This is a genomic window from Candidatus Mycalebacterium sp., assembly GCF_977828045.1.
Genome location: NZ_CDWCUL010000006.1, coordinates 113,609 through 164,119 on the forward strand (window position 1 = coordinate 113,609; position 50,511 = coordinate 164,119).

At 51.6% G+C, this 50,511-nt stretch carries 46 protein-coding genes and 2 tRNA genes (1 of these 48 running past the window's edge); 19 read left to right on the top strand and 29 right to left on the bottom strand.

Annotation, left to right across the window (positions count from 1 at the left end):
• The 3 genes from ACY430_RS01285 to ACY430_RS01295 all read left to right on the top strand — a co-directional run.
• Positions 1-211, top strand: the 3' end of a protein-coding gene (locus ACY430_RS01285; RefSeq protein ID WP_462137096.1) for an ATP-binding protein. It extends 713 nt beyond the left edge of the window; only the last 211 of its 924 coding nucleotides appear in the window; its start codon lies beyond the left edge, outside the window; the stop codon is at positions 209-211.
• Between the two features lie 110 nt (positions 212-321).
• Positions 322-1,026: a vWA domain-containing protein gene (locus ACY430_RS01290; protein ID WP_462137097.1), complete on the top strand. Its 705-nt coding sequence runs from the start codon at positions 322-324 to the stop codon at positions 1,024-1,026.
• A complete protein-coding gene (locus tag ACY430_RS01295) occupies positions 1,023-1,595 on the top strand; it encodes a cob(I)yrinic acid a,c-diamide adenosyltransferase (RefSeq protein WP_462137098.1) in 573 nt (190 codons plus the stop codon). The genes ACY430_RS01290 and ACY430_RS01295 overlap by 4 nt, the downstream gene beginning before the upstream one ends.
• A 3-nt stretch (positions 1,596-1,598) precedes the next feature.
• On the opposite strand, the gene ACY430_RS01300 is transcribed toward ACY430_RS01295, so the two are convergent.
• The 4 genes from ACY430_RS01300 to pyrE form a co-directional block, all read right to left on the bottom strand.
• Positions 1,599-3,794, bottom strand: coding sequence for an ATP-dependent helicase (locus tag ACY430_RS01300; RefSeq protein WP_462137099.1), 2,196 nt, complete (start codon positions 3,792-3,794; stop codon positions 1,599-1,601).
• A gap of 10 nt (positions 3,795-3,804) precedes the next feature.
• Positions 3,805-4,551: a phosphoadenylyl-sulfate reductase gene (locus tag ACY430_RS01305; RefSeq protein ID WP_462137100.1), complete on the bottom strand. Its 747-nt coding sequence runs from the start codon at positions 4,549-4,551 to the stop codon at positions 3,805-3,807.
• A 10-nt stretch (positions 4,552-4,561) separates the two neighbouring features.
• Complete coding sequence (locus ACY430_RS01310) at positions 4,562-5,539, bottom strand: anion permease (protein ID WP_462137101.1); 978 nt, start codon at positions 5,537-5,539, stop codon at positions 4,562-4,564.
• Positions 5,540-5,898: 359 nt separating this feature from the next.
• Positions 5,899-6,441, bottom strand: a complete 543-nt coding sequence (pyrE, locus tag ACY430_RS01315; RefSeq protein ID WP_462137102.1) for an orotate phosphoribosyltransferase — start codon at positions 6,439-6,441, stop codon at positions 5,899-5,901.
• Between the two features lie 77 nt (positions 6,442-6,518).
• On the opposite strand from pyrE, the gene ACY430_RS01320 reads away from it, so the two are divergent.
• The 10 genes from ACY430_RS01320 (at position 6,519) to ACY430_RS01365 (ending at position 21,406) form a co-directional block, all read left to right on the top strand.
• Positions 6,519-7,883, top strand: a complete 1,365-nt coding sequence (locus ACY430_RS01320) for a hypothetical protein (RefSeq protein WP_462137103.1) — start codon at positions 6,519-6,521, stop codon at positions 7,881-7,883.
• Positions 7,880-8,830: an inositol monophosphatase family protein gene (locus ACY430_RS01325; protein WP_462137104.1), complete on the top strand. Its 951-nt coding sequence runs from the start codon at positions 7,880-7,882 to the stop codon at positions 8,828-8,830. Before ACY430_RS01320 ends, ACY430_RS01325 begins: the two co-directional genes overlap by 4 nt.
• Before the next feature lie 79 nt (positions 8,831-8,909).
• Positions 8,910-10,256, top strand: coding sequence for a hypothetical protein (locus tag ACY430_RS01330; protein ID WP_462137105.1), 1,347 nt, complete (start codon positions 8,910-8,912; stop codon positions 10,254-10,256).
• On the top strand, positions 10,253-11,521 hold the full coding sequence (locus ACY430_RS01335; protein WP_462137106.1) for an NAD(P)/FAD-dependent oxidoreductase: 1,269 nt from the start codon (positions 10,253-10,255) through the stop codon (positions 11,519-11,521). Before ACY430_RS01330 ends, ACY430_RS01335 begins: the two co-directional genes overlap by 4 nt.
• A complete protein-coding gene (locus ACY430_RS01340; RefSeq protein ID WP_462137107.1) occupies positions 11,518-13,008 on the top strand; it encodes a 4Fe-4S binding protein in 1,491 nt (496 codons plus the stop codon). Before ACY430_RS01335 ends, ACY430_RS01340 begins: the two co-directional genes overlap by 4 nt.
• 3 nt (positions 13,009-13,011) lie before the next feature.
• The gene (locus tag ACY430_RS01345) at positions 13,012-13,953 is read left to right on the top strand and encodes a DNA methyltransferase (protein ID WP_462137108.1); all 942 of its coding nucleotides are present in this window, start codon (positions 13,012-13,014) and stop codon (positions 13,951-13,953) included.
• A complete protein-coding gene (locus ACY430_RS01350; RefSeq protein WP_462137109.1) occupies positions 13,950-14,741 on the top strand; it encodes an MvaI/BcnI family restriction endonuclease in 792 nt (263 codons plus the stop codon). The genes ACY430_RS01345 and ACY430_RS01350 overlap by 4 nt, the downstream gene beginning before the upstream one ends.
• A gap of 47 nt (positions 14,742-14,788) precedes the next feature.
• Positions 14,789-17,194, top strand: a complete 2,406-nt coding sequence (priA, locus tag ACY430_RS01355; RefSeq protein ID WP_462137110.1) for a replication restart helicase PriA — start codon at positions 14,789-14,791, stop codon at positions 17,192-17,194.
• Positions 17,195-17,213: 19 nt separating this feature from the next.
• The gene (locus ACY430_RS01360; protein ID WP_462137111.1) at positions 17,214-19,997 is read left to right on the top strand and encodes a [protein-PII] uridylyltransferase family protein; all 2,784 of its coding nucleotides are present in this window, start codon (positions 17,214-17,216) and stop codon (positions 19,995-19,997) included.
• The gene (locus tag ACY430_RS01365) at positions 19,994-21,406 is read left to right on the top strand and encodes an alkaline phosphatase family protein (RefSeq protein ID WP_462137112.1); all 1,413 of its coding nucleotides are present in this window, start codon (positions 19,994-19,996) and stop codon (positions 21,404-21,406) included. The genes ACY430_RS01360 and ACY430_RS01365 overlap by 4 nt, the downstream gene beginning before the upstream one ends.
• Positions 21,407-21,411: 5 nt before the next feature.
• Here the strand turns inward: ACY430_RS01365 and ACY430_RS01370 are convergent, their stop codons facing one another.
• Complete coding sequence (locus ACY430_RS01370; RefSeq protein WP_462137113.1) at positions 21,412-21,912, bottom strand: CarD family transcriptional regulator; 501 nt, start codon at positions 21,910-21,912, stop codon at positions 21,412-21,414.
• Positions 21,913-22,038: 126 nt separating this feature from the next.
• Between ACY430_RS01370 and nuoF the strand changes: the two genes are divergently transcribed.
• The gene (gene nuoF / locus ACY430_RS01375) at positions 22,039-23,325 is read left to right on the top strand and encodes an NADH-quinone oxidoreductase subunit NuoF (protein ID WP_462137114.1); all 1,287 of its coding nucleotides are present in this window, start codon (positions 22,039-22,041) and stop codon (positions 23,323-23,325) included.
• A 5-nt stretch (positions 23,326-23,330) separates the two neighbouring features.
• Here nuoF and ACY430_RS01380 read toward each other — a convergent pair.
• Together ACY430_RS01380 and ispE are read right to left on the bottom strand one after the other, a co-directional pair.
• A tRNA-Gln gene (locus ACY430_RS01380) sits at positions 23,331-23,404 on the bottom strand.
• 51 nt (positions 23,405-23,455) lie between these two features.
• Positions 23,456-24,310 carry a 4-(cytidine 5'-diphospho)-2-C-methyl-D-erythritol kinase gene (ispE, locus tag ACY430_RS01385; RefSeq protein ID WP_462137115.1) on the bottom strand — a complete coding sequence of 285 codons (855 nt, stop codon included), beginning with the start codon at positions 24,308-24,310 and terminating at the stop codon, positions 23,456-23,458.
• A 39-nt stretch (positions 24,311-24,349) separates the two neighbouring features.
• Between ispE and ACY430_RS01390 the strand changes: the two genes are divergently transcribed.
• On the top strand, positions 24,350-24,739 hold the full coding sequence (locus ACY430_RS01390) for an FxsA family protein (RefSeq protein ID WP_462137116.1): 390 nt from the start codon (positions 24,350-24,352) through the stop codon (positions 24,737-24,739).
• A 6-nt stretch (positions 24,740-24,745) separates the two neighbouring features.
• Here the strand turns inward: ACY430_RS01390 and cobJ are convergent, their stop codons facing one another.
• From cobJ to rsmH, 18 genes are all read right to left on the bottom strand, one after another.
• Entirely contained in the window at positions 24,746-26,137 is a 1,392-nt protein-coding gene (gene cobJ, locus ACY430_RS01395; RefSeq protein WP_462137117.1) for a precorrin-3B C(17)-methyltransferase, read from the bottom strand.
• Positions 26,122-27,768 (bottom strand): CbiX/SirB N-terminal domain-containing protein, encoded by a 1,647-nt coding sequence (locus tag ACY430_RS01400; protein ID WP_462137118.1) that lies wholly within the window; start codon positions 27,766-27,768, stop codon positions 26,122-26,124. The genes cobJ and ACY430_RS01400 overlap by 16 nt, the downstream gene beginning before the upstream one ends.
• 175 nt (positions 27,769-27,943) lie before the next feature.
• The gene (gene cbiB / locus ACY430_RS01405) at positions 27,944-28,885 is read right to left on the bottom strand and encodes an adenosylcobinamide-phosphate synthase CbiB (RefSeq protein ID WP_462137119.1); all 942 of its coding nucleotides are present in this window, start codon (positions 28,883-28,885) and stop codon (positions 27,944-27,946) included.
• 10 nt (positions 28,886-28,895) lie between these two features.
• Positions 28,896-28,973: transfer RNA gene (locus tag ACY430_RS01410), tRNA-Glu, on the bottom strand.
• A gap of 53 nt (positions 28,974-29,026) precedes the next feature.
• Entirely contained in the window at positions 29,027-30,262 is a 1,236-nt protein-coding gene (gene ftsZ, locus ACY430_RS01415; protein WP_462137120.1) for a cell division protein FtsZ, read from the bottom strand.
• Between the two features lie 30 nt (positions 30,263-30,292).
• Complete coding sequence (gene ftsA, locus ACY430_RS01420) at positions 30,293-31,528, bottom strand: cell division protein FtsA (RefSeq protein ID WP_462137121.1); 1,236 nt, start codon at positions 31,526-31,528, stop codon at positions 30,293-30,295.
• The gene (locus ACY430_RS01425; protein WP_462137122.1) at positions 31,525-32,247 is read right to left on the bottom strand and encodes a cell division protein FtsQ/DivIB; all 723 of its coding nucleotides are present in this window, start codon (positions 32,245-32,247) and stop codon (positions 31,525-31,527) included. The genes ftsA and ACY430_RS01425 overlap by 4 nt, the downstream gene beginning before the upstream one ends.
• Entirely contained in the window at positions 32,235-33,122 is an 888-nt protein-coding gene (gene murB, locus ACY430_RS01430) for a UDP-N-acetylmuramate dehydrogenase (protein WP_462137123.1), read from the bottom strand. The genes ACY430_RS01425 and murB overlap by 13 nt, the downstream gene beginning before the upstream one ends.
• Complete coding sequence (gene murC / locus ACY430_RS01435; protein WP_462137124.1) at positions 33,119-34,486, bottom strand: UDP-N-acetylmuramate--L-alanine ligase; 1,368 nt, start codon at positions 34,484-34,486, stop codon at positions 33,119-33,121. Before murC ends, murB begins: the two co-directional genes overlap by 4 nt.
• Positions 34,487-34,509: 23 nt before the next feature.
• Positions 34,510-35,607 carry an undecaprenyldiphospho-muramoylpentapeptide beta-N-acetylglucosaminyltransferase gene (murG, locus tag ACY430_RS01440; protein WP_462137125.1) on the bottom strand — a complete coding sequence of 366 codons (1,098 nt, stop codon included), beginning with the start codon at positions 35,605-35,607 and terminating at the stop codon, positions 34,510-34,512.
• Complete coding sequence (gene ftsW / locus ACY430_RS01445; RefSeq protein WP_462137126.1) at positions 35,604-36,722, bottom strand: putative lipid II flippase FtsW; 1,119 nt, start codon at positions 36,720-36,722, stop codon at positions 35,604-35,606. Before ftsW ends, murG begins: the two co-directional genes overlap by 4 nt.
• Positions 36,703-38,040, bottom strand: coding sequence for a UDP-N-acetylmuramoyl-L-alanine--D-glutamate ligase (murD, locus tag ACY430_RS01450; RefSeq protein WP_462137127.1), 1,338 nt, complete (start codon positions 38,038-38,040; stop codon positions 36,703-36,705). The genes ftsW and murD overlap by 20 nt, the downstream gene beginning before the upstream one ends.
• Before the next feature lie 8 nt (positions 38,041-38,048).
• A complete protein-coding gene (mraY, locus tag ACY430_RS01455; protein WP_462137128.1) occupies positions 38,049-39,194 on the bottom strand; it encodes a phospho-N-acetylmuramoyl-pentapeptide-transferase in 1,146 nt (381 codons plus the stop codon).
• Positions 39,181-40,545 carry a UDP-N-acetylmuramoyl-tripeptide--D-alanyl-D-alanine ligase gene (locus tag ACY430_RS01460; protein ID WP_462137129.1) on the bottom strand — a complete coding sequence of 455 codons (1,365 nt, stop codon included), beginning with the start codon at positions 40,543-40,545 and terminating at the stop codon, positions 39,181-39,183. Before ACY430_RS01460 ends, mraY begins: the two co-directional genes overlap by 14 nt.
• On the bottom strand, positions 40,542-42,032 hold the full coding sequence (locus tag ACY430_RS01465; protein ID WP_462137130.1) for a UDP-N-acetylmuramoyl-L-alanyl-D-glutamate--2,6-diaminopimelate ligase: 1,491 nt from the start codon (positions 42,030-42,032) through the stop codon (positions 40,542-40,544). Before ACY430_RS01465 ends, ACY430_RS01460 begins: the two co-directional genes overlap by 4 nt.
• A complete protein-coding gene (locus ACY430_RS01470) occupies positions 42,029-43,948 on the bottom strand; it encodes a penicillin-binding protein (RefSeq protein ID WP_462137131.1) in 1,920 nt (639 codons plus the stop codon). Before ACY430_RS01470 ends, ACY430_RS01465 begins: the two co-directional genes overlap by 4 nt.
• Complete coding sequence (locus tag ACY430_RS01475; protein WP_462137132.1) at positions 43,945-44,232, bottom strand: hypothetical protein; 288 nt, start codon at positions 44,230-44,232, stop codon at positions 43,945-43,947. Before ACY430_RS01475 ends, ACY430_RS01470 begins: the two co-directional genes overlap by 4 nt.
• 62 nt (positions 44,233-44,294) lie before the next feature.
• Complete coding sequence (gene rsmH / locus ACY430_RS01480) at positions 44,295-45,254, bottom strand: 16S rRNA (cytosine(1402)-N(4))-methyltransferase RsmH (protein ID WP_462137133.1); 960 nt, start codon at positions 45,252-45,254, stop codon at positions 44,295-44,297.
• A gap of 89 nt (positions 45,255-45,343) precedes the next feature.
• Between rsmH and ACY430_RS01485 the strand changes: the two genes are divergently transcribed.
• From ACY430_RS01485 to ACY430_RS01495, 3 genes are read left to right on the top strand one after another with little or no spacing between them, the layout of a single operon-like run.
• Entirely contained in the window at positions 45,344-45,559 is a 216-nt protein-coding gene (locus tag ACY430_RS01485; protein ID WP_462137134.1) for a DUF4911 domain-containing protein, read from the top strand.
• Entirely contained in the window at positions 45,556-46,473 is a 918-nt protein-coding gene (murJ, locus tag ACY430_RS01490) for a murein biosynthesis integral membrane protein MurJ (RefSeq protein ID WP_462137135.1), read from the top strand. The genes ACY430_RS01485 and murJ overlap by 4 nt, the downstream gene beginning before the upstream one ends.
• The gene (locus ACY430_RS01495) at positions 46,439-47,113 is read left to right on the top strand and encodes a lipid II flippase MurJ (protein ID WP_462137145.1); all 675 of its coding nucleotides are present in this window, start codon (positions 46,439-46,441) and stop codon (positions 47,111-47,113) included. Before murJ ends, ACY430_RS01495 begins: the two co-directional genes overlap by 35 nt.
• Here the strand turns inward: ACY430_RS01495 and ACY430_RS01500 are convergent, their stop codons facing one another.
• Positions 47,114-47,395: a hypothetical protein gene (locus ACY430_RS01500; protein WP_462137136.1), complete on the bottom strand. Its 282-nt coding sequence runs from the start codon at positions 47,393-47,395 to the stop codon at positions 47,114-47,116.
• 132 nt (positions 47,396-47,527) lie between these two features.
• Positions 47,528-48,088, bottom strand: coding sequence for a Panacea domain-containing protein (locus tag ACY430_RS01505; RefSeq protein WP_462137137.1), 561 nt, complete (start codon positions 48,086-48,088; stop codon positions 47,528-47,530).
• A 290-nt stretch (positions 48,089-48,378) separates the two neighbouring features.
• On the opposite strand from ACY430_RS01505, the gene ACY430_RS01510 reads away from it, so the two are divergent.
• Entirely contained in the window at positions 48,379-48,930 is a 552-nt protein-coding gene (locus ACY430_RS01510) for a CC0125/CC1285 family lipoprotein (protein WP_462137138.1), read from the top strand.
• Between the two features lie 53 nt (positions 48,931-48,983).
• Here the strand turns inward: ACY430_RS01510 and ACY430_RS01515 are convergent, their stop codons facing one another.
• Together ACY430_RS01515 and ACY430_RS01520 are read right to left on the bottom strand one after the other, a co-directional pair.
• On the bottom strand, positions 48,984-49,523 hold the full coding sequence (locus tag ACY430_RS01515) for a DUF3226 domain-containing protein (protein WP_462137139.1): 540 nt from the start codon (positions 49,521-49,523) through the stop codon (positions 48,984-48,986).
• A gap of 3 nt (positions 49,524-49,526) precedes the next feature.
• Positions 49,527-50,511 (bottom strand): AAA family ATPase (locus ACY430_RS01520; RefSeq protein WP_462137140.1); only part of this gene is annotated, 985 nt, incomplete at its 5' end.

Consider the following 50,511-nt stretch of genomic DNA (forward strand, 5'->3'; position numbering starts at 1 on the left):
AATTGCCCTTTCAAGCGGGGCGGAGGGAATGAGAGCCGACATACTGATTGTAAAAGCGGCGCGCGCCCTCGCCGCTCTTGAGGGCGGGAATGAGACGGCCGCGGGTGATGTGGAAAAGGTAGCGCCTTTTGTTTTGCGACACCGCGCTCAAACTCCGGCGGATGAGGAAAAAAAAACTCCGAAAATTCCCAACCTGAGAACCGCGACTTAAAAAACAGCGCGGAACAACACGAAATAAAAGACGTTTCCGAATCGCTTTCCGATTACGGATGGTTTCCGAGAAATGAAAAACTGTTCGCCGCGAACGGTGATTTTTGTGCGATGAAAATAGAAACCGACCCTCCGGCCGCACGGCGCGGGCGGGTTGATTCCGAAGAGATAAACGCCGCCGCGCGAAACGGAAAACAGAGCATGGAAAAAATAGACGTCTATGAAACAGCGCGGAATTATATGATGCGCGGAGAGTTTTCCGAAAAAAATAAAATAGAGCGCGGACGCGGAAATATGAAGGTTGTTTTTATCGTTGATTCAAGCGGTTCAATGGCGCTTGGAAAACAAATTTCACACGCAAAAAAAATCATTGGCGAAACTGCCCGGAAAAACAGGGGGAAAGTTATGGAGTTTTCAGGAGTGGCTCTTTATGAGGACAGCGCGCGGATTTTTTCACCGCCGGGCACGGATGCGGAGAAATTAATTTCCAACCTCGCCGAACTTAAAACCGGAGGCAGAACAAACATGAGCGCGGGGATTGCGCTCGCGGGGAAAATGCTGAAAAAATCGCGCAGCGCGAAAAAGAATAACTCCGCGCTGTTCATATTCACGGACGGAAGAATTAATTTCTGCGAAAACGGAAAAGAGCCCTTTGAAGACAGCGTTAAAAAATTCAAAACAATTATCGGCGCGCGCGCAAAAACAACCGTGGTTGACACCGAAACGGGGTTTGTAAAAATAGGCGCAGCGTCAAAATTCTCCGAAGCCATAGGCGCAAATTACACGCGAACGGGAAAAATGGAGGCTGTAAAATGAAGATTTACACAAAAAAGGGAGACGCCGGAAAAACGGCGCTTTTCGGCGGAAGGCGTGTTGACAAAGATGACACGCGGGTCGAGTGCTACGGAACGCTTGATGAGGCGAATTCAACAATCGGGCTTTTGCGTTCCAAACTTGGAGAAAAACACCGGTGGCAGCCCGGGTTGCATAAAATACAGAAAGACATGATGGATATGATGTCGCATCTGGCGCGTCCGTCGGATTCGCACAAAAAAAACACAAACCCCCTGCCTGTTGACGGCGCGGAATTTTGCGAAAAATGGGTGGACGAGCTTGAAGAAAATATGTCGTCCCCTTCGGACTATTTTCTGCTTCCCGGCGGAAATGAAATATCGGCTTTGTGCCATATCGTAAGAACGCAGATAAGAAGAGGCGAGCGCAAACTTGTTTCGCTTATGAAACAGGACGAGGTAAATTCGGCTATCGCCGCCTACATAAACCGCCTTTCGGATCTTTTCTTCACTCTGGCGCGGGCTGAAATGGACGCCGCCGGAATGTCTGAGGAAAAATGGCAGCTTTTTCTCTACAAAAAGAAAAAGAAATAAAAATCACAGTTTTTTGAGAAAAGAGGCGAGAATTCTTTTCGTGCCCGCGGACGGAAATGAAACCGTTATATCAGCATTGTCACCCATGCCTTCAACCTTCACAATTTTTCCGCGCCCGAATTTATTATGGAGAACAAAACCGCCCGCGGCAAAACCGTCCGCGACCTCGTGCGAATTTTCGGGAGCGGGAACAAAAAGCGGCTGAGTATCGTCATCCGGCTCCGTTTCCGGGCGAAAACGAAACGCCGGCTTGAAATTTTCATACATTTTTAATTCATCGGGGATTTCGTCAAAAAACTGCGAGGAGATCATTGACTCCTTTTTTCCGTAAAAATTCCTTTGAATCGGATAGCACAGAAAAAGACGCTTTTTCGCGCGCGTCATACCCACATAAAAAACCCGCCTTTCCTCCTCAATGTCGCTGTCATCGCGAACCAACGGAATCACATTTTCGTTCACGCCGACTATAAAAACAACCGGAAACTCAAGCCCTTTGGACGCGTGAAGTGTCATGAGTTTTACCGTATCGTCTCCGGTCTCCGTGTCCAAATCACTCGCGAGTGCCACCTGCTCAACAAAATTCCGGAAATCCGCTTCGCCCTCCTCGCGCTTGTCAAACTCATGCGCGGAATTTACAAACTCATCAACGTTTTCTTTTTTATTTTCATCCTTTTGAAGAAATTCACGGTAACCGGTTTTTTCAACAACCTCTTTGAGAGTCTCAGCCGCCCCCCTGCCCCGGGCGAATTGTGAGAGGTTTTCAATCATAAGCGCAAATTTCCCGACCGCGCGGACGGCTCTTTCTTTCAAAAAATTCCCTTGCGGGGTGCGGCGAATTGCCTCCATTATTGAAATTCCGTTTGAAGACGCGAATTCCGAAAGTTTCTCAACAGTCGTGCCCCCTATTCCCCTCGACGGGGTATTTATTATTCTCAAAACCGCGGCGTCATCGGCGGGATTTAAAAGAAGACGCATATAGGAAATTAAATCCTTTATTTCTGCGCGGGCGTAAAAACTCAAAGCGCCGACAACAACGCAGGAAATTCCGTCTTCTTTGAAAAACCTTTCTTCAATAAGGCGGGATTTGCTGTTTGTGCGGTAAAGAATGGCGAAATCACCCGGTGAAAAATCGCCTGTTTCCACAAGCGATTTAATTTTTAAAACCACGAAATCCGCCTCGTCAAACTCGTTGCGCGCCTCATAAATCCCTATCGGCTCGCCGCTGTCGCGGTCGGTGCGCATATTTTTCTTTACGCCGAAAACATTGTTACCTATAACGGCGTTGGACGCGTCAAGTATGTTCGCGGTTGAGCGGTAATTTTTTTCAAGATGAACTATTTTTGAACCGGGAAAATCATCGGCGAAACCCAGAATATTTTTAATTTCCGCTCCGCGCCATCCGTAAATTGACTGACTGTCATCGCCGACCGCGCAAATTTCAGCGTTGTCCTGCCCGAGCATTTTTATAAATTGATACTGAACGCGGTTCGTGTCCTGATATTCGTCAACAAGAATGTGTTTGAAACGGTCTCTGTATTTTTCCAGAACATCGCAGTTTTTCTCAAAAAGTTGCGCGACAAAAGAAAGCAAATCGTTAAAATCAAGCGCGTTGGCGCTTTCCAGGGCGGCGGCGTATTTTTTCATCACTTCCATTTTTTCCAAAACATCTTTTTCGCCCGGAGAAAATGAGTTCCGCAGGGGCGGAAAACTGTTGTCTCTTTTGAATCTTTCAATTCGGCTTCTCACAACCCGGGGCGGCAGAATTTTTTCGTCTATCCCCATTTCCGTGAGGATTTTCTTCAACACGCTCATCTGGTCGTTTGTGTCGTAAATCACAAAGCCGCTTGTATATCCAAGCCCCAGTTTTTCAATGTCGTTGCGCAGTATGCGTGAGCAGATTGAATGAAAAGTTCCGAGCCATATGCCCGAAATTTTATCGGGAACAAAATTCTCCACCCTGTTTTTCATCTCGCGCGCCGCCTTGTTTGTGAAGGTAACGGCGAGAATTTCCGAGGGGGACACGCCTTTTTCATTTATGAGAAACGCTATACGGCTTGTAAGAACGCGGGTTTTACCCGAACCCGCTCCCGCAAAAACAAGAATATGCCCGCCCGTGTGGCAAACCGCCTCAAACTGTTCGGGGTTGAGATTTTCCACGGGAAAGGACGGAGAGGCGGAGCTGGGTTTGTTTTCACTCATCTGCGGATTTTTAGTTTTTGTCTTCGCCCGGAACGGTTTCTTCATGGACAAAATGTATGCCGCATTCCTTGTCGGAATCCGATTCCCACCACCATCTGCCGGCTCTTGAGTCTTCTCCGGGGGAAATTGCGCGCGTGCACGGCGCACAGCCGATAGAGGTGTAGCCCATGTCATACAGTTTGTTGTAGGGAACATCGTTTGATTTCACATAGTCCCAGACGCGCTCCTCGGTCCAGTCCACAATGGGGTTGATTTTTAAAATCCCGCCGTGAATGTCGTCTATTTCAAATTTTTGCGCTTCCGCCCGGCGCCCGGTCTGGTCTCTGCGCAGAGAGGTTATCCAGCAGTCAACGCCTGAGAGGTATTTGCGCAAGGGGTTCACCTTCCTTATGCCGCAGCACAAATGCCTGTTTTCCACCCCTTTGTAGAAAAGATCCATGCCGTGCGCGGAAACCATTTCCTCAACCTCGGCGGGGTCGGGCGTGAGAACTTCCACTTCAATGCCGTATTTTTGCCTGACCTTCTCCATTGTTTCGTGAGTTTCGGGATTGAGCCGCAATGTGTCAATTGTAAAAACGCGCGCGCCCGGATTGACGCCCAGAAGGATGTCAAGCACAACCGAGCCCTGAGACTGAAAACTTGTCGCGAGCGCGACTTTGGGATGAAGCTTGGCGATTGCCCACGAAAGAACCTCTTCGGGCCCCTTGTCCTCAAACCGCCTGTTAAGCTCCTCAACCTGTTCACGGGTGAATTTCATCTTTCCGCCCCTATTTTACCACAAGAAGCATGCTCGCCGCATATCCGATTCCAACCGTGATAAACGGCACCGCGATCCAGAAAAACGCTATTTTGAGCACGTGGCGGTTTTTCGCGGTCTTTGCGAAACCGTGCTGTGCGCAGGAAAAGCCCAGAATTCCCGCCATTACTATCTCGGTTATTGAAACCGGAATTCCCGACAGAGACGCCACCACTATTATCACCGCCGCAGTCGCTTCAACCGTTATTGCCCTTATCAGACAGATTTCGGTTATTTCCTTTCCCACGGTTTCAAGAACCCTTCCGCCGAGAAGAAGCGCGCCCGCCGCCATTGCCACTCCCGCCAGCAGAGAGCCCCAGAAGGAGTCAATAATTCCAAGCCCCACAATGGGACCCACGGCGTTGGCGGAATTGTTCGCCCCCGCCGAAAAAGCGAGGAAAGTTCCCGAAACGGTTATGCACCATTTCAACACTCTTCCGACTGAGTCCTCTGAAAAATTTTCAACCAGATAGTTGAGAATTTTGTAATACAGAAATCTGCCGACAAAAAAACCGACCGCCCATGAAAGCACGGGCGCGGCTATCCACCAGCCGATTATTTCGTAAAAACGACCCTCGTTGAGAGTGCCGAAGAAAAGCCCTATGCCCGCGATTGAGCAGACAATCGCATGCGTTGTGGCGACCGGAATCTTTGAAACATTTGCCCACGAAACGAAAACAAGCGCAATAACAAGCACGGCAATCGTGAGTATGACTTCAGACTCAAACACCGAGGGGGGAACGATGCCCTTGCCCATCGTCTCGACAACGGGGGCTCCCGCGACCACCGCGCCCAGAATCGCAAAAACCGCTATGAGCCAGACCGCCTGTCTCTTTGTCCTCGCTCCCGCGCCGTAGGACGAAGCCATCGCGGCGGCGGAGTTATTGGCTCCGATATTGGCGGCGAGCAAAATCGACAAAAGCACGGGCGCTGTCAAAAGAAGTGCCATTTCAAAACTCTCTCAAAAACAGATGCGCAAAAAACCGACCGCGTTGCCCGCTTTGCAGGGGAAACACGAACAAAAACGCATATTTTCCGCCGCTGAAACACCCGCAAACGGGCGAAAAGCGGGAGAAAACCGCGCTCAAATCACATACAACAGGAACAGCGCACACAGCCGCAGACCGGTGCGCAAAAAGAAATAAAACAGTTGTTGAAAGTGTCGGACATTGTTTGCCACTCGTCTGTTTTCAAGCGGGAATAATATGCGGGCGAAGGGTAAAAGTCAATTCCGGGCGCGATTACCGCCACACTTTGTTCGATGAAATCACCTCGCCCGAAAAAGGGAAAGAAAAAGTGTGAGCGCGCTCACTCCACAAGTTCGCTTACGTCAAAAATGCTGAATAAATCAATGCCTTCGTCCTCAAACAGTTTGTTTGTGCCGGAGCGGTTGACTACAACCATAATCTTTGACACTTCCGCGCCCACCGCCCTGATTGCCCCGACGGCGCGCAAAACCGAGCCGCCCGTGGTAATAACATCTTCAACAATCACGGCGCGGTCGCCTTTTTGCAGGTTTCCCTCAACCATGCGCTGAGTGCCGTGTTTTTTCTCCTCTTTGCGAACGATGAAGCCGTGAATATCGGGTTTTTCGCAAAATGCGAGCACCGCACCCACAATGGGGTCGGCTCCAAGCGTGGGGCCCCCTATCGCGTTTGCGTCTTTGTCTTTTATAAACTCTTCAAGGAAAATCGCGGCGGCAAGGCGCGCGCCTTCGGGATGAAGAGTGGTTTTTCTGGCGTCTATGTAAAGGCTGCTTTTCACTCCGGAAGCGAGTGTGAAATCTCCAAACTGCACTGACTGCTCAAGCAGTATGCGGCGCAACTCGTCTTTTTCCCGTTTCAAACTCATCTGTGGAAAGGAGGAAAATACACTGCTTCGCGCCGTTGTTCAATCTGTTATGTTGCTCGGAGAAACCGGCGTGCGGAATGAAAAACTCAAGCGCAATACTTGCTGTGGGAACAGTGGCGGCTCTGTGGGCAATCACGGGATTTTCGGAAAGTTTTTCCGCCTATCCGCAGGCAACCGCCCAGATGCCGACCCTGCGACTCGCCGCCCTGCTCAGCGCGGCGGCGGTTTTTTATTTCGCGGCAATCCACACGGGTGAAAGAGCCGGAAAATCCCCGCGTCTCGCGGTGGTTTTTATAATCGGGCTCGTGATGCGCCTTGCGGGGCTGCTCTCGCATCCGGTTCTTGAAGACGACTATTTTCGCTATCTGTGGGACGGAGCGGTTACGGCGGCGGGCGAAAATCCTTACCTTTTCGCGCCCGCGCAAGCGCTCGCGGGCGGAGCGGGAGACGCGCTCAAAACACTCGCGCAACAGTCGGGTGGAATCGCGGAAAGAGTAAACCATTCGCATTTAACAACCATTTATCCGCCTGTGGCGCAGATGTTTTTCGCGCTTTCACACACGGCGGCGGAATGGAGCGTGAGCGCGTGGCGGCTTGTTCTGCTTGTGGCGGACTGTGCGACTTTTTTCCTGCTCGCGCGGTTGCGCGCGGGCAAGGCGGCGCCTGCAATTTACTGGTGGAATCCGCTTGTGGTTTTTACGATTTTCTTTTCATGCCATTTGGAAGCGCTTATCTTTCCGTTTGTTCTGGGAGCCCTTTTGGCAATGAGGGGGGGAGCGCGGCGCGGAATTTGGGCGCTTGCGCTTCTTTGCGTTTCAGTCGCGGTCAAGGTGTGGACGGTGGTTCTTGCCGCTCCGGTTCTGCGGGCTTTGAGAGGCGGCGCGAAACAAACCGCCTCGCTTTTCGCGCTTTTCTGCGTCAGTTCACTTGCGGTTCTGTCCCCGTTACTCGCTTCGGTGGGCGCGGAAAACTCAGGGCTCACCGCTTACGTTTTGGACTGGGAAAACAACAGCTCATTTTTCAGGATAGTTGTGTTCGTCTGTGAAAAATCGGCTTTTGCACTCGGATTGGGCGCGGGGCACGGATTTTTCGCGGCAAGGATTGCCACCGCAGCCATAATCGCGCTTGGAACGGTGTGGGTGTTTTTCTCAAAAAGATGGGAGCCGTCCGACCTCGCGGGAAGATGCCTTTTTGTGTCCGCGCTTGTGTTCCTTGTGATACCGACTCAATTTCCGTGGTATTACTGTTGGGTCGTGCCGTTTCTCGCTCTCAGAACCGGAGGCGCGAAGTGGTCTCTGCTGGCTCCAACCGCTTTGCTGCCCCTCTATTACATTAAATACGGGCTTAACGGACAAGGCGCGTTTGGCTCACTGATTGTCTGGACCCAGTTCGCGCCGGTATGGATAATGCTTGCGTGGGAGCATCTTCGGAGGAAAAGTTGAGTTTTGAAAAGGAAACGGCGGTCGCTCTCAGGGCTGTGGCGCGTGCGTGTGCCGTGTGCGCGGCGGCGCAGAAAGCCGGTTTTGAGAAAAACAAAAAGTCGGACGGAACGCCCGTAACCACAGCGGATTACGCCGCGCAGTTTGTTCTGATAGAGGAGATAGCAAAACATTTTCCGGCGGATGAAATCGTGGCTGAAGAGAGCCCGCCCGGCACTTGCGCAAAAAACATCTCCGCTCTCGCTGACTCCGGGACGGACGGCTTGCTTGAGGATATTTTGAAACTCATTCCGGGAACCGGAGCGGGCGAATTTATGGAAACGGTCGGTCGGGGAAACGCGGACGCGAAATCGGAAAGGTTCTGGGCGCTTGATCCGATTGACGGAACGGCGGGGTTTATAAACTTGGGTCAGTTTGCCGTTGCCGCCGCTCTGGTTGAAAACGGCCGTCCCGTGCTGGGTATGCTCGGCTGCCCCGGTCTCGGGTTCATAATGTTCTCCGCACCGGACGGCGTCCGTAAAGCGCGGATTGACGGCTCGCGCACAGAACCCGTGAGCGCGCCGGAGCGGAGCGCGGGGAAGATAGTTTTTTGCGAAACGGCGCGCGGAACGCCCGAAGCCTACGCGCTTACGGAAAAAATCATGAGCGGAACGGGCGCGCGGACGCAGTCCGTCAAAATGGACGCCCAGTGCAAATACGCTCTTGTGGCGGGCGGAGAGGCGGACGCATACCTGCGCGTTCCCAATCCGGACGGGAGGCGGGAAAACATTTGGGACCACGCGGCGGGCGCGGCGATTGTAGAGTGCGCGGGCGGGCGGGTTTGCGATTTTGACGGGCGCAAATTTTGCTTTTCACAAGGACGGACTTTTGAACGCAACAGAGGCGTGGTAGCCGCAACGGATGGGGTTTACGGCAAAGTGATGGAGGCAATACAAAAAGCGGTGGCGTAAAAAAAATTCCTCTTGCGCCCCAAAGAGTGTTATTATTTCCCCTGTTCAAAAACTTCAAATTTACGGTGGATACTGAAAAATGGCTACCCGAAAAACAACGATGGGCAAACTGAGCAAACGTTACGAAGACGCGTTCAAATATCCGCTTTTTGACTCTATCTTCAATCGCCGTTCGCGCAGGTTCGGACTTGGAATGGAGTTGCCCGAAACGAGCACTCTGGGATTCAAATCGGCATATAAGCCGGTGCCGCTTGAAGAGCTTGAGGAGGCGCTTCTTGTGTGGTCGGGAACGGGGCTGACGGGGCTGTGCCTGGCCGACCTGCCGCCCGAAAACGGAATTGATCTTCTGTGCCAGTGGACGGGAAGAACATGGCCGTCCGCGTGCAACAACCACGGAACCGAACTTTTCTTCACAAATGACAAAGGGCTTTATCACGTTGACGTAAAGCACATGCTTCCCGAACCGGGCGAGTTGGACATATTTTTCAAAATGGGAAAGCAGAAGCGCATGGAGCGCATGCTTGAACTTTACAGGAAAAGTCTTGTCCGGCTTGAGAACAAAAGAGCCGACCTGCCGGACAAAATGCCCGGCCTGTTTGACTTCAATCAGTGGAACACGAACAAGCCCGGAACATCGGTGTTCATACCCGTAACAGACGTTACCGAAGAATACTTAAACCTGTTGCTTCTGTATTGCAGCAGCAGTTACGGCTTTTCCATCACGGACGATTTGACGGGCAAGCCCGCCGGGCTGGGCAAATGGATAAAGAAAGGGCGAATCAAGGGCGAGGTGAAACTGTCTCTGTTCGATCTTGAGGTCAGAATCCTTACGGGTCTCAATGTTGAGCAGGCGTTTGTGTGCCAGAATATGAGCCTCACTTTGCAGGCTCTCGGGCTTGCGGGATGGACTTTCACGGGGCTTGTGCCGCGTTTCGCGCTTGGCGCCGTGCCGGATATGTTCAAGGGACTGGGCTTCAGATTCATTCAGCCGAAAAGAGGCTCCATAGATCCGCCTGCGACCATTCCGGTCGGCAGAGACGGCGTTTTTGAGGGATACTGCCCGCCCTACTACAAAAATATGGACGAGGCGATTGACGCGTTTCTGGAACACAAGGCTACGGCGTGGCAAAGCAACAAGCCGTTCCCCTACACCGAGCCGGACAAACACCTTATGCGGGCGCCGCAACCCACGGAAACCACAATACAAATCGTGCGGGATGTGGCCAACTACATTTACGACAGATACGGGCGTTTTCCGGCGTTCGTTGACCCGATGTATATGCGGCTTGTCTTTCAGGCGATGCACATTGACACGGAGTTTTACGACAAACACTACCCTCAGGGGTCTTACACCGATGTGCATAAGAAAACTTTTCTGGCAAACAAACCAAAAGCGGAGAAGAAAAAGAAGAAGAGTAAAAAATGAAAATCGCGATTATTGGAAACGGCATAACCGGTGTTTCGGCGGCATTGAGAATAAGGGAACTCAAACCCGACTGGGACATTGTTATGATTTCCGGCGAATCGGATTTTCACTACTCGCGCCCCGCTCTGATGTATATCTACATGGGGCATATGAGTTATCAGGACACAAAACCGTATGAAGACAGCTTCTGGCGGGAAAAGCGCATTGAAACCGTGCGCGGCTGGGTAACGGAAATTGACGCAAAAAACAGCCGCCTGCTTATTCATAAAAAAGACCCCGTAAATTTTGACAAACTGCTGCTCGCGGTCGGGAGCACACCCAACAAATTCGGCTGGCCCGGACAGGACCTGAAAGGCGTTCAGGGGCTTTACGACCTCATGGATTTGCGCGAATTGTATGAAAACTCAAAAGGACTCAAACACGCCGTAATAACAGGCGGCGGGCTCATAGGCATTGAGCTTGCCGAAATGCTTCACTCTCGCGGGGTGCATGTAACTTTTCTCGTGCGCGAAAAATCGTATTGGAACCGCATACTGCCGAACGAAGAATCCGCTATGGTGAACAGGATTATAGAAAAAGAAGGAATTGACCTGTGCCTTAACACCGAACTGGAGGAAATCACGGACAACGGAAACGGCCGGGTCGGCGGAGTAATTACAAAAGACGGGCGGAAAATGGAGTGCGGTCTTGTGGGGCTGACCGCGGGCGTGAGTCCGCAAACGGCTCTCGCGGACGGCGGGGGAATAAAAACCGGTCGCGGCATACTTGTTGACCGCAGCTTCAAAACGGATGCGGAAAACATTTACTGCGCCGGAGACTGCGCGGAAATCATAACGGGCGAAGAGCGCAACCTTCTGCAACAGGTGTGGTATACCGGCAAAGCGCAGGGCAAAGCGGCGGGCGAAGCGATGTGCGAAATTCCGACAAACTACGAGCCCGCGACATGGTTCAACTCGGCAAAGTTTCTTGACCTTGAATACCAGACATACGGACAGGTTAATCTCTCGGTTGAGGGTGAAAAAAACCTCTACTGGGAAAAGCCCGACGGGCTCGCGGCTCTGCGGATTGTCCATACCGATGACGCCGTAATCGGCGTGAATGTGATGGGACTGCGCTACCGCCACAAGGTTTGTGAAGGATGGATTGAGGAAAAACGCCCGCTTGATTATGTGCTGGACAATTTGAGCGAGGCAAATTTTGACCCGGAGTTTTACACTCTTTATGAAAAAGAAATTGCGGGCGTTCTCATGGAGCAGGCACGATGATGGATTCCAAAACTCTTTCCTATGACTACAACGAGGAAACTCTCGGCTTTGAAGAGCCGGTGGTTGCGCCCGAAGAGCAACTTTCTTTGGGCGAAAAAATCTGTCTTGCGCTTGTGGGCACGGGGTTGCTCGCGCTTGTTCTGCAAATGGTCGGCGGTGTTCCCGCAGGCTCGTGGGCGGGGCTCATTCTCGCTTTCGGGTTTCCGACCGTCGGAGGCGCGGGCTACTTCTACCTTGCCTACAAAGACGGCATACCCGGCATCAAAAACAACGCGAACTACTTCAAAAGCGTCAGTTCGCGCGGAAGTCTCGGATGGATAGCGGGCATTTTTATGACCGGCTTCTACATTCTGGTCTATATAAACCCCGCTCCGCTTGCGGGCGCGGTGGAAATTGTCTCCCCGCTTCACTCGCTGCTCACGGGCGCGGCGGCGGCGGACACAAGCCACTGGTTCCTCTACGGGCTTATCTACACAATCGCGATTCTGGTTTTCGGCGTGCGAATGATTATGCGCTACCGGCACAACCGTTATCAGCAAATCCGCACCGTTTCAGTGATGTTTTTTCAACTCGGTTTCGCGTTCATCATTCCCAATATTTTGAAACTGTTTCAGCAACCGGAGTTTTATTTCAGTTATTTCTGGCCTCTTAAATACGACTACCTTTTCCCCGGCACGGTTGAGGGAATGATCAACCACCCGGGCGGGCTCGGAATGTTTTTCATTCTTTGGGGCGCGATTATGACCTTCGTGGCGACTCCGCTTCTGACATATAAATTCGGCAAAAGATGGTATTGCTCATGGGTTTGCGGCTGCGGCGGGCTTGCCGAAACGCTTGGCGACCCGTGGCGGCAGCTGAGCGACAAATCAATGAAGGCGTGGAAGGTTGAAAGGTGGATGGTTCACGGCGTGCTTGTTTTTATAACTTTCACAACGCTTGTGCTGTGGGCAAATTCCGCGGCGGGCGGACAGATTTTCGGCGGATTTTCGGAAGGGCTTTCATACACTTACGGATTTTTCATCGGCGCGGTTTTTTCGGGCGTTATAGGGGTCGGCTTCTACCCCATTATGGGATCAAGGGTGTGGTGCAGATTCGGTTGCCCGATGGCGGCAGTTCTCGGAATTTTCCAGAGATTTTTCTCAAAATTCAGAATTACGACAAACGGCGGGCAGTGCATGTCATGCGGAAACTGCTCAACCTACTGCGAGATGGGAATAGACGTGCGCGCCTACGCGCAGAAAGGCGAGAACATCATACGCGCCTCATGCGTTGGTTGCGGAATATGCGCGGCGGTTTGCCCGCGAGGCGTCCTCAAACTTGAAAATGGCGCAACCTTCGCCGACAGATACAGAGGTGCGGAAAACCCGTTCGGCGCGCTCATTGAAGCGGTCAAAAGAGACAACACAAGCGGCATTGTTGAAATGCCGACAAAAGCGAGCGCGGTTAAATTTGTTCGGGGAATGAAGGATGTTAGGGTGCGTTCATAAAAAATGTCCGCCAGAGCCGCAAAGAAAAAAGAACAAGACGACAATCTACCTTTTGTATTGAGAGAAGATGACGATTGTTACAGAAAAAAACTGCCGATTGATTTTCAACGCACTTGCGGCTGCAAAGAAAACAATTTGAATTGCATGGAAGCCAAAGACTGGCTCAAAAGCCAGTTGGGTGTTTGGCAGTTTGCTTACGAAAAAAGAGATATAAGAGACAAAAATCTTCATCCCGCTACTTTCCCAATATCCCTATCAAAAAAAGTCATTGAGCTCTTTACTCACGAAGGAGAACTTGTGCTTGACCCCTTTGCCGGAAGTGGCACATCTTTGGTCGCAGCACAAGATTTAAACAGAAACTCCATAGGATTTGATTTACAACAACACTATGTTGATTTATGCCAATCCCGCATCAATTCAAATGGAAATCTTTTCGGGGAGTCTCAGCAAATTATTGTTCAAGATGACGCAAAAAACGTCGCGAAATATCTAAAAAAAGAATCTCTCTCTCTGATTTGGACATCCCCGCCTTATTCAAATCTTTTAAATAGAAAAAGAAAAAATAAATCACGCAGAGACAGGAAAAACGAACAATTAGGAAAGGTGGAACAGTATTCCCAAGACAAAAGAGATTTGGGAACACTTGATTTGAAGAAATACACAAAAGCAATGGGAGATATTTTCGAAAAATTACTCCCTTTGCTCCGTCCAAAAGCCCACTGTGTAATTAACGTTTCTGATATGTGGTGGGAAAACGAAAGAATCACAATCCATATTGCTTTGGTTGAAGAACTGCGCAAAAGGGGATACGAATTGCGAAACACTATAATTTGGGACAGAAGAAATATAGTTAACAGAATAGGAATATTTGGCTGGCCAAGTAATTACATAACAATGGGCGTTACTTTTGAATATTTATTGGACTTCTGGCGACCGCCGAAATGAAACCTATAAAAACGTACACAAAAGAAAGCCTGATTGAAGAACTAAAAGAAATACGTAACAAAGGCTGGATTCCAAATGCTCGTCTGGGCAATGATGGCGCAGTTGGAAACACATTAGAAGATTTGCTCGAAATAGAAGAGAACAACCTTCCTATACCAAATGCGGCAGAATGGGAATTAAAAACACAACAAAAAGACACAACATCTCTTTTAACACTTTTTCACTCTGAACCCTCACCAAGAGCAATGAAATTTGTTCCTAACATTCTTTTGCCAAAATATGGGTGGAAACACCAACAAGCAGGCAAAAAATATCCCTCATCCGAAATGAGTTTTCGCCAAACTTTTAATTCGCAAGACAGAACTGACAGAGGATTTACTATGATAGTTGATAGAAAGAACGAAAAAATCTGCGTATCTTTTGACGCGAATTCCGTTGATAAACGCCATAAGAAATGGCTTGACAGGGTCAAATCAATAGCAGGACTCGGAGAACTAAACCCCCAACCTTATTGGGGTTTCGATGACTTGTTTCACAAAATTGGAACAAAACTGCTCAATTGTTTCTTCATTGTTGCAGAGAGGAAAAAAATAGGAGGCGTTGAGCACTTTCATTATACAGAAATGAAAATTCTGCAAGGACTTTCAAAAAACAGGTTTGTATGCGGTCTCGAGGAAGGAATTTTCTATCTGGATTTTGACGCAAGGACGGGACACAATCACGGTACAAAAATCAGAATGAAAAGAAACTGCCTTGCAAAACTGTACGAAAAAATTATAGAAATTTAAAACCTTGCTAGAGAATGCATTGAAAGAGGAAACCAAACCTAACCCCCATGCCCATTGAAGTAATCCTCCCTGGAAACATATCGGACAGTTTTCACTATTCGGTTCCAAAACAGTTTCAAAGCGCGGCTACTTTGGGCAAGCGGGTTTTGGTTCCGCTCGGAAACCGGCGGACAATCGGGTTTGTCATTGGCTCTTCCGAACCACCTGAAGGCATATATCTGCGCGACATTATTGATGTGATTGACGACGGGCCGCTTTTTGACGAAACACGGCTGGAGTTTTTCAAATGGATAGCCGATTACTACATCTGCCCGCTCGGCGCGGTTGCCAAAGCCGCACACCCATCGGGACTCGGCAGTATGAGCGTGAGAAGAAAAATCGCCATCACCGAAGCCGGAAAAACCGCGCTTAAAAAAAGCAAACTCTCAGGAAATGACAAAACAATTCTTCGCGCTCTTGAATCGGGCGAAATGACGCTTGAAAAACTTTTTGAGGTCGTTGAAGACAGTAGTTTCGGCAAAGTCCACCGTCTTGAAAACAAGGGTCTCGCTGAAATTGAATATGAGGTTAAGCGCGGCGCGAACATACGCTATGAAACTCTGTATTCCGCCGCCGCGGGCTCAAGCGCGCGAAGCGAAATATCAAAGATGCCCGCCAAACGCTCCGTTGTGGAACTCATAGAGGAGCACGGGAAAATCTCCCGCCCGGACATAAAAGACATTCTCGGAAACACTTGCGCCCCGCATCTGAAATGGCTTGAAGAAAAAGGAATTATTGAGGCGGAAAAAATAGAAATCGTGCGGGACCCGTTCGCTGAGATAAAACCGGACGGCAAACCCGCTCCGAAAATGACCGCCGAGCAGCAAAAAGCATTTTCCGAAATAAAAAAGGCGGTTCACGCCGGAAAATTCAAAACATTTCTTCTCCACGGGGTTACCGGAAGCGGAAAAACCGAGGTCTACCTGAGAACGATTAAGGAAGTCGTACGGGGTGGCGCGCAGGCGCTTGTTATGGTGCCGGAAATCTCTCTTACCCCGCAACTTGTGCAAAGGTTCAAAAGCCGTTTCGGCGACGGGGTTTGCGTGATGCACAGCGGCCTCAGCGAGGGCGAAAGGTTTGACTCATGGCGCAGAATAAAAAGCGGCGCGGCGCAAATCGTCATCGGCGCGAGGTCGGCAATTTTTGCGCCGTTTCCGAATCTGGGGCTTATCGTGGTGGACGAAGAGCACGAGAGAAGTTACAAACAGGAAAACAAAAACCCCTGCTACAATGCGCGCGACTGCGCCGTTGTGCTGGGGCGAATGACCGACTGCCCCGTGATTCTCGGCTCGGCGACCCCTTCGGTTGAAACCTACCGCAATGCGGTTGCGGGCAGATTTGAGTATCTCTCAATGCCGTTGCGGATAGAGGGAAGCCTGCTTCCGCGCGTTGAGATTGTGAAACAGGAGAAAACCGTTTTTTCCGCGCCGCTCAAAAAAGCACTTCTTGAAAATCTGGAAAACGGCGGCAAGACGATTTTATTTTTGAACAGAAGGGGTTTTTCCACCGCTCTTATCTGCGACGGATGCGGCGAGACGCTTTGCTGCCCGAATTGCAGCATTTCGCTGACCTACCACAAAAAAGGAAACACCGTGAAGTGCCACTACTGCGGAATTGACGAAAAATTTGAAAACGCCTGCCCCGGATGCGGCGGAGAGTTTATACGCGTGGGAATGGGAACTCAGACCATTGAAGACGAAGTGAGGAAAATAATGCCGTCCGCAACCGTGGCAAGAATGGACAGCGACGAGGTGAGCGGAAAAACAAAACTGCTGGAGCTTTACGGAAAACTTGAAAAGGGAAGCATAGACGTGCTTGTGGGGACCCAGATGGTCGCCAAGGGGCACGACCTGCCGGAGGTTACGCTTGTGGGAGTGATTTCCGCCGATATGTCTTTGTCAATACCGGATTTCCGTAGTGGCGAGGTTACTTTTCAAACGCTCACTCAGGTCGCCGGAAGAGCCGGAAGGGGAAAATCGCCCGGCAGAGCGTTGATACAAACGGCAAAACAGAACCATCCGAGCATAAAATACGCGGTCGGGCAGGACGCGGTCGCGTTTCTTGAAAGTGAACTGGAGGTGAGAAAAATCACCGGATGGCCCCCTTTTTCACGGGTTGTCGCGCTCAAATTTTCGGGAACCGTGGAGAAAAACGTTGAACTCATCGCGGAGCGCGTCCACTCTCTCGCCGTTGAAACGTCCGGAAATCTCAAATCCGGCGAGGTGGAAATTGTCGGGTATTCGGAATGCCCGATATACAGAATAAAAAACCGCTTCAGATGGCATATAATTATGCGGTCTGAGAGCCCTTCCCTTCTGGGGAATTTTTCAAGGGCTCTCAAGGAAGAAGCCGAAAGAATTATGCCTCCGAAGACCCGCGTTATTGCCGATATTGATCCGGTGAGTTTTCTGTAAACACGCAAACGGAGGTAAAATGGCAAAAAGCAAAAAGCCGATTCCACCCGAACCTGAATTCGCCGCTCTTACGGTTGAAAGGTTTGAAAAAAACAACCGCAAACTCAAAGCCGAGGAGAAGCGGCTTTTGTTTCAAATTGCGTCTCACAGCAGATTTCTCGCCCGCGCCGCGATACGCGACCCCGAAACCGTCTCGTTTCCGTTCTCAAACAAGGCGAAAACAAAAAGCGCCATTGATAAAACACTCGCCGCGATAAGCCGCAAAATTGAAAACACGGACGAATTTTTTGAAGAACTTCGGCGTTTCAAATACAGGCGTCTTGCGCAAATCACATACGAGGACATAAACGGCGCGGATTTTACAAAAACAATGGAAGGGTTGTCAGACCTTGCCGAAGCGGTTGTGGAGGTGTCGGTTTCGCGGCTCGCACCCGAGACCGGAGCGGACAAAGCGGGGAAATTCTGCGTTCTGGGAATGGGCAAACTCGCGGGAAGGCAACTTAATTTGAGTTCCGACATAGACCTCGTTTACGTGTATGAAGACAACGGAAATGCCCGGCCTTTTATAGACCTCTCCCACAGACTGACGGCGGAAATAGGCGCGAACACCGAAAACGGCTTTCTCTACAGAGTGGATCTGGGACTGCGCCCGGGCGGTATGAAAGGCTCGGTGGCAATGCACACCGAAGGAGTGCTGGAACACTATTTCTACCGGGGCGAAACATGGGAAAAACTCGCTCTTATGAAAGCCAGAGAGATCGCGGGCGATAAGGAGCTCGGCGCGGAATTGATCAGAAAACTTGAGCCGTTCATCTACGAGAATACAAGTTACGACCTGATTGAAGATATGTCCGACATGAAAAGACGGCTGTCGGGGATCACAAAAAAACGCGATATAAAACTCGCGGACGGAGGCATACGGGGGATTGAGTTTTTCGCGCAGACGCTTCAAATCTTGAACGGCGCGAACCAAAACCTGCGCGACCCCAACACACTTTCGGCGCTGAAAAAACTGCTGAAAAGAAAAACCATACCGCGGGAAGTCGCGGATGCGCTTGGGAAAAACTACCTTTTCCTCAGAAAAGTTGAGCACAACATCCAACTTGACGAGGAAACGCAGACCCATTCCGTTCCCGAATCGCCCGAAAAACTTTCCAGACTCGCCGTAATGATGGGATTTAAGAGCGCGGCGGTGTTTGAAAAGACTCTTGATGAGGTAATGAAGGAAACCCGCAAAATCTGTGGCGAACTGTTCAAGCAGACGTCCGAAGAGGAAAAGCCAATGGAGGATTGGGAAAAAGAGGCGGTGAAAATCACCGAATTCCTCACAAGCGGCGATGTGGAAAGACCCGAAGCGCTGCGAAGCCTCGCTTCGCTTGGTTTCAAAAACCCCGAAGAGTCACTTGAAATAATCACCGACCTTGAGACTGCGGGAGTGGCGGGAGACGATTTCCGTGCGCGCGGACTCTCCAAAAAAATGCTGCGGATGCTGTTCAAACAGTCGTTTGCGTGCGGAGACCTGAATCTGGCACTCACGAACCTGAAACGGCTTATGGCAAATCAGGAATGGAAAATGTCCATCTATCCGCTCATCTCGGCTGCGCCGCAAACGCTTGAAATTTTTATGAAAATTATGGGATGCGAAAACCCCATAAGCTCGTTTTTAATCCACAACCCCTACTACATGGGCTCGGTGGCGCTGAAAGGGAAAAGTGCTCTTGGAGAAAAAAGCGTGATTTTACGCTCTCTTGAGAAATTAATCGCCAAACAGGACTCCGATGAGGAAAAACTGGACGCCCTGCGCCACTTCAAATACACCGAAACACTGAAATTGTGTGTGTCGGAGTTTGAGGAAAACATCGATTTTCAGCGCACGGGAAAATACCTTTCACTTCTCGCCGAAGTCATGATTGAGGCGATACTTAAAATCGCGAAACGCCTCACGGGAAATACGGGCGCGGGCGCTATTTCAACGGCAAAAACCTGCGTACTCGGAATGGGAAAACTCGGCGGCGGCGAACTGAGCTATTCGTCGGATTTAGACATCATATTCATACACGACGGCGACGAAACCGAACGGTATGTTAAATTCGCGCAGAAACTCATCGGAATTCTGTCACTGACCGACCGCCACGGACAGATTTATGAAATAGACACGTCCCTGCGCCAGTCCGGAAATTCCGGCACGCTTGTAACTTCATTTGAGGCGTTCAAGCGATACAACCGCTCTCAGACCGGGGCGCGTCTGTGGGAAAGGCAGGCGTTGATTAAGGCATCGCCCTGCGCGGGCGGGAAAAGTTTCGGAAACAAGGTTATGAACGAAATTGAAAGATGCGTTTATGAAGCGCCTCTTGAAAAGGATTATCACAAAGAAATCGCGCATTTGCGCCGGAGAATGGAAAAAGAACTCGCACACGAAAGCGGTGATTATTTCAATTTTAAAACGGGGCGCGGCGCAATGGTGGATGTGGAGTTTCTGGTTCAGTCCATGCAGTTGAAGCACGGCGCAAAACATCTTGAACTCAGAACCCCGAACACGCTTGAAGCGCTTGCCCGGCTCACAAGTCTGGGAATTGTGGGTGAGAGGGAAGGTAAAACTTTGAGGGACAGTTATATTTTCCTCGGAACGGTCTCAATTCTGCAGGGGATTTTTAGAAAAAATCACGGAAACAGAATTGGACCGGACGATTTTGAACGGCTCGCGCGCGAATTCGAGCAGTTTCCGACCGAGGATAAATTGCGCAAGGAATATATTTCAAAAACGCGCGCGACAAGAAAAATATACGAAAGGTTTTTTAATTGAACACCCCGCGCCCGGATGAAATAAAAAGATGCGTCATCATGCTCATAGACGGCGCACGCAAAGATGTTTTTGAGCAGTTATTGTCAAGCGGGCGGCTGCCGAACATATCGCGGCACATAGTTGAACCGGGCGGCTTCATAACCGCTTCGTCCGTTTTTCCGTCAACCACGGGACCCGCCTACACTCCATACCTGCTCGGCTCGTTCCCGGGAAAGTGCGACATGCCGGGAATTCGCTGGCTTGATAAAAAACTGTGGAACAAAACTCTGACTTTTAAGCGTTTGAGAAGTTATGTGAGCTATGAAGCGGTTTTTCTCAATTCAGACCTGCGCCCTTATCCACCCACTCTGTTTGAACTGATTCCCTCAAGCGTGAGCATCTTCAATGAAATGACCAGAGGGCTGCCGTTCGGTCGCAACCTGACCGCGATGTCCACCGCGTTTCACAAAATCAAAAACCATTTTTTTGAAGACGGCTACTCAATTGACAGAATCGCGGCGGACAAACTTCTGCGCTGTTTTAACGGTAACGCGCAGGATTTTCCACTTTTCTGCTTTGCGGTCTTTATGGAGGTGGATTCGCTTTCCCACAAGCTTCACCCTTTTCACAAAAAAGTCATAGACGCATATTTGAAAATGGACGGCATAATCGGCGAGATAGCGGAAAAACTCAAACAAAAAGGCGTTCTTGAAAATACGCTCCTCGCCATTGTGAGCGACCACGGACTCACGGCGACCCACACCCATTTTGACCTCTCAAAAACGCTTGAGCGCGAAGGGTTCAGCGTCCTTGAATACCCGAATATTTTCCGCAATTTCTTCGGCGCAGACTGCTCTGTGATGGTGTCGGGCAACTCAATGGCGCATATTTACCTGAAGAACGCAAGCAACGAAATGCGCGGAAATGTCGCGCGGAAGTGCGCGTCCGAAAAGCAGATTGATCTGGTCATGAGCCTCCGTGAAAATGGACGGATTGAGATTCTTTCGGAGCGCGGAAGCGCGGTTGTGAGCGCGAAAAATGACACAATACTTTATGAAACAAATGGCGGCGACCCGTTTGGGTTTGAACCCATGAGCGGGCAAATGTCAAAAGACGCGCAGTTGGAACTGACTTTCAAAACTGATTATCCGGACGCGCTCGCGCAGGCGTGCCAGATTTTTGAATCTTCGCGCACGGGCGACATAGTGGTAAGCGCGAAACAGGGTTTTGATTTAAGGGCGCGGTTTGAATTTCCCGAACACAAGGCATCTCACGGCTCAATGATTAAAGACCATATTTCGGTTCCCATCGCGCTCAACGCAAAAATCGCCGCGCGCTGTGCGAGAACTGTGGACATTTATCCCACCGTTCTTGAACACATGGGAATCGCCGCGCCGGAAAATATTGACGGCAAAAGCCTTCTTGTTTAACGGAACTATTTGAGAATGGCGGCTTCTATTTCCTTGCCGACCGTTTCCTCGGATTTTGAATTGGCAACCGAAATTTCGCTTGAAATAAGCGAGAATGCGTTTTCCATTATCTGCTTTTCACCAAAAGAAAGATCTTTTTTCTTGCTGGTTTTGAAGATGTCCCTGAAAACTTCGGCAATCTCAAAAATGTCGCCGTTTTTGATTTTTTCCGAATACTCTTTGTGGCGTTTGTTCCATGCCTGCTTTTTGCCCGCGGAAGACGGTTTTGTTTTCTGCCTCAGCACTTCAAAAACCTTTAGAACACGCCCTCTGGAAATAACTTTCCTCATGCCGACGCTGTCGGTTTTTTTCACCGGAACCATAACGGTTATGTCGTTTTTAAGGGTTTTGAGAATATAAAAAGTGGCTTTGCTGCCCGCTATCTCTCTTTTCTCAACGGACTCTATTTTTGCCACTCCGTAAACCGGATAAACAACATTATCGCCTGTTTTGAACTGGACTGCCATTGCGGAAGGGAAAAGCGCGGATGAGTATAGCAGTGAAAGGCGCGGCGGTCAAACGCGGGGCGACACGGTGTTTTTTTCGCGCGGGCGTTGTGATAAAATCCTGTCTAAAACTGTCTTTGAGAACGAATGCCTGAAACAAAAATCATAAGGAACTACACGGAAAGAGGCGCGGACTCGCGCCTGCTCCGCTCGTATCTTGAATCCGGCGGCTACGAGGCGCTGAAAAAAGCCATCTCAATGGAGCCGGAGGAAATTACGGAAATCGTCAAACAATCCGGTCTTCGCGGGCGCGGCGGCGCGGGGTTCCCGACCGGGCTGAAATGGAATTTTATCCCGCGCGAAAGCGGCAATCCCGTCTATCTGTGTTGCAATGCGGATGAAAGCGAACCCGGAAGTTTCAAAGACAGGGAAATTATTGAGCGCGACCCGCATCAGATAATTGAGGGAATGCTTATCGCGGCGCGCGCAGTGGGCGCGGAGAAGATGTATATCTACATCAGGGGTGAAATGCCGCTCGGCGCGGAAATACTTGAAAACGCCGTGGAAGAAGCTCGTGAAGGCGGCTATCTGGGACGGAACATAATGGATTCGGGGTTTGGCGCGGAAATATCGGTTTTCAGGGGCGCGGGCGCGTATATATGCGGAGAGGAAACCGGAATGCTTGAGTCAATAGAAGGGAAAAACGGCGAACCGCGACCCAAACCCCCCTTCCCCGCACAGTCAGGACTGTTTCACTCGCCGACCGTCATAAACAACGTGGAAACGCTCGCGTGCGTTCCGCACATAATCAACAGAGGTTCAAAATGGTTTTCGTCCATCGGAACTCCGAAAAACACGGGCATAAAAATTTTCGGTCTGAGCGGTTGCGTGAACCGTCCGGGACTATATGAGCTGCCTCTCGGCGTGCCGCTCAGGGAGTTGATATACGAATACGGCGGCGGAATTCCCGAAGGCAGGCAAATCAAAGCGGTTTCCCCCGGAGGGTCTTCATCAGGCGTGCTCACAGAGGACGAACTGGACATTGCGATGGATTTTGACACTCTCAACGGGCTCGGCACAATGCTCGGAACCGCCGGCGTTACGGTTATGGACGAAACGGTTTCAATGGTCAGCGCGGCGCGCAATCTCGCGCATTTTTACAGGGACGAATCTTGCGGGCAGTGCGTTCAGTGTCGCGAGGGAACATGGTGGCTTGAAAAAATGCTGGGAAAAATTGAAGACGGAAGCGGAGATCCTGAACATCTCGACATAATTCTTGACGCGTGTTCTCAAATGACCGGAAAAACCATCTGCGCGCTCGCCGACGGCTGCGCGATGCCTGTCTCATCAATGGTGAAAAAATTCAGAAGCGAGTTTGAGCAAACCATCGCGGACGGCGGGGTAAAATCCTCGCATCTGGGAAAATGGAAATAAGCGTTTGGCTGGGGCGGGGGGATTCGAACCTCCACTGCCGGAGTCAAAGTCCGGTGTCCTACCATTAGACGACGCCCCAAATAGCGGAAATAAAACTACACAATAGCGCAAAACGCTCAAATGCGGAAATTCACTCCACCCCGCCCCACCCTTCAATTCCGCGCGTGAGAAAACAGTCAAAATCCGCCTCTTTTTTTATCCGCTCAAACACCTCACGCGCGGTTTCCTCGTCCTCAAAAACTGAAAAAAAAGACGACCCCGAACCGGTCATCAAAACCGGAATCCCATAGTCTGCGCTTATGAGTGCGCAAAAACGCGCGAGTTCGGGATAGAGTGAAAACGCCGCCGCCTCAAGAGCGTTTACCATTTCAACCGGACAGCTGACGCCCCACATTTTTTTTGAATTTTCGCGCTGTTTTCCCGAAGGGTTTAATTCGTCCCATTTGCGGTAAACGTCCGCCGTGAGCGATTCAAAACCGGGAAAGCAAACCACGTAGTTCAAAAGCGGAAACCCTTCAATCGGCTTCACCTTCTCGCCCCTGCCCGAAATTTCGCACGCCTTGCAGTCAATAAAAAGCGGCACATCCGAGCCAACCATGCCTGCGATTTCACGAAGGGTTTCGCTGTCAAAAGCGCCAAACACACGGTTGAGCCCCACAAGAACCGCCGCCGCATTGCCGCTGCCGCCGCCAAGCCCGGCGCCCGACGGTATGTTTTTCTTCAAACTTATCTCCACGCCGCACTTGATTTCCGCCTTTTGTAAAAAGAGGTTTGCCGCTACAAAAGCGGTGTTTTTTTCGGGCGCGCCCTCACAACCCGCCACAACAATTTTGCCCGGCTCCGCGGACACCCTGACTCCAACCTTGTCAAAAATGCCGACTGGCTGAACGGTTGATTTTATGTCGTGAAAGCCGTCAGTGCGCACACCGGTAACGTGAAGGTTGAGGTTTATTTTCGCAGGGGACAGAAGAGTGAACTCTTTCATACGCCGTGTTATTATGTTTCGTGCGCGCGAGCAAGTCCAATGTTTTCAAAAATCATTCCCGTTTTTATAGCAGTTCCGCTGATTGAATTGGTAATCCTCATAAAACTTGGGGGCGTCATAGGAACATGGGAAACCGTCTGGATAGTCGTGGCGACCGCAGTGGTGGGCGCCACTCTGGCACGGCGGCAGGGAATATCAGTTCTGATGTCAATCACGGACGATTTGAACAACGGCAGGAAGCCGTCTGAAACGCTTCTGGACGGGGTTATGGTGCTTGTCGGCGGCGCGCTGCTGCTCACCCCGGGATTGCTGACGGACCTAACGGGGTTCGCCCTTTTGATTCCGAAAATCCGCGCGATAATAAAAAAATCCATTCAAAAACGGATTGAAAGAAAATTGAACATAATAGACATCAGCCCGGACGGCTGAAAACGCTCAAACTTCATCTTCATCAAAATCCAGAGCCGTGTTCACTATCGCCGCGGCAACCGTACTGCCGCCCTTGTTGCCCCGTATCACGGCATAAGGGGTGTTACCCGCAACGGCTTCAAGGCGCTCTTTGGACTGCTCAACATTGACAAAACCCACGGGCGCCGCGATGACTCCGAGCGGCTTGAAATCCATTTCCCCGTTTTTCGCTTTTGAAAGAGTGTCGGCAATTTCAATCAGAGCGGTCGGAGCGTTGCCGACCGCAAAAAGCGCTTTGGGGTATCTGCTTATGGCAACCCTCATCGCCGCCTGGCTTCTCGTGATTCCCTCCCGCTCGGAAATACGCAAGGATTCAGGTTTATCAAGACAGCAAAAAACCTCCGCGCCGGTTTTTTCCAAAAGATGTTTTGAGACCCCGGCGAGAACCATTCTCACATCGGTAACGATTTGTGCGCCCCTGAGAGCGCGGCTCCATTTTTCCACCGCACCCGGCGAACAGTGAAAAAGTTCGGAGTATTCAAAATCAGCGGTTGTGTGAACGCAGCGCATTATCGCCGCACGCGCGCCGCGCGAAAGAGAGTCCGGCAGTTTGAGCGATTTCTCTATTGTGCCAAAACTCTCATCATAGATAAGGCGCGCCGCTTCGGAAGCGGACTGCGGGCTCGCGGGCTTTGAACCGCGCGGGGTTACCATTTTACCGCCCTCGGTGATTGTTTCCGAATTGCCGATTATCAGAAGCGAGAACATGTCCACTTCATCGGGATTGAGTTTTTCCAGAGTTGTAACGCGCGTCCGCTCGTGCTCTCTTGAAATGTTGCGGACAATTCCGACCGGAGTATCGGGGGATTTGGAGGAAAGAAAGATCTCTTTGAGACGCGGAAGCTGCCAGTATCGTTTTGCGCTTTTGGGATTGTGCACGACCGTAACAAAGTCGCCTTCGGCGGCGGCGGAGATGCGCTTTTCTATGGTCTGCCAGGGGGTCAGAAGGTCTGAAAGGGAAACCGAGCAAAAGTCGTGCCCGAGCGGTGCGCCCAGTTTCGCCGCCGCCGCAATAAACGCACTCACGCCCGGAACAACGGATACCTCCGCGCCGCCGGAGCCCGCGGCGGCGAGATGAACCACGGACGCCATCCCGTAAATCCCACTGTCTCCCGAACTGATGACGGCGACATTTTTTCCCTCGCGCGCGAGCCCGACCGCGATTTGCGCCCTTTCGTCCTCCTCGGAAATCTCCTTCTCAACGCGCTTGCAGTCTTGCGGAATCAGCCCCTCAACAAAACGGAAATAACTCCGGTAGCCAACAACGGCTTCGGCTCTCGAAAGCGCTTCGCGGGCAAGCGGGGTGATATGCCCGTCCGCCCCGGGACCGACGCCGACAACCGTTATGCTACCCGGCATCCGTCAAACCTCTTTGAGATGATAAACAGGGAAAAATACGGCAAATCGCCGTCTTCAATTTCGGCGGGCTTTGAGGTGATGAACTGATTTTCTCCGCCGATATCGCGGCAATAGACAAAGCCGAGCCCCTTTTCCCTGATGAGTTTTACAAGCCCGCCCGCCCTCGGAGGCTTCATAATTACAACGGTTTCAAAGCCGCCTATGGCGTCTTCCATTTCGCGCTCGGAACAGCCGCCGGGAAGCATTGCAATTCTGTCGCTGCCGAGCCCCAGACACACATCTGCGGAAGCGGCGGCGGCGGACGGAGATGAAACGCCCGGAATCAATTCAAAATCGCCGCCGAAAACATCGTCGCACAGAATGCGAAACACCGTACTGTAAAGCGAGAGGCACCCTTCGCACACAACAGCCACATCAAGCCCCTGTTTCAAATCTTCAAGCAAAACCCCCCTTGCAAGGCGGTATGAACTGTCCGCCGAACTGCGGGTTTTCATGTCCACCGCGATGGGTTTGGAGGACTCCTGCAACCCGTAATGGCGCAAAATGGAAACACAACGGCTTCCACTCGCTCCCTTTGCGGACGGGTAGTAAATCCTGTCTGAACCGCGCAACGCCTCAAGCGCGCGCACGGTTATCAGGTCGGGCGCGCCGGGGCCCAGCGAAATCCCGCGCAGCCTGCCGATTTTGCGGCTGTTTACGCTCTTCAAACCACTTTCGGAAGAAATCCCCCGCACATGAAAATGATGCCCCACCTGTTCCCTGCCCACTTCGTTCTCAAATCCCACTACTTGCGTTCTGTATTTGCACAGTTGGCAGTTCATGTTGGCGTTCCCCTGTTCAACCTCTTCAACCCTCTCGTCCAGTATGTCAAGAATGAGGTCGTGCGCGCCGAATGGCTCCGTGTGGAGAATCTCTTTGCGCGAAACCGCTCTGTGTTTTTCAAGTTCGGCGTAAATCCTTTTAAGCAACACGCCCGTGAAAAGAAAAACCGGAACGGCAACTATTCTTGAATAAGGGAGGTTTTCAAGAACTTTCAAGGTCTCTTCAAGGCCGGGTTTGGTAACCCCTATATAAGCGACTCGCGAAAACCCGAACCCCATTCCCTCTTCAAGCATCCTCGCCATTTTCGCAACATCGGAGTTTCCGTCCGGGTCGGATGTTCCCCTCCCCACAAGTAAGAGACACGTGTCTTCCCTCGCGCGCGGAGGCATGGATTTTTCACTTTTTTCTATCAGCAGACGGCACAGTTCAAGCAACTGCGGCGAGACACCGAGAAAACTGCCGAAACGGATTTTGAGCCCCTTGTGAGCCGCCTGTATGGAGTTCATCTCAAACGGCATATCGTTCTTCGCGTGCCCGCCGGCAAACAGAATAGCGGGGAGAGAAATGATGTCTTTCACGCCCCTTTCCACCATCGCTTTAACGGCAACGTCAAAGGTCGGTTGCGAGAACTCAAGAAACCCGTAATCCACATCGGTGCCGGGTTGGCGGCTCTTCATGCGCCGGACCAGGCTTTTGAATCCCTCAACCCCTTCGGGGTCGCGGCTTCCGTGCCCGCATATCAGTATGCCCCCGCCTTCGGTGCGCGGTGTTATTTTTTCACTTTCACAACCCGGTTGATTTTGGTTCATAACGGAGACCACAAGACAGAATACTTGACCAAAGGGCTTAACTCCAAAATTTAAAATAAACGCAAAACAAAAGACAACCCTCCCGCATATGACAACAGGAATGCGGGAATAACGCTCGGCGGAACCCCCGGCGCGGAACTGTAAGCCCGGAGCAAAATACGGCGCTTGGCGGCGGCTAAAAAACTATTTTCAAAACCGAGGCGGCCGCAACCGCAACCACCATAACCGCATTGTTTATTTTCCGTGCTGTTTTGAAGTCTTGCGCGGTTATCTCGCGCCGGCGCTCCCCGATGAACGGCTTCCTCACCACCTCACCCGCGTAAGATGCGGGGCCGCCGAAACGGCAGTCAAGTATGCCCGCGAGGGCGGCCTGGGGGAAACCGGCGTTGGGGCTGGAATGGTTGCGTCCAAACTTGGAGATAAAGACAAAAGAGCGAAAACTGAATGAGCAAACCGCCATAAGAAAGGCGGTCAGACGGGCGGGAATGAAGTTCGCCACATCGTCCATTTTCGCCGCCATCATGCCAAACCGCCGGTAGCGTTTATTTTTATAACCTATCATTGAGTCCAAAGTGTTCACCGCTTTGTAGGCCATCATCATCGGGACTCCTCCCAGAAAATAGAAAAATATCGGAGCCACAACGCCGTCGGACAGATTTTCAGACATTGTTTCAAGTGTCGCGGTCTTTATGCGCTCCGCGCAAAGCCCCTCCGTGTCGCGCCCGACAATGGTTGAAAGCCGTTTTCGCGCCAACCGGATATCCCCTTTTTCAACCGCCGAGAAAACCGCGCCGCATTCCCTTATAAGCGATGTTCCCGCGAGACCTAAAAAAACCAACAGAGACGTAAAAAAGACATTTGCGAAAATCCCCGCCGCCGCCGCCGCGTTTTGAAACTGCGTAAAAATCAGAAAAACCGCCGCCACAAGAGAGAGCGCAAAAACCGCACCTTTGACCGTTTTGGCAACTCCCCTATTTAGAAACAACTCGGCGCGGGATATGACCGCACCGAAAAAACGGACGGGATTGGGAACGGAACGCGGGTCTGAAAAAAGAAAATCCGCAACACAACCGATTACAAGGCAAAGCGCCGCCACGTCAGGTGTAAAAAAAATCATTTTTCGGGTTTGGTAGCCCCTACGGGATTTGAACCCGTGTCTCTACCTTGAGAGGGTAGCGTCCTGGGCCAAGCTAGACGAAGGGGCCTCAAAAACGGAAAGCCTATTCTATATGGAGACAAACCGATATAAAACCGGAAATCAGTCTCCTTTTTTTCCGAATCTGGCTCCGAATATGCTTCGCCCCGCTGAGGAAGGCTCAGTTTTGGATTCGTCCGGTTTGTCTTTTTCAGCATTTTCCTGCTTTGCGGGATTGAGTTTTTTGTCTCTCAAATAGGCGGGAATATCCCTGTCCGGACCGTTGGCAATGGGAGCGTCCGGAAACAGGTCGCCGTCTATGGGGCCGGGCGGGGGCGCTGTGGAACTGCCCGGCTTCGCGGGCGGGCGCGGGGAACCCTCAGCACGGGAAGAGGAACTCTCAATTCCCGTGGCGATTATCGTAATCCTTACTTCGTCCTTGATGTTTTCGTCTATTGTCCACCCGAAGATAAATTGCATGTCTTTGCTGGCTTTCTGAGTCACGTAGTTACACGCTTTTTTCAGTTCATCGGTGCCGAAATCGGGCGGCGCGACTATGTGAAGCAAGGCCCCTTTCGCGCCCTCTATTGACAGAGCGCCAAGAAGCGGACTTTCAACTGCGGACTCGGCGGCTTTGACCGCTCTGTCCGAACCCTCGGCGGCTCCGGTTCCCATTATCGCTTTGGAACCATCCTGACTCATAATGGTTTTAATATCGGCAAAATCGGTGTTGATGAGGCCGGGCGTGTTTATAATCTCGGTTATGCCGTTGACGGCGCGAAAAAGAACATTATTCGCGCTCTCAAACGCTTCCTGCAACGGAGGCGGGTTGTCCTCTTCGCACAGTTTGTCATTGGGAACCACTATCAGAGTGTCCACTTCCTTTTCAAGACGGCTCAAACCCTCTTCGGCGGCCGCGGTTTTTGATTCCCCCTCAAACGAAAACGGCATGGAAACGATGGCTATTGTTAAAGCGGTGTTCTCTTTGGCAATTTTGGCGACAACCGGAGACGCGCCGGTTCCCGTGCCGCCCCCCATGGCGGCGGCGATGAAAACCATGTCCGCGCCGTCCAGTGCTTCGGCAATTCTTGCTTTGTCTTCAATCGCGGCGTCTTCGCCGACTCCGGGCCTGCTCCCCGCTCCAAGCCCGCGCGTGGAACGGCTCCCGACTTGCAGTTTGATATAGGCCTTTGATTTTTTGAGTTTTTGCGAATCGGTATCCACGGCGACAAAGTCAACGCCTTGCAGCCCTTTGCCAACCATGGAGTCCAGAGCATTGCAACCGCCGCCGCCAACTCCGACAATCTTAATCTTGGCTTTTAAGCGCTCGTCATCGGGAACAATGGTAAAGGTTGACATCCCGTCTCTCCGAACCGGAAAAACCGTCCGTTAAAAAAATTCGCTGAACCACTGCTCCATCCATCCGCGTATTTTGTTAAACGGCGTCTTTCCGCCTCTGACACGGATTTTATCCGATTTTTCCGAATATTTCACTCCGTAGTGTATGAGCCCTATCCCCGTGGAATAGGCGGGGCTTAAGACCGCTTCGCTGTTGCTGTCAACCCCGCACGGAACGCCCAGACGCGCGGGCATATCAAAAATTTCCTCCGCCATTTCAACCGCGCCTTCCATCATAAAAGTCCCGCCCGTCAGAATAACCTTTGAGGCCGGACCGTAGATTTCCACCGAATTGGGAATCTTCTTTCTCGCATCAGACAGAATCTCTCTCATTCTCGACTCTATAACCTCGGCGATTTCGCGGCGCGAAACCGTTTGTTCGGTGTTGTCCAGGCAACGAATTTTCACGTTCTTGCACTCCGAGGCAAGCCGCGCGAACGCGACCCCGTGGGACTCTTTGATTCTGCGTGACTCCAAATCGCTCACGGTGGTGAAGCGGTGAGATATGTCTCTGTCAATATGGTCGCCGCCGATGGTTATGCTCTGCGTGTATTTCAGCCCCCCTTTGTTGTAAACCGCGATGTCGGTCGTGCCGCCGCCGCAATCAACAAGCACAACGCCCAAATCCTTGTCTGCGTCATTCAGAACCGCCGCGCCCGAAGCGATTTGCTCCAAAACTATGCCGTTAACGTCCATACCCGCCTCTCGCACACACCGGACAAGCGTGTTCGTGTTCGTAACCTGCCCGGTAACAATGTGAATTTCGGTCTCAATTTTGCTTCCATACATTCCCAACGGATTGGTAACTGGCTCCTGCCCGTCTATTGAGTATTTTCCCGCGACCGCATGAATAATCTCCCTGTCCGCCATCATGCTTCCGTCGGTTGCCGACTCTCTCAAACGCTTTGTGTCTTCATCGGTAACCCTGCCCTCGGTAATGTTGACAATCCCGCGAGCAGTGTAGCTTTTGACGTGCCCGCCCGCTATCCCGACAAAAGCGGAACGTATCTCCTCGCCCGACATCTCTTCGGCTTTCTCAACCGCGTATGCTATGCAATCGGTGGTCTGCTCCACGTCAACCACTATCCCTCTGCGCAACCCCGTTGACGGATGTGTTCCAAACCCGATTATGTTGATGCCCTGCCCGTTCACTTGAGCGACAATGGCGCAGATCTTGGTCGTGCCGAGATCAAGCCCTATAAAAATTTCCGGTTTTTCCGCGCTCAATTGACCCATTCCCTGAAACTGACTATTCCCACGCCTTTGCGGCGAAGGTTGACATACTTCGGGCTCAAACCCCGCGCTTGAAGGTTGTGCGTTATCCTCTCAAGTTTCTCCCAATCAGCCCTCAAATCGGCTCCAAGGTCTATTCGTTGCCCCGGCCGCGTGAATACCTCCGCGCCGCCCGCGCCCGAAACCACAACCTCGGATATGTCATCCCAGCCCGGAGCCGAAACCGCCGATGAAGACAGATTGAGCACGGCAAGCGCTTCGGAGACAAAACCCGGCCGGGCCCTCACTACCGGAAAATCCATTCCGTGCCCGCCCGCAGGCGCGGGACCAAGCGGACCGCCCGACCCGTCAATGTAGAAAAATGTTCCGTTGGGCATCGCCAAAAGGCAGAACGGCTTTTTCTCTTTGATTGTTATCACGGCCCCGCCCCGAAAATCTCTTCTCACCGAAACCGTTTCCACCCACGGCTCGCTTTTAAGCGCCCTGTTCACGGCTCCGGGAAGCAGCAAAACTTTCTCCCCCGAATACACTCCCGCCGTCCTTAAAATGTTCTCTCCGGAAACGGCGATGGCTCCCTCAACGGATGCGTTACCGATAACAAGCGCGCCGCGCGCCGCGAAAAACGCCGCGCCCGCAATGGCAAGAGCCAGAAAAACTTTCACCGTGCCGCCTTTGCGCGGATTTTTCTTTCCATGTTTTTTCAGATTACACATACCTCTGTTTCCAAATATACTCCCTTTTTTTCAAGCGCCCTGGCACGGGCGATTTTTATGAGTTTGAGAACGTCCGAGGTTTTCGCGCCGCCTTTGTTGACTATAAAATTGGCGTGAACATCTGAAAACTCGGCGGCGCCGACGGAATAAAGTTTCATTCCAAGCTCTTCAAGAAGCTGTCCGGCGGCCATGGACTGCGGATTTTTGAAGATTGAGCCCGCGTTAGCCTCGCTTACGGGCTGAGTTTGTTTCCTGTGTTCAAGACTCTTTTTGATTGCCACGCGGCTTTTGAGCGCGTCTCCGGCGGCAAGGCGCAGACGCGCGCCGAGTAGCACGGAGTCCGGCGGAAGCCCGCCGCACCTGTAAGAGGGGCTCAGTTCGCCCGCGCTGATTTCACGCTCTTTTCCGTCCTGCCACACGACAACGCTTTCAACCACTTCGGCGGTCTCACCGCCGCCCGCTCCGGCATTCATAAAGACCGCGCCGCCCACCGTTCCGGGAATTCCGGCGGCAAACTCCAGCCCGGAAAGACCCGCGCGCGCGGTCGCGTTCATCAACGCCGAAAGCGGCGCGCCGCAGTCCGCGGCAACCGAGCGGTCGGGCTTGATTTCAAAACCTTTAAGGCGGCTCGTGCTCACAATTGCGCCGTTAAATCCGCCGTCTTTCACTATCGTGTTCGTGCCGCCGCCCAGAGCCTCAAAAGGAACTGACTCCGCGCGCAAAAACGCGAGAGTTCCGCAAAGAGCGGCCCGGGTTTGAGGATATACCACGAGGCGCGCGCGCCCGCCAACCCTCATCGCCGTATAGGAAGACATGTGAAAATCCGAAACGGTTTCGCACCCAAGTTTTTCAAGTTCCGCGGCGAGTCCTTTCATCTCAATTCATCGGCAAGCGCCTCGGCGCAGCGCCACACATTGCCCGCGCCAAGCGTGAGAACGATGTCCCCCTCACTCAAATCCTCTTTCAGTTTGTTGACCAAATCCTTTTCGCACGGGGCGTAAACCGCGCCCAAACCGCCGGCGGATTTCACTTTTTTCACCACATCCTCCGAAGTCGCGCCCTTTATCGGCTCCTCTCCCGCGGGAAAAACGTCAAGAACATACAGTTTTGATATCTTGCTGAGCACCTCCACAAAACCGTCAAAAAGAAGATGCGTCCGGGTGAATCTGTGTGGCTGAAACACAACCACGGGCTGTAACGCAAACGCCTCGCTGACCGAGTTAAAGGTAACCCTTATCTCCTCGGGGTGATGCCCGTAGTCATCAATAAACTTTATGCCCCTCACCTCGTCCCTGAGTTGCATGCGCCTCTCAATGCCGCTGAACTCCTTGAGTCCGCGTTTTATGTCGTCAAAACTCAAACCCATCTCCATTCCCACGGCGACCGCCGCCAGCGAATTAACCGCGTTGTGTCTTCCCGGAACCGGCAACGCCGCGCGCCCCAGTTTTTCGCGCTTGAAAAAAACATCAAACTCCGCCTCAAAACCGCGTGCGGAAAAACCTTCCATCCGGAAATCCGCGTCCGGGTTTTCGCCGTATGTTATGAACCGTTTGGAAAGCTGCTTTGAGATTTCGCGCACATGGGCGCAGTCAACACAGAGCGTGGCAAGCCCGTAAAACGGCGCCTTCTCAAGAAACTCTAAAAACCTGCCGCGCAACACTTCCACGGTTCCGTGGTAATCAAGGTGCTCGCGGTCAACGTTTGTGAGAACCGAAATTGCGGGCGAGAGGCGGCTGAATGAGCCGTCGCTTTCGTCCGCCTCGGCAACCATTATGTCTCCGCCGCCGACCCGTCCGCTTTTTCCCAAAGCGGCGACTTTGCCGCCCACAATAACGGTCGGGTCAAGCCCGCCCGTTGTGAGAACGGATGCTATCATTGAAGTGGTCGTGGTCTTTCCGTGACTACCCATCACGGAGATTCCCAATTTCATTCTCATAAGCTCCGCGAGCATCTCCGCCCTCTGCGCGACCGGGATTCCAAGCCTTTTCGCGGCGGTGAGTTCGGGATTTGAACTCCCGATGGCCGAAGAGACGACAACAACATCGCTGCCTTTGACGTTTTCGGGCGCGTGCTCACCCATTACCTTTGCGCCCGCATTTTCAAGAGCGACAAGCCCCGAAGCCGGTCCCGTGTCCGAACCGGAAACTTCGTATCCCATGCTGATAAAAACTTCGGCGAGCCCTCTCATTCCGGAGCCCGCAATGCCGACCATGTGTATTTTTCTGAATTTCCCGTTCATGCTCTATTTCATCTGCCGGTATTTCATCCGCCGGCAAGCACCTCTATTTCGTTCACAATCCTGCGCGCCGCATCCGGAGCGGCAAACTCCGCCGCCGCACGGGACATTCCCTCCAGACTATTAGAATTAACCAACCTTTTTAAAGTTTCGGCAACCGTTTTTTGAGACAAATCTTTCTCGTCAATCACAACCGCAGCTCCCGCTTTTTCCATCATCTCCGCATTTGAGCGCTGATGCCCGCCTGCGGCAAACGGATAAGGGATAAGAATTGAGGGTTTGGAGAACAGAGATATCTCTGAAACCGCTCCCGCTCCCGCCCGTGATATTACCACGCTCGCCCGCACGTAAAAGTCCGCCACTGAGGGGTTGAAATCAAACACAATCGCCTCAACCCCGGTGACGGCGTAAGCCCTTTCAACCTCACCCGCCGCGCCCGCGCCGGTCTGGTGAACAACCTTCACGTTTTTTGCCACGCCCTTTTTGAAAGCCGCCACGGCGGCGGGAACAAAGCGGTTGAGCGCATCCGCCCCCTGGCTTCCGCCAAGAACAAAAATCGTAAAATCGCCTCCGCCTGCTTGCGTGTTCGCGGCGCGGCGCGCGGCGGCGCAAAGTTCCGGACGGGCGGGATTGCCTACAACACGAATTTTTTCAGGCGCAAAACGCGTGCGCGAACGGCCCGGCGGCGGAAAGGAAAGAAAAACCCTGCGCGCGATTTTTCCGAGCATTCTGTTGGCAAGCCCCGGAACGCTGTTCTGTTCGCAAATCGCGAGCGGAATTCCGAGAAAGCGCGCCGCCGCGAGCGCGGGAAATGACGCATAGCCGCCCATTCCCACCACCACATGCGGAGCAAATTTTTTCAAGATAAAAAGCGACTGCGCTATTCCCGCAGCCGTCAAAAACGCGCCCGAAACCGCCCGCGCAACACCTCCCTGCACGACTGCGCCGCCACTGACGGAGCGGAACGCATAGCCCTCTTTCGGCACCACACGGCTTTCAAGCCCGCCCCGGGTTCCTATAAAAAGAACCTCGTTTGAGGGGCTCCGTTCCGTTATCTCGCCCGCGATCGCGAGAGACGGAAAAACATGCCCTCCCGTTCCGCCGCCCGCTATCAAAACCCTCATCGCCTCCGCACCCTCGCCCGCGACACGCCCAGAATGGCGCCGACCGCGCCAAGACTGACCACAAGCGAGGTGCCGCCGTAACTGAGAAACGGCAGGGTCAACCCCTTTGTGGGCAGAAGAGACAGCGCGACAGCCATGTTCAGCGTCGCCTGAAAAACTATGAGAAAAGTGAAGCCCATAACCAGATAAAACCCGAAAAGGTCGGGAGCGGTAACGGCTATTTTAAAGCTTCGGTACAAAATTATCCCAAACGCCACAATCACAACCACGACTCCGGCAAAACCAAGCTCCTCGCCGATTATGGAAAGAATAAAATCGGTGTGCGCCTGAGGGAGAAAAAACAGTTTCTGGTTGCTCGCGCCGAGCCCCTGCCCAAACAGCCCTCCGAGGCTGAATGCCATAATTGACTGAACCGCCTGATAGCCGGAATCAAAATAGTTCGCCCACGGGTCAAGAAACGACAGCAGGCGGGTCTGGCGGTATGGCTCAATCCAGACCGCGAAAACCGCGAAACACATCACCCCGCCGACCAGCGCGGACAGGTGGGAAATTTTCGCTCCGCCGAGAAAAAGCATAATTCCCGTAATTGAAAGAATTATGAACGCCGTTCCGAAGTCCGGCTCAACAAATATCAACCCCGCATAAACGCCGCCGAGTATCAGGTGGGGAACAATTCCACGAAGGAAGTTTGTCATCTTCCCGCTTTTGCGCGAGAGGGATTCCGCCATATAGAGAAAGAAAATGAACTTCGCGAACTCTGAGGGCTGAAATGTGAATCCGCCGAGCGACAACCATCTTCTCGCACCGAAAACCTCTTTGCCAACACCTTCAAACAGAACCGCTATCAGGGGAATAAGCCATAAAAAGTAAGCGGGTACGGCGATTTTTTTAAGCCGCCTGTAATCCATCAGCGAAACCACCGTCATAACGACAAGCCCCACGAACAGATACACCGCCTGCAGTTTGAAAAACCTCCATGAATCACCGTACTCTTCAAGGGCGTAAACCGAGCTTGTGCTGTAAACCATAAGTGCGCCGGCAAGCGAAAGCGCGACCACGACAATCATCAGCGTGTAATCAAAACCCTGCGGGCTTCTATCCGAATCTCTTAACAATTTTTTTGAACTCCCTGCCTCTTTCCTCAAATGACGAAAACATATCAAAACTTGAACACGCGGGCGAGAAAAGTATTGAACCCCCCGGGCACGCTTCGGACACTGCGATTTCAACCGCATTTTGAAGAGAGTCCGCGGTAAAGGTTTTTGTGAGTGTGCCGAGTTCCGACATCATCGCCCGCTGTGCCTCACCGAAAAGCACAAGGGAGGAAACCTTGCTTCGCACGGGCTCGCGCAGGATGGAAAAACCGGTTTTTTTGTCCTTGCCGCCCGAAATCAGAACAACCGGCTTATCAAGGGCGGTGAGAGCGGCGGCGGCGGCGGCGGGATTGGTTGATTTTGAATCGTCGTAAACACGGGCGCCGCGCACCTCGCTTACAAACTCCATTCTGTGCGGCGGCGGGGAAAACTCTCTCACTGCGGCGACGGTTTTTTCAGGTTCACAACCGAGTATGGAAGCGACCGCGATTGCCGCCATCGCGTTTTCCATGTTATGCCGCCCTTGCAGTTTTGAGGCGGAAAGGTCGTATTTTTCACCTCTAAAAAAAACCGTCCGCCCGTCCAGGGTTGCGCAACCCGGATGCTCGCCGGTGAGTTCCGAATTGAAGAGAACTTTTTTCGCGCTCAAGTCGCCGAGCATTGCGGCGACTTCAGAGTCCGCGCCGTTGGCAACCGCCCAGTCATCCGGTGTCTGGTTTGCAAAAATTCTTTTTTTTGACAGCACGTAGTCTTCGTAATTTGGATGAACATCAAGATGGTTTGGTGAGATGTTGAGCAAAACCGCCACTGCCGGCTTGAAAGCGAAAGTGGTTTTGAGTTGAAAACTGCTTGTTTCAAGCAACGCTAAATCATAAGCGCTTTCGTTTCCGACTGCGTTGATAAAAGGGTCGCCGAAGTTTCCGCCGATAAAGGGTTTTTTGCCGCACGCCTTGAGAATGTGTCCGATGAGCCCGGTGGTGGTGGTTTTGCCGTTTGAGCCCGTAACAGCCACAACCGCAAGCCCGCACAAGGCGGAAGAAAGCTCCATCTCGCCAATAACGCGAGCGCCCGCGCGCTGTGCGGCGCGGACGGGTTCAATCTCAAGAGGAACTCCCGGGCTCAGAACAACCGTTTGGGCTTGCGCAAAAATGCCTTCGCTGTGCCCTCCCGTCTGCAGTTTCACTCCCAGTTTTTCAAGTTCCGCCGCTCCGGCGATTTCGCCCGCATCCCTTAAATCACTTGCCGTTACATCGGCTCCCGCGCGGGCAAGAAATCCGCTTACGGCAACTCCGGTCTTTCCCAGACCGACAACGAGAAACTTTTGTCCCTTTACTCTCATAACTTCCGCTACCTGACTTTCAAAGTCGCGAGCGCCATCAGAGCGAGAACAAAAGAAACTATCCAAAAGCGGATGACTATTTGCGATTCGTGCCAGCCCGTTTTTTCAAAATGGTGATGCAGAGGCGTCATTTTGAACAACCGCCTCCCGCCTGTGGAACGGAAAAACAGCACCTGAGCCAGCACCGAAACTGTTTCGGCGACAAATATGCCGCCGATTATGATGAGCAGAATCTCCTGTTTGGTAACAAGCGCGGCAAGCCCTATGGATGCTCCGAGTGCAAGTGAGCCCGTATCTCCCATGAAAACCCGCGCGGGATAGGCGTTGTGCCACAAAAAGCCCAGACACGCGCCGCCCACTGCGGCAAGAAAAACGGCAAACTCCCCCGCACTGCTGACATGGGGAATGTGAAGATAGTTCGCGAGATTCACGTTGCCCGCCACAAAAGCCAGAATGTAGTAAGCGCCGACCGTAACGATTATTGAACTGATGGCGAGCCCGTCAAGCCCATCGGTGAGATTGACCGCATTTGAAGTCCCTATCGTAACAAAAAGCGCGAGAAGAAAATAAACCCAGCCGAACTCAAAAACCGCATCCTTGAAAAACGGAAATGCGACCGAAGTGAAAGAATACTCTCTGGCTTCCTCGCCCGCCCGAACATACATCGTGAAGCCACCTTCCTGAATTCGCAGAAATATGAAAACCAGAACCACCGCCGCCGCGCACTGAACAAAAAACTTGAGACCCGCGCTCATTCCGCGCGAGCGGGACAATTTCATACGGTCATCAACAAACCCTATAAAACCGAACACTGCGGTAAAAACAATTGAAAAAACAACAACCGGCTCCGTCAGGTTGCCCCACAAAAGTGTTGAAATGATTATTCCAAAAACTATGAACAGCCCGCCCATTGTCGGCGTGCCGGATTTAACCGCGTGCCCGGCGGGACCGTCGGGGCGGATTTTTTCGCGGATTTTTTCGCGCTCAAGAAACGAAATAACTCTGCCGCCCAGAAGCACGGAAAGGAAAAAGGCGAACACCCCGGAACCGAAAGAACGGAAAGTCACATACTGGAACATATTGAGTATCGGCAAGTCTTCTTTGAGTAAGTGAAGAAGGTAAAACATTTGAGTTTTCGGATTACCGCCCGCCAATCAGCCGCGCGATTTTCTCCATTGCCATCGCGCGCGACCCTTTGATGAGAATAAAGTCGCCGCGCCGCGCGACTCTCTTGATTATATCAGCCGCCTCTTCATGAAACACCGTTTTTTCAACGCGGACACTCTCCCCCACGCCGGAGCAGATATGCCGCGCCTCTTCGCCGAACGCTATGAGAACATCCACTCCGCACCGGGCGGCTTTTTCGCCCGCCTCACGGTGGTATTGTCCGCTCAAATCACCGAGTTCAAGCATATCTCCAAGAACCGCTATTGCCCTGCCGCCTGATTTTTTCACCCGCCCCAACTCCTCAAGCGCGGCGGCAACCGAATCGGGATTGGCGTTGTAGCAGTCATTTATCAAAACCGCCCCGCCGGGAAGCTCATAAACCTGCATCCTCATTTCCGCCGGAGTAAAATTGCCTATCCCCCCGGCTATTTCGTCCGGGGAAAGACCGAGCAACAGCCCCAGAGCGGACGCACACAGAAAATTCATAACATTATGCGCCCCCGCAACCGGAGCCGTTACGGGAAATTCGCGACCGCGTATTTTCATCGTAAAACTCACCGAGCGGGACGAGCAGACTATGTCCGCCGCCGAAACTTCCGCTGAAGAATCGCGGACGGAAAAACCCGCCTTGCCGCAGTCAAGCGCGGACGCGATTTCAACAGTGAGCGGGTCGTCCAGATTGACGGCGAAACCGCACTGTTTTCCAAAAGAGCGGAACAGGCGCGATTTTTCACGGGCGATTTTCTCTTTGCTTCCGAACCTGCCTATGTGCGCCGCGCCGATGTTTGTAACCGTGCCGATGTCAGGGCGCGCGATGCGCTCAAGTCCGTCCATCTCTCCGGGAGTGTTTATGCCCACTTCGGCGACGCAAATTTCGCGCTCCGCATCGGTTTCAAGCAAAGTCAGGGGCAGCCCCAGATGGTTGTTAAAACTCTTCCTGCTTGCAACCGCGCTGCGCCCCGCCGCGCTCAAAATGCCCGCAAGCGCTTGTTTGGTGGTGGTTTTTCCGCTTGAGCCGGTTACGCAGACAATTTTTGAATTTTTGAGTTTATCTCTCCATTCAGACGCCATATCCGCCAGAGCGCGGACGGTTGAGGGAACGAAAATCAGAGGCGCATCAGGCAAAGACCGTGCGCCGTTCTCAACGACCGCCGCCGCCGCGCCGGCTTCAAAAGCCGCCCCGACATGGTCATGCCCGTCGCCGCCGCCTTTAATGGCAAAAAAAAGATCGCCGCGCCGCAGAGTTCTTGAATCAATGGAAACTCCGCCATACGCGGCCGGGAAAACCCCCTCCGCGCGCGCGTGTGTGGATTGCAGAACAAAAGTGTGATCTATCAAATCGCATCCTCTCTTTCTTTAAGAAAATCCGCCGCGCACAGCCTGTCGTCAAAAGGGGTTTTTTCGCCGCCGATGTGTTGGTATCTCTCATGCCCTTTGCCCGCGATGAGAACAAAATCACCCGGAGCTGCGGAGAAAATCGCGTAACGTATGGCTTCGTGTCTGTCGGGGATTTTCACCGTTTCGCACCCGCCCGCGACAACTCCGGATTCAATTTCGTCAATTATCGCGGCAGGAGATTCGCTTCGCGGATTGTCGGAAGTCAGAACCGCGACATCGCAATTCAAACTCGCCACGCGCCCCATCGCGGGGCGTTTGCTTCTGTCTCTGTCACCGCCGCATCCGAACACAACAAACATCTTTCCCCGGCACAGCGGACGAACCGCTTTGACAATACTTTCAAGCGCGTCTGCGGTGTGAGCGTAATCCACAAAAACATCAATCGCGCCGCTGTTTTCGACCCTTTCAAGCCTTCCGGGCACGAACACGCCGGACGACAAAGCGCGGGCGACTTCATCGGGAGCGGAGCCGAGGCACAGAGCGCAACCCGCGGCGGCAAGCAGGTTGGAAAGGTTGTGGGCGCCGATGAGGTTTGAACTGATTTTGAGGTTTCCCCACGGGGTGCGGAGCGCGGCCGAGATTCCGTCCCTGCCGGTGGAAAAGGACTCGGCAAAAACTTCGGCGGATGCGTTTTCAGCGGAAAAAGACACGGCTTCGCCCGTAGTGTCCCGCGCTATTTCGGCGCCGGTCTTATCGTCAATATTGATGACCGCGAACTTGTTTTTTTTCGCGCTTCTTTCAAGCAATCCGGTGAAAAGCCGTTTTTTGACGTCGGCATAACTGCGCAAATCACCGTGGTAGTCCAGATGCTCCGGCGTGAGATTTGTGAAAACCGCCGCGTCAAACTCGCAACCTTCAACCCTTTTTTCGTTTATGGCGTGGGACGAAACCTCCATACAAACCCTGTCCGCGCCTCCTGCGGACATGAGAGAGAAAAAATTTTGCAACTCAACCGCGCCGGGCGTGGTCATCTGCGCTTCTTCGAGTAAATCACCGAACCGTATCTCCACCGTGCCTATCATCGCGGGCTTGTGCCCGAGCCGCTCCCAGACCGAATGCAGAAGGTGGCAGACGGTTGTTTTCCCGTTCGTGCCCGTAACTCCCGCAAGTGTGAACCCGCGGGACGGATAACCGTGAAAAACGCAAGCCGCCAGCGCGGCGGCGGCTTTGGAATCCCCGGCGAGCGCGGCGGAGATTTTCAAACCACTGAGCCGTTTCTGCGTTATCACCGCCGATGCTCCGCGCGAAACCGCTTCGGCAACATACTTATGGCCGTCTGTAACGGCTCCCCTGACGGCGACAAAAAGGTCTCCGGGCGAAACCTCGGACGAATGGACGCAAATCCCGCTCACACGCGCTGCGGGGTCTCCCGCGTAAATCTCACAATCAATCGCGGAGGCAATCTCGGAAAAACTCATCGCGCTCATGTGGGGTCTCCCGAAAAAGAAACCGAGCATTTGCGCCCTTTTTTAATCAGAGAACCCGATGACGGGGTCTGTTTGACGGCGAACCCGTGCCCGCTGATTCTCAGGTTGACGCCCGCTTGTTCCGCCCACTGCGCCACTTCCCGCACGCTTTTGCCGCGTAAATTCGGCATTGAAAATGGCTTCTCCGCAGGTGTGGAACCGTTTGAAGCGGCTCGCACCTCAAACATTCCGAGCGTCCTTTTCGCTATGGCGCTGAATATGGGCGCGGCGGCTTGAGAGCCGTATTTGAACCTTTTTGGTCTGTTTATGATGATAACAAGCGCCATCTGCGGGTCTTCAACCGGGGCGAAACCGAGAAAAGAGGAAACATACTCGCTTTCCAGATAGCCCTTTCCGTCGGGGCGCGCTATCTGTGCGGTTCCGGTTTTTCCGGCAACGGAGTATCCGCGCACCGCCGCCCTTTTGCCGGTTCCCCTCTCAACCACCTGCTCCATTATGCCCGCCATTGTGCGGGCCACATCGTAGGAAATCACCTTGCCCTTCACCTTCGGATTTCTTCTGACAATCAGGTTTCCTCCGGTGTCCGCCACGCTGTCAACTATGTAGGGAGCCATCAGGTAACCGCCGTTTGCTATTGCGGAAATCGCCGTGGCCATCTGAAGCGCGTTCACCGTGAGCCCCTGCCCGAAGGAGATTGTAGCGAGCCCCAGTCTGCCCCACTGATTCGGGCGCGGAACTATGCCCCTGTGCTCGCCGGGAAGTCTTGTTCCGCTTCGCGCTCCCAGACCGAATGCGAGCAGATATTTGTGATAAATCTCAGGTCCCACAAGTTCGGCAATTTTTGACGAGCAGATGTTGCTTGAAAAAACTATTGTGTCGGTAACGGTAAGTTTTCCGTGCGGGGAGCTGTCCCGGATTTCGGTGGCGCCGATTCTGCGTTTTCCGTTTTCACAGTCAAAAACCGTCCGCTCATTCACAACCCCCTCCTCAATGGCGGAGGCAACCAGAAACGGCTTGATTATTGAGCCCGGCTCAAACGCCTGCCAGACGGGCAGGTTTCTCTGCTCAATCTGCGAATAATCGGTAAAACGGTTCGGATCAAAAAACGGATAGGACGCCATCGCGAGTATGCGTCCGGTGCGCGGCTCCATAAGCACCGCGCCGCCGCTTTGCGCGCCGGTGCGCTCAACGCCCTTTTTAAGTTCCTCCTCAACCACATACTGAATGTCTGAATCCACAGTGAGGCGAACATCCGCGCCGCTTGTCTGTTCAAGCACGTTGGGGGTGTGAAAAAGCATCGAGCCGCCTCTGCCGTCGCGCTTGACCCGGACTCTCATGTTTTTTCCGGTCAGGTGTCTGTTGAGCGAATACTCAAGCCCTTCAATTCCGCGCAGGTCGGTGTCGGCAAAGCCCACAACCGGCCCCAGAAGGTTGCCCTGCGGATAAACCCTCTGCTGTTCGCTTATAAAAGCGAGCCCTTTAATGTCCGCTTTTTTGAGTTTCTCAAAAACCTCTTCGGGCATCTTCCTTTGAAGCCAGGCAAAAGACCTGTTGCTCTTGCCGGCAAGGGACAGAATTCGCTCGTAGTCAAAACCCGCGATTTCCGAAAGCGCGCGCGAAAACTGTTCGGGGTCTTCAATGTCGGACGGGATTAGATACGCGGAATGAGACCGCTTGCTTGAGGCGATAAGCACGCCGGACGAGTCAAAAATCCCGCCCCGTTTTGATTTGAGCGTCAAATATCCGACTTGCTGTTTTTTCGCGTGGTTGAACGCCTTTTCGGTGTTAAGAAACTGCAAGTCAAGCGCACGGTAGGCAATTATGAGAAAAAAAACGCCGAAAAACGCGGCACAGACGAATATCCGGCGTTTTGAAACGCCGTTTTTCGTGCTGTTTTTTCCGGAAGACACTCTCATCGCGGATCTTCATCCACGCCGAGCTCCGATTCGTAGATAAAATCCGAGCGTCCCGGCTCCCTGAAACCTTTTTTCGCCGCGAGTTCTCTGAGTTTTTTGCTTGAAAAAACTTCCGTGTAGCGCAACTCCGCCGCGGCTTCCTCTTCTATAAGCAATTTCTCCCTGCGCACATTTTCAGAAATCTCATACGCAAGCGCCACCTTCTCAATCCGCAAACGCAGGTATCCGGCGGCAATCACCACAACCGCGCAGCAAACCACAAGCGTCTTGAAAAAAAACGACATTTTCCGCAGAAAAAGCCATCTCCGCCGCGCTTTTGCCTTTGTTTTTTGCACGATTTTCCCGGTTAAATCTTTTCCGCAACCCTCATTTTGGAACTGCGCGCGCGCGGGTTTTTCCGAACCTCGGACGCGCCCGGCAAAACGGGCTTTCGCACTGTCACTTTGAGGATTTGCTTCTTTCCGCACCCGCACAGCGGAAGATCCGGAGGGCAAATGCAAGTTGCGCTCATTAAATTAAAAGCCCGTTTCACGACCCTGTCTTCAAGCGAATGAAAGGAGATTATCACAATCCTTGAGCCCGCGGAGAGCAGGGGAACGGCCTTTTGCAGAAAAACTTCAAGGCTGGAAATTTCATCGTTAACATGGATTCTGAGCGCCTGAAAAACGCGAGTCGCGGGGTGCGTGCGCGGAGGATGAAATTTCACCGGAATGGAGCCCGCGACAATCAGCGCAAGTTCACGCGCGGTCTCAAGCGGTTTTTTCTCACGGCTTCTTACAATCGCGTTCGCGATTTTGAACGCAAATTTTTCTTCGCCGTATTTTTTTATAATCCCCGCAAGTTCGCGCGCGGACAAAGTGTTCACAATATCGGCCGCCGCCTCTCCGTGCGCGGGATTCATTCTCATATCAAGCGGCTCGTCCGCGGTGAAACTAAAACCCCTTCCGCTTCGCTTAATCTGGCGGCTTGATATACCGAGGTCGGCTATTATGCCGTCCACAGAAAGCGTGCCGCAAGACCGCGCCACCTCTTCAATATCGGTGAAGTTTGAATTCACAACCTCCACGCGCCCACTGAAGCGTTCCAGCCGCTTTTTCGCCTCCGCCGCCGAGTCGGGGTCTGAGTCAATGCCTATTACTTTCACTCCATCCGCGGACGAAAGAATGGCTTCGGAATGACCGCCCATGCCAAGCGTGGCGTCAACATAGATTTTGCCGGGACGGGGATCAAGGTATGAAACCGCCTCCTCAAGCATTACGGGACTGTGTAAAGTCTCGTCTGTAAGAGGGTCCGGGGCGGTTTTCATCTGATTGCTCCGTTAGTATAATGCGTGCTGTCGGCACAAGGCAACATTGTTATTCTTACTCTTTCGCAAGCCCGCTGGCGGAGATTTTTTTGAGCGTCTTCACATTGAAACTGAGAGACCGGAGCGACAACGTTGTTCTCGCTTCAATTCTGGGCGGATATTCACACATTATGTGGATCAGAACGGAAAATTCCGCCGTGAAGATTTTCACCACACCGGACTTTGAGAAAGAAACGCGGCGAATTCTTCTGGATCTCCAAAAAGAGGTTGGTTTTGAGTTTGCGGACACCGAAGAGAAGCGATGAACCACGCGTCTGACACCGGAAAAAACATCCTGCACAACTGGGGAATGGTCGGCGGGCTGACGTTTGCGAGCAGAATTGTGGGCTACGCGCGGGACCTCGTAATCGCCTACTTTCTCGGAGCGGGCTTTCAGAGCGATGCGTTTTATGTCGCGTTCCGCATACCGAACCTGTTGCGACGGCTGTTCGCCGAGGGAATGCTGTCCGCGTCTTTTATTCCGGTTTTCACCGAACACATAAAAAAACACGGCGCGCAAAGCGCACGCGAGGGTTTTTCGGCAACCCTGACCGTTCTGCTCGTCGCGCTTGGCGTGGCAACGGTTCTGGGCGTTGTGTTCGCGCCGCAAATCATACGGCTGTTCGCGTCCGGTTTCGGGACTGAATCTTTTGAGCTTGCGGTTTCGCTTCTGCGCCTGATGTTTCCCTACATCATTCTTGTTTCGTTTGCGGCGATTTCAATGGGCGCGCTTAATTCGGTCGGACATTTTTTCGCGCCCGCGTTCTCGCCCCTGCTTTTCAACCTGGCTTTCATAGCGGGGCTGGTCTTTTTTCACGACCGGTGGTCGGAGCCGGCAATTGCGGCTGGGCTGGGCGTTCTCGCGGGCGGCGCGCTACAGGGCGTGATAAACATTCCTTTCCTGAAATCGCACGGGCTTGCCCCCCGGCTCGGCGGCGTTTTCAAACACTCGCCTCTGCTCAAAAAAATAGGTGTTTTGATGCTGCCCCAACTGTTCGGGGTCGCGGTCTATAATCTCAACATTATCGTCAACACTCAATACGCCTCGTATATGGAGAGGGGAACCGTGTCGTATCTTTACTTCGCCGAGCGGTTGACGGAGTTTCCCCTCGGCATCGGCGCGGTCCGCGATTGCCACTGTTTTTCTGCCCCGCCTTTCGGCGCGCGCGGCGGACAATGACATGACGGGCTTCAGGACGGACTACGCCGGGCTGCTCAAAATGACGCTGTTCATAACCCTGCCCGCGCTCGCGGGGCTTGCCGTGCTCGCAAATCCAATCTGCTCGGTTCTGTTTGAAAGGGGGGAATTCACAAGTTCTGACGCGCTTTTTTCATCGCAGGCGCTCGTTGGATATGCCGCCGGGGTCTGGGCGGTCGCGGGAATAAGGATTACGGCTCCGGCTTTTTTTGCGTTACAGGACACAAAAACCCCCGTCCGCGCGGCGGCAATCGCGCTTGTAATAAATCTCGCGCTCGGCTACCTGTTGGGCTTTGAGCTTGGCTTGAAGCACACGGGGCTCGCGCTCGCGAGTTCGGTGGCGGCGGCGGTCAATTTCCTTATTCTTCTGCGTCTTCTGGACAAAAGAGTGGGAGAAATTACCGAACGGGGCTTTTGGGTCTGGCTGGTAAAAATAGCGGGTGTTTCGGCTTTGTCGGCGGCCGTGGCGAAACTCATCTACGAAACTGCAAACGGCTTCGCACCGCAAACCGTAGCCCTTGCAGTTGCGATAGCGGCGGCGGCGGCGCTGTTTATACTTGCCGCAAAAATGCTGAAAATTGAAGAAGCGGGAAAATTGATTGGAATGGTGAGGGGGCGATGATTATTGGGACATTGCGAGGCGGTAGAATTCCAAGGCTGTTTTCGGAGTGTACGGCGATTTTTCAAGACCTTCGCATATCAAATCAAGCAGTTCTCTGTCTATTGAAGTTGTAAACTTTGCTTCTCCGCTCCCGATAGATGCTTTCATATATTCAACAGACTTGACTATTGAGTGCCTGTAAGAGACATGACTTTTCTGCCTTAAAAACGGGTGTTCACCCTTGTTAATGGGGCAGGTTTTGTCATAAGGAACTCCCGGTATGATGCGGGAAAAACTAACCAAAAGAACCTCTTTGCAGTTACTTTCTTCAACAAAAACAGGCGGTGTAAGCAAGACAAAAAGGTGTTTTGAGTTAGGTGAAGGTATAGACAACAGAAAAGTTGTTCCCCTTATCGGGATAAACAATTTTCCACTCTACCTTTTTGAGAAAACTCTTTCTATGGATCTGTCAACTTCAAACTGTTCTTTCAAATGCCTCGCTTGAAGTTTGGAAAAGCCAAGATCACTGAACAGAGTGTCAAACTTGATTAAAACGGAAGAATCTCCGGGGTCTTCATATTCTGGGAGTTTGTGCGTGTGGTCTCTTATTTGCCATCTATTCATATGCCCGAACTCTTTCCAAACGGAATCCAGAACTTCTTCTTCGGCTCTGCTGAGTTGGAGCAAACCATCAACAGTCAAATCACTATTAACCAAAGAAACAGTATGTTTCTCTATTGGGCAAATCATGCTGTTCCAACCTTTTGGCGCAGACTTTTTTGTTCCGTTCATTAGGTTCAAAGTACCTGAAAGAACGGGACCATGAGGCATTGAAACCATTTGGTCTCCGGATATTGAAAAACCATGCCGAAGAAAAGATTCCCTGTCGGACAGGTAAAGAAGTTTCATCAACTTCAGGTGAGACATAGCCCCATCTTCAACTTGAAGAAGAAAGTAAGCCGCCATCTCAGCCACTTTCCGTTCATTGATTACCATTGTTTAGTGTTCCCCTCAAACCGTTCTGACGCTTCTATTCTAAACACCTATAATTTTTTTTCAACAGGAAAGTTCAATGCCTACTTAGAGTTAGTTTTACGCTAAATCATTGACCTAGCTCAAACCTTTATATATTTTAAAACTCGGCACTTATCCACAGATACCCGCTTGTCGGGTCTCTGATGAATATAAAACTCTGTTCGCAGAGAAATAGTCAGGCTTTTCTCAATCTGTTGGGTAAGTGCCAAGACCCGGCGCCGTAATGCGCCTTAAAAAAGGAGGTTCTTGGTATGAGAATCAAAACTGTTGGCGTTTTACTTCTTTGTCTTTTACTCACTTCATGTCTCGCAACGCCATATCAAAAATCGGGATTTAGAGGTGGATTTACAGAAACACAACTTGCTCCTGATGTTTTTCGTGTGAGATTCACCGGAAACGCTTTTACTTCAAGGGATCGTGCACAAGAGTTCACCCTGTTAAGGGTATCAGAGCTGTGCTTTGATAATGGCTTTGCATACTTCGCAATTGGCGATGAAAGCAACCAAGTCACACAGCATACGGTTCAAACCGCCCCTGCAACTTCCCATACAACAAGTAGCGGAACAACATATGAAAGTGGGACAGTAAGTTCTCACGGTTATGGACAGGCAAGGTATTCAGGCTCTGCAGACTCGCATGGTTCAAGTACAACAACTTACGAACCTGCGAAATTTACAAATCTCTTCAAACCAAACAGCTATATGCTAGTGCGTTGTTTTAAGAAAAAACCAGACGACAGATATGTATTTGATGGGCGATTTCTAATAAAAAGCCTCAAAACCAAGTACAAAATTAAGGATTAGGCAAAAGAAGAGTGTATAAAACAATACTCCGAAGTTTTAATATTACTTGAATATTATACTAACTCTCTTTCAAGAAATTCTCTTAAAGGGGTCAGAGCATCATTTTCAAAGTCCCAACAATCGCTTTTGAAATGATCCTCTTTTTTATCTTGAATTCCAAGTGCTTCTCTATAAGAGTAAATCTTTGCTTTTAAATCCGGATGCTCATAATTGATGTTTTTATTTGACAAACATTTTTTGTACTCTTCAAAACAATCAAATATGTCTTTGTGCTCCAAATTGATGATTTCTTCTAAGAGGTTTTCCAGATTCCCCTTTAATTCATTGTCAGGAAAAAGAAAAATTTTCACGTCCAAGTTGCCCAGTGTTCTTTTAATGAAAGATTGGGTATTGTTGAAATCATTTTCAGCATCTAAAATCACCAAGACTTTTGACCCTCTATCCAGTTTTTTCTCTATAGAGGGGCGGGTCAAGTTGCCTCGTCCGCCCAAGTCTTTTATACACTTAGAAATTCTTAGGTTTAGATGTAAAATATAAGACTTTAAAAAAAGGCGGTCCTCTTCACCCTCAACAAATATAAAAACATTTGGCATTTTCTAATGGCGGATGTCGGTATTAGAATCCAAAGATTTTCTGATTTGATCGGGAGAATATTTGTACGCCTTCATTTCATCGTGGTCGTTTTTTTCCAAAGAAAAACACGCGACAGAATTCTCAACCCCTCCGGGAAACAACTCACTACTCTTTTCAGACAACTCAGCAAGACTTTTGATTACATCATTGCTATGGGTAGTAAGAAAAATCTGCGTATCTGCCTGCGCCGAAATTTCAAGAATCATTTTCAACATATTATGCACAGAAGACACATGGAGTCCATTTTCAATTTCGTCAACCATTAAAACTCCACTTCTGGTTCCATATACGCAAGAAAGGATATATAGAATTCTCGGTAGCCCATCTCCAAGAAGATTAATTGGAATAAAATTATCCAGTCCTATATCAACCATAACAACTCCTCTGAAGTTCATCATAATGTCTTGAATTTTTGGTTCTATAGACTGAAGCCATTGTAAAATAATATCTTTACGCTTCTGATTAAGCATATCGTTAACAAGTCCTGGTTCGTATGGAGCAGCTTTACTATGCACGAATTTACCTGTCAAAGTCTCCCTATAATCCGGGTCTGAACTAAACGCAAATTGCGTGCCGACTTCCAAAACCGCCGTTGCATCAGAAAAATTATTTTTGGAATCAGATTTAGAGAATTTCTGTTTAAGCCCTAGTAAGGGTTGTTCCGTCTCTGAACCCAAAATTTTAGTTTGTTTAACATTCTTGCCATTGCTACCGTCTTTTTCGCCAACAGGTTTTGAAACCACCTGTTCACTACCAAAACTTCTAGAAAGGATGGGATCAATCTCAAGTTTTCTATTCTTTGTTTCTTGAACCCCTAATATTTGAATTGTTTTTTCATGGTTTTGTTTATAAAAGTAGTCTCTGAAGTCAGAGCTTTCATTAAGTATTATGCCTCTAATATTCCCTATCCCTATTGCCAAACTAGGATTTGACATCCCCGACAAGAGA

Excerpts from the sequence above, each read along its gene's own strand:
- ACY430_RS01510 (WP_462137138.1), top strand. The coding sequence starts at position 48,379 with ATGAGAATCAAAACTGTTGGCGTTTTACTTCTTTGTCTTTTACTCACT.
- rsmH (WP_462137133.1), bottom strand. The coding sequence starts at position 45,254 with ATGAAAACCGCCCCGGACCCTCTTACAGACGAGACTTTACACAGTCCC.
- ACY430_RS01305 (WP_462137100.1), bottom strand. The coding sequence starts at position 4,551 with ATGAAATTCACCCGTGAACAGGTTGAGGAGCTTAACAGGCGGTTTGAG.
- murD (WP_462137127.1), bottom strand. The coding sequence starts at position 38,040 with ATGAGAGTAAAGGGACAAAAGTTTCTCGTTGTCGGTCTGGGAAAGACC.
- pyrE (WP_462137102.1), bottom strand. The coding sequence starts at position 6,441 with ATGAGTTTGAAACGGGAAAAAGACGAGTTGCGCCGCATACTGCTTGAG.
- ACY430_RS01335 (WP_462137106.1), top strand. The coding sequence starts at position 10,253 with ATGAAAATCGCGATTATTGGAAACGGCATAACCGGTGTTTCGGCGGCA.
- ACY430_RS01290 (WP_462137097.1), top strand. The coding sequence starts at position 322 with ATGAAAATAGAAACCGACCCTCCGGCCGCACGGCGCGGGCGGGTTGAT.
- ACY430_RS01345 (WP_462137108.1), top strand. The coding sequence starts at position 13,012 with ATGTCCGCCAGAGCCGCAAAGAAAAAAGAACAAGACGACAATCTACCT.
- nuoF (WP_462137114.1), top strand. The coding sequence starts at position 22,039 with ATGCCTGAAACAAAAATCATAAGGAACTACACGGAAAGAGGCGCGGAC.
- murC (WP_462137124.1), bottom strand. The coding sequence starts at position 34,486 with ATGAACGGGAAATTCAGAAAAATACACATGGTCGGCATTGCGGGCTCC.
- ACY430_RS01370 (WP_462137113.1), bottom strand. The coding sequence starts at position 21,912 with ATGGCAGTCCAGTTCAAAACAGGCGATAATGTTGTTTATCCGGTTTAC.
- ACY430_RS01470 (WP_462137131.1), bottom strand. The coding sequence starts at position 43,948 with ATGAGAGTGTCTTCCGGAAAAAACAGCACGAAAAACGGCGTTTCAAAA.
- murJ (WP_462137135.1), top strand. The coding sequence starts at position 45,556 with ATGAACCACGCGTCTGACACCGGAAAAAACATCCTGCACAACTGGGGA.
- ACY430_RS01295 (WP_462137098.1), top strand. The coding sequence starts at position 1,023 with ATGAAGATTTACACAAAAAAGGGAGACGCCGGAAAAACGGCGCTTTTC.
- ACY430_RS01340 (WP_462137107.1), top strand. The coding sequence starts at position 11,518 with ATGATGGATTCCAAAACTCTTTCCTATGACTACAACGAGGAAACTCTC.
- murB (WP_462137123.1), bottom strand. The coding sequence starts at position 33,122 with ATGAAAGGACTCGCCGCGGAACTTGAAAAACTTGGGTGCGAAACCGTT.
- ACY430_RS01320 (WP_462137103.1), top strand. The coding sequence starts at position 6,519 with ATGAAAAACTCAAGCGCAATACTTGCTGTGGGAACAGTGGCGGCTCTG.
- ACY430_RS01390 (WP_462137116.1), top strand. The coding sequence starts at position 24,350 with ATGTTTTCAAAAATCATTCCCGTTTTTATAGCAGTTCCGCTGATTGAA.
- ACY430_RS01360 (WP_462137111.1), top strand. The coding sequence starts at position 17,214 with ATGGCAAAAAGCAAAAAGCCGATTCCACCCGAACCTGAATTCGCCGCT.
- cobJ (WP_462137117.1), bottom strand. The coding sequence starts at position 26,137 with ATGCCGGGTAGCATAACGGTTGTCGGCGTCGGTCCCGGGGCGGACGGG.
- ACY430_RS01505 (WP_462137137.1), bottom strand. The coding sequence starts at position 48,088 with ATGGTAATCAATGAACGGAAAGTGGCTGAGATGGCGGCTTACTTTCTT.
- ACY430_RS01515 (WP_462137139.1), bottom strand. The coding sequence starts at position 49,523 with ATGCCAAATGTTTTTATATTTGTTGAGGGTGAAGAGGACCGCCTTTTT.
- murG (WP_462137125.1), bottom strand. The coding sequence starts at position 35,607 with ATGAGGGTTTTGATAGCGGGCGGCGGAACGGGAGGGCATGTTTTTCCG.
- ispE (WP_462137115.1), bottom strand. The coding sequence starts at position 24,310 with ATGAAAGAGTTCACTCTTCTGTCCCCTGCGAAAATAAACCTCAACCTT.
- ACY430_RS01310 (WP_462137101.1), bottom strand. The coding sequence starts at position 5,539 with ATGGCACTTCTTTTGACAGCGCCCGTGCTTTTGTCGATTTTGCTCGCC.
- ACY430_RS01300 (WP_462137099.1), bottom strand. The coding sequence starts at position 3,794 with ATGAGTGAAAACAAACCCAGCTCCGCCTCTCCGTCCTTTCCCGTGGAA.
- ACY430_RS01350 (WP_462137109.1), top strand. The coding sequence starts at position 13,950 with ATGAAACCTATAAAAACGTACACAAAAGAAAGCCTGATTGAAGAACTA.
- ACY430_RS01400 (WP_462137118.1), bottom strand. The coding sequence starts at position 27,768 with ATGAACCAAAATCAACCGGGTTGTGAAAGTGAAAAAATAACACCGCGC.
- cbiB (WP_462137119.1), bottom strand. The coding sequence starts at position 28,885 with ATGATTTTTTTTACACCTGACGTGGCGGCGCTTTGCCTTGTAATCGGT.
- ACY430_RS01330 (WP_462137105.1), top strand. The coding sequence starts at position 8,910 with ATGGCTACCCGAAAAACAACGATGGGCAAACTGAGCAAACGTTACGAA.
- priA (WP_462137110.1), top strand. The coding sequence starts at position 14,789 with ATGCCCATTGAAGTAATCCTCCCTGGAAACATATCGGACAGTTTTCAC.
- ACY430_RS01465 (WP_462137130.1), bottom strand. The coding sequence starts at position 42,032 with ATGAGCGCGATGAGTTTTTCCGAGATTGCCTCCGCGATTGATTGTGAG.
- ACY430_RS01475 (WP_462137132.1), bottom strand. The coding sequence starts at position 44,232 with ATGTCGTTTTTTTTCAAGACGCTTGTGGTTTGCTGCGCGGTTGTGGTG.
- ACY430_RS01425 (WP_462137122.1), bottom strand. The coding sequence starts at position 32,247 with ATGTGTAATCTGAAAAAACATGGAAAGAAAAATCCGCGCAAAGGCGGC.
- ftsZ (WP_462137120.1), bottom strand. The coding sequence starts at position 30,262 with ATGTCAACCTTTACCATTGTTCCCGATGACGAGCGCTTAAAAGCCAAG.